Origin of the sequence: Streptomyces sp. NPDC050433, assembly GCF_044458565.1 — a bacterium.
Taxonomy (GTDB): Bacteria; Actinomycetota; Actinomycetes; order Streptomycetales; family Streptomycetaceae; genus Streptomyces.
This window is the reverse complement of record NZ_JBITIB010000025.1, coordinates 57,672-114,526: the sequence shown is the minus strand read 5'-3', so window position 1 is coordinate 114,526 and position 56,855 is coordinate 57,672. Positions and strand designations below refer to the sequence as shown.

Below are 56,855 nucleotides of genomic sequence, written 5' to 3'. Positions count from 1 at the left end.
CGGTCACCTCCATTTCGCCCAGCAGCGTGTCGATCCTGCTGGGCTCACCGGGGAAGCCGACGCCCAGCAGCTTGCGCACCGTGCTGCGACCGCCGTCGCAACCGACGAGGTAGCGCGAGCGGAGCCGCGTACCGTCGGCCAGCTCGACACTCACCCCGTCGTCGTTCTGGCTCAGCCCGACCGTCTCGTGGCCCCGCCGGATCTCGGCGCCCAGCTCCGTGGCGTGCTCGTTCAGCAGCCGCTCGGTGACCGGCTGCGGGATGCCGAGGACATACGGATGCGAGGTGTCCAGCCGGCCCGGCGCCGGCTTGCGGATGCCGGCGAAGAAACCACCGAGCGGATACCGCTTGCCCAACGCGAGGAACCGCTCCAGCAGACCGCGCTGGTCCATCACCTCGATGCTGCGTGCGTGCAGGCCAAGCGCCCGGACCACCCTGGTCGGCTCCGCCTCCTTCTCCAGCACGCGTACGTGTACGCCGTGCAGCCGCAGCTCGGCGGCCAGCATCAGACCGGTCGGTCCGCAGCCGACAATGATGACGTCACACACAAATCCCCCAGATATCGTCGATGGCGCACAGAAGCGCAGATGGTTCGTGAATCTCTGATTCCCGTATGTTCTGGCTTCGGCCGACGATTCTGCGGCACCACGGGGGGCTTGCCGCAAGGCCCCCGGTGCGCTATAGGTTAAGAGTGGCAGGGAGCGAGTGCGCTCCTTGCCTTCTGTGTTTCAGCCCGGCGGCTCCTCGCACAGGTCGTCAAGGACGAACGCCTTCGCGTTCCGCTGCAACTGCCGCTCCTTCTCCAGTTGGCCCAGCAGACCGTCGAGCTCCGCGGTGTCCTGCGGCTTCTGCAGGAATTCCAGTACGGCCCGCTGGAAGGCACCCCGCAGTGTCGGCGGCATGGCGTCGGACGCGTCGAGGCAGATCTGATCCGCTCCGCTGAACAGCCCCAGCACCGCTGCCGAACTTCCGGTCGGAGCGGACACGCCCCTTCTCGCCGTGCCCGCCGCATCGGACGGGAAGAACGGCCGTTCCTGCGGATCCGCCGCTGCGATCCAGTCGGCCTGCGCCCGCGGTGAGGCGAGTTTGAGCAGCAGGTCCCACGCCGCCGGGCTCGGCTTGAACACCGCAGCCATGTCGCCCGAGACTTCGAACATCTTCCGGTCCGCCGACAGCCCCTCGACGAAGTCGGAGGTCGGAGCAGGTTTCACGTCGGGACCGTAGTGGCGGCGGATGAACGAACCTTGGTGCTCGCGGGTGCAGTCCTTCCCGTTCAGCAGCCCGTACGTTTTCGCGCCCAGATTCTCGAAGTGTTTGGTGAGCGGGTCCGGCCGGGTGTCCGCGTCGTCGGTGGCGAGCACCGTGGCCCAGTCCTGCCAGGCCTCCTTCACAGGCCCCTTGTCCCACGGCTGCTTGCCGGTGGCCCATTTCTCGTACACCTCGTAGCCGTGCCGCTGCAGCAGCAGGTCCTCGATCCAGTCCGTGCCCGGCCATCCCGACGTCGGGCCCGACGCCATGCCCAGGCACCACACCGCCTCGTCGTCGCCGGCCGCCTCCTCGCCCGCCTTGCTCCAGACGATGGACTTCAGGTCCACCCGCACGGGAACCCAGTACGCGTTCTTGTCCGTGTTCCCGTCGCTGTCCGTGACGGTGATGGGCGGCGCCCACGGCCCGATGGCCTTGCTCTGCACATCAGGGGGCAGCGGCTGCGCGTCCCCGTCGAGCGCGTACTCGGCCAGGTCACCGGGGGCGTTGAGGATCGCCACGTCGGGTGGGGCGTCCGCCCGCAGCTGCGCGACCAGCGTCTCGCGCAGCGAGCGCGTGCCCTCGTACACGTAGTGTCGGCCCGTCTGCTTGCTCAACTCCCTGAGCGTCGCCTCGAACGGATCCTCCTCGCCGTCCGTCCACGGACCCAGGACCACCAGCGTCTGCTCCTCCTCGGCAGCGCACCCGGCAGACACCAGGGCCGCCCCGGCGAGCAGGGCGCCGGCCAGTACCGCGCGGAAGTGACTGTACGGAGCCCTCATGGCGTCCTCCAGAGGATCTGCAAGTGTCTGCGGCCGTAGTGGAAGACCGTGAAACCGGACGCCACCGCGCCCGCCGCGCCGAGCGCCAGGGAGAGTTCGGCGGCCAGCGCCCATCCGCCCGGATGAGTACCGCGCAGGTCGACAGCCAGCTGCTTGTCCAGATCCTCGATCATCGGATCGGCGTGCACCGTGGCGGGCACCGAGGCCAACTTGACGCCCGCCTGTCGCACTTCCCGCTGCGCACGCTGCTGATCGAAGGCGCCCAGCACCAGTACGCCGAGGACCAGCAGGACCGGCAGTGCGTACAGCGCCAGCGCCAGGCTGCGTACACGCAGCTGTGCCTGGATGAAATCCAGCGTGCCGACGACGGCGAATACGATGACCAGCAGGGCCAGCAGGGCGCCGGACGCCGTCACGACGGACAGCGCGCTCCAGCCCGAAAGCTCCGACGCGTCCGCCTTCAACTCCTCTTCGAGCGTGCTGATGCGGCGGAGTACGGTTGTGGGGTCGGCGCCTTTGCCGGCATCGCCCAGCAGGCTGGACGCATAGTTCAGCCCCGCCGCCCGCAGCGGTGGGCTCTCCTGGTGGCTGTCGGCCCAGCCGATCCAGTCGTCGTAGGCCACCACCAGCCCGGACACCACCCGGACCTCCTGCTCCTGGGCGGTGCGCAGCGCCTCGGTCTGGGCCGCGTTGTTGAGGCTCTGCGCCGCCTCCGTCAGCAGGGACGGATACCTTTCGCCGAGCCCGACGAGATCCGTCTGGAGCAGGGGATCCTTGCCGTTGTCGCCGAGACGCAGCTCGGCTTCGGTGTGCGCGAGGGCCAACGACGTTCTGGCCTGGGCGAGTTCGACCATGGCCGGGGCGTAGCGCTCGCGCAGCTGCTGCGTACGGTCGTGGAGGTCGAGGTACGCCGTCCCGGCCAGGGCCAACACGGTCAGGGCGAGCGTCGGCAGCAGCAGCATGCGGCTGAAGAGGAACTGGGCGGTGTGCCGCCGCTTGTCCGTGTGGGGCATGCGGCCGGAGGCCCGGTGCCACAGAGGCCGCACCACCGAGAGCCACGCGGCGAGCGCGGCCGACCGTACGGCAGTGAGGGGGGACCGGGGTGACGACGGCGCGGTGGACCGGTCGCGGCCCATCACCGCTCCCCGGTGGCGGTGTCCGCCGGCGGCGGCGGGTCCGTCGCCCGGCCGCGCAACCTGCCGGGCCGCCAGCCACGCAGCCGGCCCTGCCGTTGCTCGCCCCTGCTGTGGCCGAACGCGACCGGACGGGTGCGGTACGCGTTGTCCAGCAGAGCCCTCTCCAGCTCGGTGTGCTCAGGCTTGGTGGTGCGCGGCACCTGCTCGGAAAGCCGCTCGTAGCCGGTACCCAGTTGTTTCCGCAGGTCGTGTTCGGTGGGAGGCATCGCTATCTCCTGGTCCAGCGCTTCGCGGAGCGCGCGCAGCGGATCCGGTACAGGGGGAGTGGTCACCAGCCTGAGCAGCAGCTCCAACAGGTCGGTGCGCAGGCGGTCCTCGGCCTGACGGTCCGTCAGTCCCTCGTATCTGGCGAGCCGGTGCAGCGCTTCGCACGCCCTCTTGGCGGCGGCCACGGTCGGCGGACCACCGTCGGCCGGCAGGTCCGCGTGGATGCGCATCATGCCTGTGCGGGCGGCGGTGCGGTGCCGAGAGTCGGCGGGGACCGCTTCGAGCCGGTCGAGGGCGAGCCGGGTGTCGCCGTCGGCGAGATGGATCCGGGCGAGGCCGAAGGCGGCGCTGCCGAGCGCGTGGTTGCGCTTCCACACCGCGCTGTAGAAGACCATCGCGTCCTGTGTTTGGCCCAGGACCTCGTGGCAGTAGCCGAGGGCGAGCTTGGGCGCGTACTCGCCGGGGATCGCCGCGTAGACCTCGTCGAAGGACCGCAGTGCCGACTCCATGTCGTTTCCCGCGAGATGGAGCAGGCCCTGGTGCCAGCGCAGTCGCCAGTCGTAGTCGGCCAGGGTGCCGACGGCTGCCTCGGCCCGCCTCAACTCGGCGTTGGCCGACGCCAGATGCCTGCCCGCGTCGGTCGGCTGGTAGCGGCCCACCTGGAGATGGAGTCGGCAGCGCAGGAGTGCCAGTTCGGGGGAGAGTTGCCAGTCGGCGCTGAGCTGGAGCAGACCGGCCGGGTCGTCGTACGAGGTGCGCTGGAGCTTCTTCCAGTTCGGGTCCTGGTCACTCACCTTGGGTATGGGCAGGCCCACGGCCACCTCGGCCGGTTCCGGCGGCCGTTTGGTCAGGGGGCGTTTGTCGGTGCCGCCGTCCCGCCACTGTTCGAGCGGCGGCGCCTTGCCGAGTTCGCCGTCGAGCGCGGCGGGCGCGACCGAGAAGAGCGGTGACGGCTCGAACGTCTCCTCGTCGCGCCGCAGTGAACGCAACTCGCGCAGCACACCGCGGAGCTGGACGGACATCTCTCGCGCGTCGGCGAAGCGGTCCTCCGGGCGCGGTGCGGACGCCCGGAGAAGGACGCGCTGGAGTGAGGTCGTGCCGAGGTCGACGGGGGGCGCGGGAACCCGGTTGAGGAGCTCCCGGAGGACGGCTCCGACCGCGTACAGATCGGCGGCGACCGTCACCTTGGTGGAAGCGCCGATCTCGGGGGCCGGAAAGGTGACCGGACCCGCGTGGCCGATCCTCCGGACGCCCGCGACGTCGATGAGTTTGATGCCGTTGCCGCAGTGCATGACGTTGGTGAGGGACAGGTCGCCGTAGACGAAGCCCTCGTCCTCGTGCAGATATCTGAGCGCGTCCAGGATTCCCAGTCCGTAGATGGCGATGAACTCATGGACCCGGTAGCCGTCGAACGGTGCCGCGTTCTGCTCGATCTGCTCGGCGACCCACCGCAGCGGAGCCCCGTCGGCGAACTCCATCACGATGAACCGGGCCTTGTTCGCCGGGTGTTCGGGCTGATCGGGGTGGCCGGGATGCCGGGCGTAGTTGAACACCTTGATGATCGACGGATGGTTGAGGCTGACCAGCCGGAGCAGTTCGAGCCGGGAGATCTGCCGGTCGATCTGGTCGGCGGGATCCCGTACGCCCTTCAGGGCCACCGCGCGGTGCTCCAGCATCTGGTCGCGGGCCAGATACACCTGGCCGTAGCTCCCCTCGCCGAGCAGTCCGACGACCTTGTACTGCTGGTGCAGTTCCTGGCCGCGTACGAGACCGGACTCCTGCTCCGTGGGTGGCCGCGGCTCCGGCTCCACGAACGCGTCGGGATCCTTGACGGTGATGTGCGGCAGATCGGTGAGGCCGTCACCGGGCTGGTCCACGACGTACTCACCCGGTGAGTTGGGCCGGTCGAGGCGTTGTACGGCCGAGCGATTCCTCCGGATCGCTTCCTCGACGGCGATGTCGAGCTGGAACAGGTCGTACGCGAGGGCGCCGTTCTTGAGCGGGGTCCCGCTGTCGGTGCGTAACTCGCACAGCCGCGCGAAGAGTTCATCGTGCTGCCGTCGCGGCGCCTCGGTGCCGGCCCGGTCGTCGGAGTGCGCGTAGAGCCGACGGAACCTTTTCTCCAGCTCGGCGAGCACGGTGAGTCGCGCTCCTATGGCCTTCGTGCGCCGCTCGTCCCACGCGTCGTCGAGCAGCGTGTCCACCACGCGGTCGAGGAGCGGGGACGCCGGGTCGCGGAAGACGAGCAGCAATCTGGTCAGCCTGCCCGCCCGTAAGGCCCTGAGCAGCGGCAGGGCCGCCTCGCCGGTCGGGGCCGCTCTGTCGACAGAGAGGAACGCGGCGGAGATCGGCGGACTGTCCCCGGCGATCCGCGCAAGGACGCCGTCGTGCTCGTCGGATCCCTCGTGCCCGGCCGGTCCGGTACGTCCGGAGGGATCCACCACGCCGATCCGCTCGGCGGCGAACGCGATGAGCTGTCCGGCCGTCTGGCGTGTCGCGTCCACGGCCATGTCGATGGAGCCGACCGGCGGTTCGGTGCCGTCGCCCGAGTCCGCCCGCCGCGGATTGCGTTCGCGGTCGGCGAGGTTGAGCGTGGCGTAGATCGCCGAGATGTCGTCGTGGCGGCCGTCGCGGGCGAATACCAGCTCCACCGGCTCCGTGGCCGCGTGCCTGCCGGACGCCGCGTCCGACCCGGGCACCGGATCCGTCGTGCCCGTCGCGGGGGCCGCGTCGGTGAGCCAGTGGGTCACCTTACGGCGCAGAGCGAGGGCGCCGGTCGAATGGCTCTGGGGCGGATCGCGCGGGATGGTGGGCGACAGGGCGGTGGGACCGATCGCCCGCACGTCCAACTCGCTCCGCCGGTCGGCCGATCGGGTCCGCAGGAACGACAGATACCGCATGATCGTCTCGGTCGGGATCATGTAGGTGTGACTGCGCCGGTCCCGGACGTTCTCGAACTGGTACGCCATGATGCCGATGACCCCGCCCGAGCGGGTGTGGACCACGCCGCTGCCGCTGAAGCCGCGGCGTGGTGCGTGCGACCCGATGTCCCGGTCGAGCTGGACCCATTCGGAGAACCGCGCGGGGCCGCCGCGGCTCATGAGCCGCGCGTTGACGTCCTCGCCTCCGGGCAACTCTTCCGTGTAGCCGACGGAGTGCACCAACTCGTTGCGCGCCGGGATCCGGCGGTGCAGCACGGTGGGCTCCACCGGTGGCACGGAGGCCAGTCGCAGCAGGGCGATGTCGCCGCTGAAGTGCGAGGTCAGGGGTTTGAGATGGTCGATCAGCACCTCTGCGCGCAACCGCACGGGCGGATCCGCGTAGGTGCCGGGAAATTCCGCGTACAACGCCTGGACCGCCCTCGGCGGTTCGTCGGGCCGCTCGGCTCCCCGTGAACCGTCCGTCCTGGGACGGGGCTTGGCCAGCACCACATGGGCGCAGGTGAGCACCAGCCCGTCCGCCAGCAGTACACCCGCGCCGAGCGGTGGGGTGGTGCCGTTCTCCCCCTTGACCAGCCGGACCCGCCAAGGGGCCTCATACGACAAGGAGTTGGAAGTGCCTTCAAGCTCCCTCATACTGCTCAACAATAGCCACGGGGTGTGACAACCGACCCCCGCTGCGTAACGAGAGGGCTGGGATGGGTGCGGGTGACGGACGTCGCGGACGTGGCGGGCACGACGGTGCGGAGACAGCCGGTCTCGCCGAGGTGATCGGCCGGATCCGCGATGAGCTGGAAGAGGCGCAGAGCAACGGCCAGGAGAAAAGGCTCCAGTTCAGGGTGGAGCGGGTGCATGTCGAATTCTCCGTGCAGGTACGGCGCGAGGGCACCGGCAAGGGAGGTCTGAACATCGGCGTCGTCACGGCCGAGGCGGGCGGGACGGCGGCGCACGAGAGCATGCACCGCATCGAGATCGAGCTGATGCCGCACGACAGGGACGCGCCCCCGGAAGGGCCGGGCTTCAGTATCGGCGGCGAAGAGTAGCGCGCCGGACGGGCCGTCGGCCCGTCCGGCGCCTGAGGGTCTGACGTGAGATCAGCCGACCGCGTCCGACGACGCCAACAGGGCCGGCGTCGGGAGGATCACTTCCCGTTCGATCTGGCCGCTCTCCGCTGCGCCCACCGACCAGGTACCGAGGGCGATTTCGGCCGTGATGCCGGGACCGAAGCCGGCGATCACCCCTCGTGCGCCCTGCTCCGCTCCGCCGTCCTCGAAGAGGCGGTCCAGCGCATCGAAGATGACGGCGCTGGCGATGTTGCCGCGCTCGGTGAGGGTCGCCCTGCTGTAGCGGAACATGTCCGCCGGCAGGTCGAGATAGTGGCCGAGGTCGTCCAGGATCCTGGGCCCTCCGGCGTGCACAATGTAGAAGTCCAGTCCGGAGACGTCCCAGTCGTGCGGCTCGGCCATCTCCCGCATGGCGGGCGCGAGTACGGACATGGTGCCGGGCACCCGCTTGTCGAGCATGAAGTGGAACCCGGTGTCACGGACCGCGTAGGAGATCCAGTCCTCCGTCTCGGGCACGAGATGGGAGCCGTTGCGCTCCAGCCGTACGCCGGTGCCTCCCTCGCCCCGTACCACCGCGGCTGCGACGGCGTCCCCGAAGAGACCGTTGGAGAGCAGGTTGCCCACCGCGAGGTCCGTCGGCTGGTAGCACAGCGAGCAGAACTCGCAGGCCACGATCAGCACGTTCGCCTGCGGATACGCCGAACAGAAGTCGTGCGCCCGGTTGATGGCCGCACCGCCGGCCGCGCAGCCCAGCTGCGCGATCGGCAGCTGTCGGGTCTGCGAACCGAAGCCCATCGTGTTGATGAGCCATGCGGTCATCGAAGGCATCATGAAGCCCGTGCACGACACGTAGACGATCATGTCGATGTCCCGCGGCGTCAGTTCGGCGTGGGCCAGGGCCCGGCGTACGACCTCCGGTACCCTCGCCTTCGCCTCCGCCTCGTACACCGCGTTACGGGTGGTGAAGCCGGGATGCTGAAGGGTCGTCTCGATGGGCTGCACCAGGCGTCTGGTGCGCACCCCCGTGTTGCTGATCAGCCGCACCGCGAGTTCGAGCTGCGGGTGATCGGGGTGGAGCGACCGTGCCAGTTCCACGGTCTCTTCCATGGTGATGACATGTTCGGGTACGGCGATGGCGGGCCTGCACAGAGTTGCCATGATTAGTTCCTTACCAGATGACCGGCAGGGCGAGCGGGTATCGCCAGATCGAGACGGTGTTCCACCGCACCTCCTCCGCCGGTACGGCCAGACGAAGGTCGGGGAAACGAGTGAGCAGTGTGCCGATGGAGACCTGGAGCACCATGCGTGCCAGGTGGGCGCCCAGGCAGTGGTGGCTGCCGTACCCGAAGGTCATGTGCAGGGCGGGGTCTTCGCGGTGGAAGTCGAGCTCGTCGGGGTGGTCGTAGGCGAGTTCGTCTCGGTTGGCGGTCAAGTACGACACATGCACCGTGTCGCCCGCCTTGATGACGACACCGTCGAAGTCGACGTCCTCCAGAGCCACCCGAGGGATGCCGACGCCCTGGCGGAAGGGGATGTAGCGCAGAAGCTCCTCAAGGGCCTGCGGCAGCAGTTCGGGCCGGGCACGCAGCTCGGCTGCGCGCTCGGGCTGGGTCAGCAGGGTGTAGACGATGTTGCTGATGTTGTACGTGGTGGTGTCGTGCCCGGTGATCACCAGGAGCATGGCCAGCACGGCGAGTTCGTCCGCGTCGAGCATCTCGTCGCCGATGCGCGCGGTGGCCAGACCGCTGATGAGATCCTGGCCGGGCGAGCGCCGCCGCTCCGCCGTCAGTTCGGAGAAGTAGGCGCGCAGCCATGCCTTCGCCTCGACGGCCGAATTCCGGTCGGCGGCGTTCATGGACATCATGTCCATGGCGCGCTGCCGCAGTTGGGGACGGTCCGCCTCCGGTACGTCCAGCAGCTCGCAGATCGTCATCAGCGGCAGCCGGTCGGCCAGGTGGTCGGCGAGGTCGGCCGGGGCGCCGTTCTTGGCCATGGTGTCCAGCAGTCCGTCGACGGCCCGCTGGGTCCACGGGCGCAGTGCCTCCACCTGCGGGGTGGTGAAGGCCTTGTTGATCAGCTTGCGCACCCTGTTGAGCGCGGGCGGGTCCATCAGGTTGATGGACTCGGACTGCGCGATGGGGGCCGGAGTGATCCGGGGGAAGTCCTGCCCGATCAGGGCGGCTCTGCTGAAGCGGCGGTCCGAGGTGACGGTCTTCACGTCCTCGTACCGGGTAACCAGCCAGCACTCGCCCTCGCCGTACGGCATACGTACACGGGCGACGGGTGCCTCGATCCGCATCCGCGTCATGAAGGGGTCGGGCTCCAGGGCCTCGTCATGGCGGAAGGGGCAGGTCTGTACTGAGTCCACGCCGGTCATCACGGCACTCCCACTGCAAGGATGGTCACTCATGGTGACGTTGGCAACTTGGAGATAATTCCTTGCGGGGAGTGCCGCCATGCGCGGAGATGCCAAGCTCACCTGTACGGGTAATCGCCGTCATCGGGTAGACGCGGTCGACACCGTGTGCGGCCTCTAAGGGACGTGGTCATCCGTTCGGCCATCTGCTTACGTTGCCTTTACAACGCGCGAAGTCGGCGCCCGGTGTCGCCGCCGGTTGATTCGTACATTTGCTCGACGCGCCCAACGTGCGTTCCGCACAGGCGAGATGGGCGCCGGGGCGGATTCCGGGAGCGCCCGCCCGACGCTCTATCGTGAACGCCATGCCCACCCCTGAACTGATCCGCATCGTCTCCCGCGACTCGCCGATGGCTCTCGCCCAGGTGGAGCGTGTACGTGCCGAACTGACCGCGCTCCACCCCGGCATCCGTACCGAGGTCGTCCCGGTCAAGACGACCGGTGACAAGTGGATGGGCGACCTCTCCCTGGTGGAGGGGAAGGGCGCCTTCACCAAGGAGGTCGACGCCGCACTCCTCGCCGGGGAGGCCGACCTCGCGGTGCACTGCGTCAAGGACGTGCCCGCCGACCGGCCGCTGCCCGCCGGGACGGTCTTCGCCGCCTTCCTCAAGCGGGACGACATCCGCGACGCGCTGGTCCACCCCGGTGGCCACACCCTCGACGAACTGCCCGCGGGCACTCGGGTCGGTACGTCCTCCGTCCGGCGTGTCGCACAGCTCGCCGCCTCCCACCCGCAGCTCATCTGCGTACCGATGCGCGGCAACGCCAACCGACGGCTGGACAAGCTCGCGGCCGGCGAGGCGGACGCGCTGCTGCTGGCGGTCGCGGGCCTGGAGCGCATCGGGCGCGCCGACGTCATCACCGAAGTCCTGCCGGTGGACCTCATGTGCCCGCCCATCGGCGCCGGGATCCTCGCCCTGCAGTGCCGGGAGGAGGACACCGCCACCATCGACGCGGTGTCCACGCTCGGTGACCGCGACACGTACAAGGAAGCCTCCGCCGAGCGGATGTTCCTCCATGTCCTCCAGGGCCACTGCAACAGCCCGATCGCCGGATACGCGCACGCGGAACGCAGCGGCGGACTCTCCCTGCGCGCCCGCGTCTTCACCCCGGACGGAAAGACGGTGCTCAACGCACACGAATGGGCCGGCCCGCTCGACCCGGCCACCCTCGGCACATCGGTCGCCGTCGCGCTGCTCCGCCAGGGAGCACGCGAGCTGATCGACTCCATCGCGCACTAGGGGTGTCTTGTCGGCCGCCGCTGAACCGGCGGATGTCGCCAGGATCGCTGCCGGGTGGCCGATCCGGCTACCACCACTTGTAAATGGCCTGGTCAGGGGCGTTGTCAGTGGGGGGCGGCAAGATATGGGACATGACGACACCCGCAGCCGTTCCGGTCGACGCAGCCGCCTACGCCGTCGCGGTGGAGACCGCGACGAAGGCCGCCGCTGCCTATTACGCGACGGGCGAGAGCGCCCTCGACGACGACGCCTACGACCGCTTGGCGCGGGGCATAGCCGCCTACGAGGAGGCTCACCCGGACGAGATCTCCGCCGACTCGCCCAGCGGGAAGGTCGCGGGCGGCGCGGTGGTCGGGGACGTGCCGCACACCGTGCCGATGCTGTCCCTGGACAACGTTTTCGGCGGGGACGAGTTCACCACCTGGGCCGCGTCCGTGGAGCGGCGGATCGGGCGGCCGGTGGAGCGCTGGAGCGTCGAGCCGAAGCTGGACGGGCTGGCGGTCGCCGCGCGGTACGAGGACGGGCGGCTGGCCCGGCTGATCACGCGCGGTGACGGGCTGGCCGGTGAGGACGTCTCGCACGCGATCGGGATGATCGTGGGCCTGCCCGACCGGCTCGCCGAGCCCGTCACGCTCGAAGTGCGGGGCGAGGTCCTGATGACCACCGAGCAGTTCGATCGGGCCAACACGCTCCGTACGAGCCACGGCGGGACCGTGTTCGCGAATCCGCGCAGCGCGGCGGCCGGGAGCGTACGGGCCAAGGACCGTCCGTATCAGGTGGAGATGACGTTCTTCGCGTACGCGGCCCTGCCCCTCACCGGATCCGGCGGTGCCCTGGCCGCCTCGCTCACCGAGTTGCCGCACAGCGAAGTGCTCACGCTCGTGGCGGGTCTGGGCGTGCACACGACGGCCGCCACCACGGTTCCGCCCAAGACGGTCACCGACGCCGACGCCGTGCGCGTCCGGGTGGAGGAGATCGGGGCGCTCCGCCCGGAGCTGCCCTTCGGTATCGACGGCATCGTCATCAAGGCCGACGCGGCGGCGGACCAGCTGGCGGCGGGATCGGGCTCCCGCGCGCCGCGCTGGGCGATCGCGTGGAAGCTTCCGGCGGTAGAGAAGGTAACCCGGCTGCTGGACGTGGAGTGGAACGTCGGCCGTACGGGCACGATCGCGCCCCGCGCCGTCCTGGAACCGGTCGAGATAGACGGCTCGACCGTCACCTACGCCACCCTGCACAACCCGAACGACATCACCCGCCGTGACCTGCGCATCGGCGACCATGTGATGGTCTACAAGGCGGGCGACATCATCCCCCGCGTGGAGGCGCCCGTCGCACATCTGCGTACGGGGGAGGAGACGCCCATCGTCTTCCCCGAGGTGTGCCCGCAGTGCGGTTCCGACATCGACACGTCCGAGCAGCGCTGGCGCTGTGTGCGGGGCCGTAACTGCCATGTCGTCGCGTCCATCTCGTACGCGGCCGGACGCGATCAGTTCGACATCGAGGGCCTGGGGGCGACCCGCGTCGTCCAGCTCGTCGACTCCGGTCTGGTCGCCGACATCGGCGACCTGTTCACGCTCACCCGCGAACAGATCCTCGGTCTCGACAGGATGGGGGAGACCAGCACGGACAATCTCCTGGCCGCGATCGAGCGCGCCAAGGGGCAGCCGCTGTCCCGCGTGCTTGCCGCGCTCGGCGTACGGGGCACCGGACGCTCCATGTCCCGCCGGATCGCACGGCACTTCGCGTCCATGGACCTGCTGTGCGCGGCGAACGAGGAGGCGATGCGGCGCGTCGACGGGATCGGTACGGAGAAGGCTCCGACGATCGTGGCGGAGCTGGCCGAGTTGGCGGAGCTCATCGAGAAGCTGCGCGCCGCGGGGGTCAACATGACCGAGCCGGGCGCGACGCCGCCGTCCGACGGCCCGACCGCCGCCGAGGACGGCGAAGTCCCGGCGGAGGGCGGTCCGTTGACCGGTATGACCGTGGTGGTCACGGGCGCGATGACGGGACCGCTGGAGAAGCTTTCACGCAACCAGATGAACGAGCTGATCGAGCGGGCGGGCGGCAAGTCCTCCTCCAGCGTCTCCAAGCGCACTTCTCTCCTGGTCGCGGGGGAGAACGCCGGATCCAAGCGGGAGAAGGCGGAACAGCTCGGTACGCGCATCGCCTCACCGGACGAGTTCGCGGAGATGGTCGCGGAGTTGCTCGGCGACGACGACGGTGCCGGCGGTGCCGACTCGACGGAAGGCTGATTTCGTCGCGTACTCGGTCTGTCGTGGGTGCGGACCCGCTTTGACGTATTCCGATATAGGAATATGATGGCTGTCATGGCACGAGCAGCGACGACGTCGGACGCGTTCAACGCGATAGCCGAGCCGCAGCGCCGGGACATCCTGGCGCTCCTGCAGGCGGGTGAGCGACCGGTGACCGACCTGGCCCAGGAGCTGGGGATGAGCCAGCCGCGGGCGTCCAAGCACCTGCGAGTGCTCCGGGAGGTGGGGCTGGTGCGGGTCCGCGAGGCGGGCAAGCAGCGCCTCTACGGCTTGGACGCCCGCGGGCTGCGGCCGATCCACGAGTGGGTCGGCGGATTCGAGCGGTTCTGGAACGAGAGTTTCGACCGGCTGGACACCTACGTGCAGGACCTCAAGCAGACACCGCAGGAGGAATGACGATGGCAGGGGCAAGGAAAGAGACGCGGGCGGAACCGGCGACGGCCGACCGGGAGATCGTGATCTCCCGCATCATCGACGCCCCGCAGGAGCTGGTGTTCGAGGCGTTCACCGAGGTCCGGCACCTGTCGCGGTGGTGGGGGCCGGAGGGGTTCACCACCACCACACGGTCCTTCGAGTTCCGCGAGGGAGGGGAGTGGGAATTCGTGCTGCACGGGCCGGACGGGACCGACTACTCCGAGTGGATCCGCTGGCTGCGGATCGTCCCGCCGGAGCGGATCGTGCTGCTGCACGGTGAATCCCGCGACGACGCGAACGCCTTCGAGTCGGTCCTGACCTTCGAGCCGGACGGCGCGGCGACCCGCATCGTGATGCGCACGGTGTTCCCCACCAAGGAACTGCGCGACGAGGCGGTCGAGAAGTATCACGCGATCGAGGGCGGCCGGCAGACCCTGAGCAGCCTGGCGGCCTACGTCACCGACATCGCGCGGAAGGGGGCGGCGGGCTGATGGCCGGGAAGGTGTTCTTCAGCGTGTCGATGTCGCTGGACGGTTTTGTCGCGCCCGAGGACCAGGACGACCCGGACGGGCAGCGCTGGATGACGCAGTGGATGGAACTGCAGCAGTGGATCTTCCCGCTGCGGTTCTTCCGGGAGAACCTGAAGCTGGGTGAGGGCGGCGAGGAGGGCCGCGACAACGACATCGCGCGGGAGACGTTCGAGCGCACCGGCGCGAGCGTCATGGGCAAGCGCATGTTCGACTCCGGCGAGCAGGCGTGGCCGGAGGAGGCGCCTTTCCACACCCCGGTCTTCGTGGTGACGCACACCGAGCGTGACCCGTGGGTACGGCCCGGCGGCACCACGTTCCACTTCGTCAACGACGGCATCGAGCATGCCCTCGACCAGGCCCGCGAGGCCGCCGGCGACCGCGACGTCCGCATCGCCGGCGGCGGCGCGACGATTCTGGAGTACCTGAACGCCGGCCTGGTCGACGAGTTCTCGATCGCGCTGTCACCGGTGCTTTTCGGCGCCGGCATCCGCCTGTTCGACGGCGTGGACGCGTCCAGGGTCGCGCTGGAGCCGGTCCGTTCGGAGTCGTCGCCGCGAGTGACGCACCTGACCTACGCCGTGCGCCCACGGTAGCCGCGCCACCCAGCCGCTTTTTCCTCATAGTTGACCTCCGCTCGTTCCGGGGGTGGTCATGCGAGTGCTGCTCCGAAGAGGTCGGCCAGCATCCCGGCGGCGGACTCCGGTGCCCGCACGTCCAGTTGGCGCGGTCGGGGTCAGGTGCAGGGTGAAGTCGAAGAACGCGCAGCAGCCCTGTTCCGCCGCGGCGCGGGCGGCGAGCTCACCGGCCAGCTCGGCGCCCGCGGGGAAGGTCAGGCGCACGTCGTCGGGGATGTCCTCGCGGCCGTCGGCCTCGGCGATCCGGCCCGCGACCAGCGGCAGCATCCGCGCGCCCGGACCGAGCCGCACACCCCTTTCCTTACGGACTTCGAGGAGCTCGCGGATCTCCTCCAGCGCCAGCCCCAGGAGCTTGGCCGAGGAGATGAAGGCCAGGCGCTCCACCGCGTCCTCGCCGTACACGCGGTACCCGGACGGCGTGCGGTCGGCGGGCAGCAGACCGGCGTCCTCCCCACGCCCGCCGCGGCCGGCCCTGACCGGTGGTGGGTCCTCGCCGTCAGGCCGGGCCGGGGCCGAACCGGCGTTGGTAGGCCGACGGTGTCAGGCCCGTCTCGCGGCGGACGAGGGCGCGCAGATTCGTGGCGGTGCCCAGGCCGCTGCGTCGCGCGACCAGCTCGAAGCGGGCTTCGCCGCGTTCGATCAACCGGCAGGCCAGAGCGACCCGTTCACCGGTGAGCCACGCCAGCGGAGTGGTGCCCAGTTGCGCCTGGAAGCGGCGGTGCAGCGTCGCGGGGCTGACCGACGCGCGTGCCGAGAGGTCGGCCACCGTGAGCGGCGAGTCCAGTCGCTCCTGCGCCCAGGCCAGGACGGGCGCCAGTGACTCGTCCGGCAGGTCGGGCACCGGACGCTCCACGAACTGCCGTTGTCCGCCGTCCCGGTGCGCCGCGAAGACCAGCCGCCGGCTCACCGAGTTGGCGACCTCCGCGCCGTGGTCGCGCCGGACCAGATGCAGCCCGAGGTCGAGGGCGGCGGCGCTCCCCGCCGCCGTGAGGATGTCGCCGTCGTCGACGAACAGCACGTCCGACTCAAGCTGTACGGAGGGGAAGCGGGCCCGGAACGAGTCCGCCCACTGCCAGTGCGCGGTGGCCCGGCGCCCGTCGAGCACCCCGGCCTCGGCGAGGGTGAAGGCGCCGCTGCAGAAGCCGACGAGCCGCGAGCCGCGCGCGTGGGCCCGCCGCACGGCGTCGAGGACGGCCGTGCGGCGGGGCACCTCGACGTCGGGCCGGTTGGGGACGATCAGGGTGTCCGCCGTATCGGCCACCGCCAGCTCGGCGACGCCCGTGAGCGTGAAGAATCCGTCCCGCATCACGGTGCTCGGCTCGGGGGAGCAGAGGCGGAAGTCGTAGAGATCACGGCCGATCTCGGGCCTGCGCAGGCCGAAGATCTCGGTCGCGCAGCCCAGCTCGAAGGGGTTCGAGTTCTCGTCCACGATCACCACGACCCGGTGGGGGCGATCGTGCGAGGATTCTTGCGTCATATGCAATTCCTAGCACTCACACCGTCCGCACGGAACGGACGAGCATGGGCGCATGAGCAACGAACCCAGCGGGCCCATCTCCCTCGACAAGGCGCTGTCCTCCTTCGACGCCCTGTGGAGCCCTCGTATCGTGACGCGCGTCAACGACTACGACGTGCGCGTCGCCAAGGTCGAGGGCGAGCATGTCTGGCACGTCCACGAGGACACCGACGAGTTCTTCCTGGTACTCGAAGGAGAACTCCGGATCGCCCTGCGCGAGCCCACCGGCGAACGCACGGTCGTGCTGCCGCGGGGCGCCGTGTTCACGGTCACGCGCGGTACGGAGCACAGGCCGTACGCCCCGTCCCGCGCGGCGATCCTGATGTTCGAGCCCGCCGGGACGTCGACGGTCGGTGACCGGCACGACGAGGTTCCGGACCATGTCGACGCGACGACGGGCCACGCGCTCGGTTCCTGACGCCCTCGCCTACGCCGTCCGGCCCGGCGGTTGAGGACGGTCGCCGGCCCGGACGTACGTCACGTCGAAGTCGGACGCCCAGAACTCGCCGTCCTCCGATCGCTCCCAGCCGCCCCGGATCGTGTCGCCGCTCTCGTCGAAGGTCGCGGTGAACCGCTGATGGAAGCCGGGTGCGGCGCGCCACTGCTTCCATACGCCGGCGGCCAGGCTCGTACGGTAGACCCGCGCGACGCCCCGGCCGTCGGCGTACAGCGTCGTGAACTCGTCGGCCGTGTCGTCGTAGCCGGTGATCGTGCTCGTGGGGAACGGCACGTTCGGCCCCCACTCCGGTGGGAACGCCGTCGTGGGCCCCGCGTCCGCTCGCTGGACCAGGAAGGTGCCGCCCTCCAGCCAGCTGAACTCGGTCCGGACCGGCCCCGCTCGGTGCCCGGCCGCCCACATGTCCCACTCGCCCACGAGAGCGTCCAGCCGGCTCAGCGCGGTGTGGGGCGTCGGATGGCGCATCGGTCTCTCCTCGTCAGGTTCGGCGGCAGTGCTGCCCCCTCTGCTTCTGGAGACTCGGGAGCCGGTCCGGACTCATCGGTCCGCCGGGGACATCTCTACGCCTGGCCCGTCTCGAAGCGGCTGATACGGCCGTCGGTGACGGTGAAGGCCCAGCGCGTCCGCATCGTGCCGTACGTCGCGTTGGTGAATGTCGCCGTCAGGGCGCGGCCCTCGTCGGAGGTGGTCTCGATGTCCATCCGGCCGTCGGCGGAGAAGATCTCCTTGTCCACCCAGCCCGCGAGATCCCGTTCGCTTCCGTCGTCGGACATCGTGGCGTCCGGGGCCAGGACGGCGAAGAAGGCATCCCGGTTCCCGCCGTTGATCGCCGAGACGAACGCGGCGACCGCCGGGTCTTCGGGGATGACGCTCATGGCTGGTCCTCCTTGTGGCTGGGCTTCGGTGCGAGAGGAGTGAGAGGGGTGAGAGCGGTGAAGGCAGTGCCATCATCACGCCTGCCGCGCCACCTCGCAGCCCGGCGGAACCGGCCGAACGACGCCACCTGGAAGATCGTCCCCGGCCTCGCGGGCAGCGGCTGCTACTCCTTCGAATCGCGCAACTACCCCGGCCAGTATCTGCGGCACCGCGACTTCCGCTTGTACAAGGAGGCGGGTGACGGCTCGGCGCTCTTCCGCGCCGACGCCACGTTCTGCGCGCTGCCGGCCGCCGGGGGAGTACGGCTGGCGGCGTACAACATGGGCGGCGGCTATCCGCGGCACATCAACTCGGAGGTGTGGATGGCGACTCGGGGCGGTGTGCGTGCCTGTGATAACCCCGCCTCGTTCACGGAGGACACGACCTGGTCGGTCGCCGACCCATGGGCGGGCTGACCACCTCGCGACCACCTCGTGCGGGCGTGCACGCTCTAACGCCGCGCGCACAGCGCCGCGTCCACCGCGCCTTGCAGGTGGCCCAGCCGGTCACCCTGCGCCGCCCATGTCGTCGTATAGACGGTCACGTTCCCCCGGCCCGTGGTGGCGTGGCCGCCGCCCACCGAGTTGCCCGGCAGGTCCCCGCCGTGGCCCCAGTAAGCGCCGCCGCAGCTCAGCGGGATGCTCGCGACCCCGAATCCGTAACGGCTGCCACGCGGATAGACGTCCCGCCCGCTGACGTCCGTCGTGTCGTGCGTCATCTGCCGCACGGCCCAGCCGGGCAGCAGCCGACCGTCGAAGAGGCCCTGCCAGAAGGTGTTGAGGTCCTTCGGGGTGGACACCAGGCTGCCGGACGGCCCGAACTCGTGACCGGGCAGGTCGGTCACGTCGACCACGCCGGCTCCCGGATCGGTCGGGTGGTAGCCGTAGTTGCGGGCGTGCGGGCCGCGCAGGGTCAGCTCGCCGGGCGCGGGCCAGTAGGTGTTCCTGAGGTCGAGGGGGCGCAGCACGGTGCGCTCGATGTATGTGCGGTACTCCTGGCCCGACGCCTTGTTGATCACGAGGCCGAGTGCCAGATAGTTGGTGTTGGAGTAGGCCCAGTCCGTGTCGGGCGCGAAGTCCTGCCCCTTGGCCAGCGCGAGCGCGAGGTAGTCCTCGTCCGTGTACGGGCCGCCGTTCCAGTCGACCAGGCTGGAGTATTCGGGCAGTCCGCTCCGCTGCTTCAGCAACTGCCGTACGGTGACCGGGCTGTCCGCCAGCTGCGGGACATAGCGTCCGGCGGGTGCGTCGAGCCGTACCTTGTCTTCGGCGACCAGCCGCATCACGGCCGTGGCGGTGAACGCCTTGGTGTCGCTGCCCAGTCGGAAGCGCGCGTCGGCGTCGACCATCGGCCGGCCCGTCCCGATCTCCGCCGTCCCGGCCGTGTACGTCCGCCCGTTGACGTACGCGAGTGCGCCGGGCACCCCGTCCTGTTCGACCAGCAGGTCCAGTTGTCGCTGTACGGAGCCGGGCCCGGCGTCCAGGGCGGTGGCGGCGGGGGCGGCCGTGGCGATGAGCGCGGGGGCCAGCAGGGCGGCGGCGACGACACGGCGGCGGCTGTGCCTGCCGGCGCCGGTGCCGGCGCCTCCGGATCCGCTGCCGGCTCCGGTTCCGCTCCCCGTTCCGCTCCCGCTTCCGGCCGTGGCCCCGGAATCCGTCCCGGCGGAGGTCATGTCGCGGCTCATCGTGAATCCCCTCGTCATGCGTGGCCCCGGCCGCATCCCGGCCGATGACATGAGCTTGGTCGGTCCGGGCCGTGAGATCACGGGGCCTGGACGGCACATCGCGGGGTGTATCCACCCCCACCGTGAGGCGGGGGTTCTCCCTCCCGCGCCGCTGTCACGCCGACGCGCCGCAGCCATGGCTGCGGCATTTGTTCAGTGTGCGAACGCAATCCGATGCGAGCGTCAACAGTCGCGAATCCTCCGGCGGAGCGCCGTCGGCGCCCCGTCGATCGGACAGCAGGTCCCAGCCATTTGGATGGACTCTTGACAAATTGCAGGCCCGTTGCCAGCATGCAAAACTCTCGCGGGTTTCCCGCGAATGTTCGGTGCCGTATCACCTGCCCTTGCACGGATCGCACGGATCGACGGACCGCACGGCTGCTCACCGGGTGACGGGACATCACCCGGTCGGCAGGTTCCTCCCTGAGTGAGACACGGTGGCGCGCTCGCCCGCGCTTCCGGCTGTCTCGCTCCCCTTGACCAGGTAAGGAAGGAAGCTTGACATGTCAGGACTCTCAGGTCGGCCGCGCCCGAGACAGAAGTTGCTGAGATGGCTCGCGGTACTGGGCCTGGTGCTGGGGGGCGGCGCGATCAGCGTTCCCTCCGCCGCAGCCCATCCCGGTCACCCCGGCCACGAAGAAGCACCCGCAGTACCCGCCGCCATTCCGGCAGGCGACTACCAGCAGGTCCAACTCGCGCTCGGCGGAGCTGAGTTGGGCGAGGCGATGTCGCTCGCCGTGCTGCCCGACCGCTCTGTCGTGCACACGGCGAGGGACGGCACGGTCCGCTACACGGACGCCGCTGGCAACACCAAGTCGGCGGGCAAGCTGGACGTCTACACCCATGACGAGGAAGGCCTCCAGGGGATAGCCGCCGACCCGAACTTCCAGAGCAACCGGTATCTGTACCTGTACTACTCGCCCAAGCTCAACACGCCCGGCGGCGACGCGCCTGTCACCGGCAGTGCGGCGACGTTCGAGCCGTGGAAGGGCCACCTCAATCTCTCCCGTTTCACGCTCAAGGCCGACGGCACCCTCGACGCCGCGAGCGAGAAGGTCGTGCTCGAAGTGCCCAACGACCGTGGCCAGTGCTGTCACGTCGGCGGTGACATCGACTTCGACGCGCAGGGCAATCTCTATCTGACGACGGGCGACGACACGAACCCGTTCGAGTCGGCCGGTTACTCCCCGATCGACGAACGCACCGACCGCAACCCGCAGTTCGACGCCCAGCGCTCCTCGGGCAACACCAACGACCTGCGCGGCAAGGTGCTCCGTATCAAGCCCACGGCCGACGGCGGCTACACCGTCCCGTCCGGCAACCTCTTCGCACCGGGTACGGCCCAGACGCGCCCCGAGATCTACGCGATGGGCTTCCGCAACCCGTTCCGGATGTCCGTCGACAAGGCCACCGGCATCGTCTACCTCGGCGACTACGGCCCCGACGCGGGAGTCACCAACGCGAGCCGGGGCCCCAGCGGTCAGGTCGAGTTCAACCGCATCACCGGGCCGGGCAACTACGGCTGGCCGTACTGCACCGGCACGAACACGGCCAACGAGACGTACAGCGAGTTCACCTTCCCCAGCGGCCCCTCCGCGGCGAAGTACAACTGCGGTGCGCCCGCGAACAACTCCTTCCGCAACACCGGCCTGCCGACCCTGCCCGCAGCCAAGTCGAGCTGGATCCGATACGGCGGTGACGCCGGCTCCCCGCCCGAGTTCGGCGGCGGGTCCGAGTCGCCGATGGGCGGTCCGGTCTATCGCTACGACGCCAATCTCAACTCCAACGTGAAGTTCCCGCAGTCGCTCGACGGCCGGTTCTTCGCCGGTGAGTACGGCCGTAAGTGGATCAAGGCCATTGAGGTCAAGGCCGACGGCACCCCAGGGGTCATCGAGGCGTTCCCGTGGACCGGTACGCAGGTGATGGACCAGGCCTTCGGCCCCGACGGCGCGCTGTACGTCCTCGACTACGGCACAGGCGGCAACAACCAGGCGCTGTACCGCGTCGAATACCTCGCCGGCGCCAACCGCAACCCGGTCGCCAAGGCCGCCGCCGACAAGACGTCCGGCCCCACTCCGCTGACGGTCGCCTACTCCTCGGCCGGCAGCTCCGACCCCGAGGGCAAGGCCCTCACGTACTCGTGGAACTTCGGCGACGGCACCACCTCCACGGCAGCCAACCCGAGCCACACCTACACCACCAACGGCACCTTCCGGCCGACGCTCACGGTGCGGGACCCCGAAGGGCTGACCGGCACGGCGAGCCTGGTCGTCACGGCGGGCAACACCGCTCCGACCGTGACGCTCCAGACACCCAAGGACGGCCAGCTGTTCTCCTTCGGTGACACCGTGCCCTTCCAGGTCACCGTCAGCGACCCGGAGGACGGGACCATCGACTGCTCCAAGGTCAAGGTCACCTATCTGCTGGGCCACGACGAGCACCGGCACCAGATCACCCAGGCCACCGGCTGCTCGGGCAACCTCAATGTGCCCGCCGACGGCGAGCACGACAGCGCGGCCAACATCTACGGGGTCTTCGACGCCGAGTACACCGACAGCGCCGGGCTGACCTCGCACAGCGTCCGTATCCTCCAGCCCCGGCACCGGCAGGGCGAGCACTTCGGCGCCCAGTCCGGCATCCAGGTCGCCGCGCACGGCAACGCCGAGGGCGGTAGCACCGTCGGCTTCACCGACAACAACGACTGGATCTCCTATCAGCCGTACAACCTGTCCAACGCCAACAGGATCACCGCACGTGTCGCGTCCGGCGGCGTCGGCGGCACCCTCGAAGTACGCGCCGGGTCCGCGACCGGCACGCTGCTCGGCACGTTGAACGTGGCCCCGACCGGTGGCTGGGAGAACTTCGTCGACGTGTCGGCGAATCTCACCAACGTCCCCGCCGCGACAACAGAGTTGTTCCTGGTCTTCAAGGGCGTGACCGGCCAGGGCAACCTCTTCGACGTGGACGCGTTCACCTTCGCCACCGGCAGCGGCGGCTCCAGCCAGACCGTCGAGGGCGAGTCGTTCAGCTCGGGGCAGGGTGTCCAGGCCGCCGACCACGCTCCGGCGAGCGGCGGCCAGACGCTCGGCTACATCGAGAACGGCGACTGGGCGGGCTACGCCCACGTGCCGACGGCCGGGACCAAGACCTTCTCCGCGAAGGTCTCGTCGGCCGGCGCCGGCGGCACCGTCACCATCCGCTCGGGTTCGGCCACCGGAGCCGTCCTCGGCACGGTCGCCGTGCCCAACACCGGTGGCTGGGAGACCTTCCAGAACGTCTCCACCACGCTGACCGGTACCGGATCGTCAGGGGCGCTGTTCCTCACCTTCACCGGTGGGGCCGGTTCGCTCTTCGACATCGACACCCTCACTCTCACCAAGTGACGCGAGTCAAGGAGACAGTGATGCTCCGTCAGCTCCGCACCCTGCCGAAGACCGCAGCCGCGGCCCTCGCCGTCACCCTCGGCCTGGCCGCGTCACTCCTGGCACCGGCCGGCGCGGCCCAGGCCGCCGACCCCGCGTACAAGGTCCTCGTCTTCTCCAAGACGGCGGGCTTCCGCCACGACTCCATCCCCGTCGGCACCCAGACCATCCGCGACCTCGGCGCGGCCAACAACTTCACCGTCACCGCCACCGAGGACAGCAACGCCTTCACCCCGTCGAACCTGGCCGGCTTCAAGGCCGTCGTGTTCCTCTCCACCACCGGCGACGTGCTCAACGACGCGCAGCAGACGGCGCTCACGTCGTACGTCGACGGAGGCGGCGGCTACGTCGGCATCCACGCGGCGGCCGACACCGAGTACGGATGGCCGGCGTACGAAGGCCTCGTCGGCGCCTGGTTCAAGAGCCACCCGGCGATCCAGCGGGCCACGGTGAAGACCGAGGACCGGTCCCACGCCGCCACCGCGCATCTGGGCCAGACCTGGTCCCGCACCGACGAGTGGTACAACTACCGCACCAATCCCCGCGCGCAGGTCCGGGTGCTCCAGAGCCTGGACGAATCCAGCTACAGCGGTGGCGAGATGGGCGGTGACCACCCGATCACCTGGTGCCACCCGCAGGTCGACGGCCGGTCCTTCTACACCGGACTCGGCCACACCCAGGAGTCGTACGCCGAGCCCGCGTTCCGGTCGCTGCTGCTCGGCGGCATCCGGTACGCGGCGGGCTTCGCGAAGGCCGACTGCCGCGCGGAGACCGGCTACACCACGCTCTACAACGGCTCGACCACCGGCTGGTCCCAGGCCGGACCGGGCAGCTTCACCAACACCGACGCCACGCTCAACTCGCAGGGTGGCATGGGCCTTTACTGGTACCGGGCGAAGGAGTACGCCTCGTACTCACTCAAGCTGGACTGGCGGATGGCCGGGGACGACAACTCCGGTGTGTTCGTGGGCTTCCCGGCCTCCGACGACGTCAACACCTCGGTGAACCAGGGCTACGAGATCCAGATCGACGCCACGGACGCCGCCGACCGGACCACCGGGTCCATCTACGGCTTCAAGGCGGCTGATCTCGCCGCGCGGGACAACGCCCTGAATCCGCCGGGGAGTTGGAACACGTACGAGATCCGGGTGGAGGGGGAGCGGCTTCAGGTCTTCCTCAACGGCGTACGGATCAACGACTTCACCAACACCGACCCGGTGCGCTCGCTCCAGCAGGGGCACATCGGGATCCAGAACCACGGCACCGGTGACGACGTGTCCTTCCGCAACATCAGGATCAAGGAGCTGGGCGGCACCACACCGCCCCCGTCGACCACTTACGAAGGGGAGTCCTACACCTCCGGACAGGGTGTCCAGCCGGCCGACCACGCTCCGGCGAGCGGCGGCCGGACCCTCGGCTACATCGAGAACGGCGACTGGGCGGGCTACTCCCAGGCGTCGCTCACCGGGGCGAAGACCTTCACCGCGCGGGTCTCGTCGGCCGGCGCGGGAGGTACCGTCACGATCCGCTCGGGCTCGGCGACCGGACCGGTCATCGGCACGGTCGCGGTGCCCAACACCGGTGGCTGGGAGACCTTCCGGGACGTGTCCACCACGCTGACGGGCACACCGACCGGACCGGTTTTCCTCACCTTCACCGGTGGCGGCGGCTCGTTGTTCGACATCGACACCTTCACCATCGGCCGATAGCGGTCACACGGCTGTCGGCTGACGGCTGACGGTTCACGGCGCACCGCTCATGGCCGGCCCCGGGGACTCGTCCTCGGGGCCGGTCCATTTTTGAGTATGGCTTCCGTCAATGAGATTGACGCGTCGTACTTCATACGTCATGTATGAGACATGACCTTCACGCCGACGCCGATACCCTCCCGCACCCAGTACGTCCTGGAGGCGATCAAGCACGCCATCCTCACGGCGCGGCTCCGACCGGGACAGGCGCTGGTCGAGGCCGAACTCGCCACCCAGTTCGGCGTGTCCAAGACGCCCGTACGCGAAGCGCTCAAGACTCTCGCCGGTACCGGACTCGTCGTCATGAGCCAGTACAAGGGCGCCGTCGTCCGGCATGTCGACGCGGCGATGGCCCGCGAGGTGTACGACGTCCGCCTGCTGCTCGAACCGGAGGCGCTGCGCCGCTCGGTGAGCCGTGGCGCCCGGCTCGACGCGGCCCGGGAAGCCCTGGACCGGGCCGAGTCGGCGGCCGACCGGGCGGACAGGTCGCTCGCCAACCGCGACTTCCACCGGGCACTCTATCTGCCCTGCGGCAATCCGCTGCTCGCCCGGATGCTGGACGAGATCCGCGACCAGGCCGCCCTCGTGTCCACCGTCGCGTGGGCGGCGGTCCCGACCTGGGAACGCGAGGCGGCCGAGCACCGCGAGATCCTGCGGTTCGCCCTCGCCGGGGAAGCGCGGGCCGCCGGGGACGCCCTCCACCACCACATCGCCTCGTTCGTGCGGCGCGCCTTCCCCGACGACGCGCCGAACTGACCACCGGGCGAAGGAAGATCAGGCCGTCGCGCGGAGCGCCAGTTGTTGGGCTCGCCGCCGGGGGCGCCGGGCTCCGCGCCGTCCCGCGCGGGCCGCCACCAGTACCAGTCGCGCCGCGGGCTGTCGGGACCCCGCCGGGACTCGGTGAACCACGGGTGCTCGTCGGAGGTGTGATTGACGACGAGGTACACGACCAGCTTCATCGAGCGTCCGTGGACGGCGGCGAGCAGGTCGTCGAAGTCCGCGAGCGTGCCGAAGGACGGATCGATGTCCTGGTAGTCGCTGATGTCGTAGCCGTTGTCGTCCTGCGGGGACGGATACACCGGCGACAGCCACAGGACGTCCACGCCGAGATCGGCGTGATGGTCCAGCCGGTCGATGATGCCGCGCAGGTCGCCCACGCCGTCGCCGTCCGAATCGGCGAAGCTGCGCGGATATATCTGGTAGACGACCGCGGACTTCCACCAGGCTTCGGGGGACGGGGAGTCGGTGCTCACGTGCTTGAACCTCGCATGATTCCTTCGTGGTGGGTCACAGTCTGCGCGCCTCGACGAGCACAAGGCGTTCCGGGTGGAGCGTAGGGGCCCGCACCCCGGCGACGGCCAGCGCCCGGCCGGTCAGTACCACGCCGTCCGCGCGCTCCCACCAGAGCGGGTCCGACCGGTGGGGGCCTTCGGCCCGGTCGCCGGGCCGGTGCGGCCGTACCTGGTAGCGGGCGTCCGCGTCGAGTCCGGGCAGCCGGACGGAGGGCGCCGGGGACATCACGCCGGTCGCCGTCTGGACCAGGGCGTACAGCGCGCGGGAGCGGTCGGCGGCCACCACGCCGTGCACCCGCAGCGCGGGATCTGGATGGTCGCCGTGCACGACGGTGCCCGAGTGCAGCAGCGGCCGGAGCCGTTTGTACGCGGCGACCCACTCGGCCAGCCGGGCCCGCTCGCCGGTGTCGGCGGCGGTGAGGTCCCACTCGATGCCGAAGTGCCCGAACAGGGCGGTCCCTGCGCGGAAGTCGAGGGTGTGGGTGCGACCCGTGGTGTGCGCGACCGGTGAGCCGACGTGCGCGCCGAGGAGTTCGGGCGGCAGTAACAGCCCTGTCCAGAGCTGGATCTGCTGTCGTTCCAGTGCGTCGATGCAGTCGCTCGTCCAGACGCGGTCGGTGCGCTCCAGAATGCCGAGGTCGATCCTGCCTCCGCCGGAGGAGCAGGACTCGATCTCCAGACCGGGGTGCCGGGCACGCAGTTCGTCCAGGAGCCGGTAGGCCGCCGCCGTCTGTACGTGGACCCCGGCGGCGCCCGTCGGACGGTGCCCGGCCTCCACGAGATCCCGGTTGTGGTCCCACTTGAGATAGTCGATGTCGTACTCGCCGACCAACGCGTCCAGCCGTTCCAGCAGATAGTCGTACGCCCCCGCGTGGCCGAGGTCGAGGACCTGCTGCTGCCGGGACTCCGGCGGGAGCCGGCCACCGGTCGCCAGGATCCACTCCGGGTGTGCGCGGGCGAGATCGGAGTCGGGGTTGACCATCTCGGGTTCGACCCACAGCCCGAACTCCAGCCCCAGGGACCGGACATGGTCGACCAGCGGGCGCAGCCCCTCTGGCCAGACGGTCTCGTCCACGTACCAGTCGCCGAGCCCGGCGCCATCGTGCCGACGGCCCTTGAACCACCCGTCGTCCAGGACGAAGCGCTCGGCGCCCACCTCGGCGGCGGCGTCCGCCAGCGCCGTGAGCCGGTCGAGGTCGTGCTGGAAGTAGACGGCCTCCCAGGTGTTGAGGGTCACCGGCCGGGGCCGGTACGGGTGGTGGGTCCTGGCGCGCAGATGCTGATGGAACCGCCCGGACAGCTCGTCGAGCCCGTGGCCGTACGCCCCGACGATCCACGGGCTCGTGTACGACTCGCCCCGCGCCAGCAGGACTTCGCCCGCGAGCAGGGTCTCGCCGGCGCCGAGCAGACTGACACCGGCGGGGGTGCGTTCGGCGAGGGTGCGGTGGTTGCCGCTCCATGCCACGTGCAGACCCCAGACCTCCCCCGTACGGAAGCCGAAGCCGCGCTCGCCCGCGAGATGCAGCAGCGTCGCGTCGGTGCCCGTGCGGCCCCGCCGGTTCTCCCGCAGATGCGTCCCGAGCGTGAACTCGTGCCGCTGCGGGCTCCGTTCGCGCAGATGGCGGCCGGTGAGGTCGAGGAGTTCGGTGGCGTGGGCCGGCACGGGAAGGGTCAGCAGCAGACCGTCCAGGACGTACGGGCGCTCGCCGGTGTCGTGGTTGGTGACGGTGGCGCGCTGCCGTACGAGCCCGGAGGCGGTCAGCTCGATCTCCAGCACGAGGCCGAGCCGGGCCTGTTGGTCCACGGCGTCGACGGTGAGCTGATGTGCCTCGGGGAGGTCGGGGGCGGGGACGGTACGGATCGAGCGGACGGTGAAGGCGGTGGAGAAGTCGGCGCCGTCCCGGTGACCGGTGAGGCCCGGTGTACCGAGCCAGCCGGCCGAGTGCTCCGGCAGGAGGGCGAGCGGCACGGGCAGGTCCAGCGTGTTGGACATCTGCCGGGCGGCGTTCGCGGCGGCGAGATCGGCGAGCCCGGCCGCGTCGATGTCCCCGAGGTCGTCGCCCCAGTGCAGCACACGCGGCAGCCGGACGCCGGTGCAGTCGAGGACCAGACTCGTACGCGCGGCGCGTAGATGGCGGTAGTCACGTGAGTGACCGGTGCGCATACGGGCTCCTCAACTCGTCCGTCGTCTCACGTCGTTTTCACGGTGAAGACGGTGGGTTCGGGGCGGGTCCGGAGCCCGGCCGCGCCGCGACCCCGTCACGTTCGTACGTGACGGGGCCACGGGCGCGGCGCGAGCCGTCACCACTGATACGGGAGGTACTTCCCGTCGAGTGTGATCACCACACGGTCACCGTCCGGGTCGGGGAGGCGCTGGACGTCGAGGCGGAAGTTGATGGCGCTCATGATGCCGTTGCGAGCCGTGCGAGCCGTGCGAGCCGTGCGAGCCGTGCGAGCCGTGCGAGTCGGGCCGGTCAGGTCGCCGACTTGCGCGCCTTGCGCAGCCCGTAGAGCTGGAGGTCGGCGAAGCCCAGCACCGCCACCGCCTGGACCACGATCAGCGCCGTGCCCAGACCCGCCGGGTCGAGCCATCCCGCCACGGCCGTCACGACACTGAGCGCGAACCATGCCAGGTTGCTGCCGATCACCGTCCACACCGCCGTGCGGCGCGGTGTCCCCGCGGAGCCGACCCACGCGACGAAGAGCGCGTAGAGCACCAGGAACGCACCGATCCCGGCGAGGAACGCGACGGGCAGGCCCAGCACCGAGTCCAGCGCGGCGCAGCCGATCAGCGCGGCGGCCCCCACGGCGCCGGTGGCGGCGGAGTCGAGCCGCAGCGCCAGGCGCAACAGGCCCGTGTCACCGCGCACGACGGTGGAATCGGCGGACGTGGCCTTTGGCGACGGGGCAGGGGCAGCGAACGAATCCGACGCACTCATGGGTTCCTCCTCGGGGAAGCGGCGTGATGCCCTCAATGCTTCTCGACGCCGCCGCCCTGGTCGATTACCCGAGAGGTAATGGGCGGCAGGGCGTCGAGGAACGCACCGAGCGCCGCGTCGAACTCCGCCCGCCGCTCCAGGTTGGGCAGATGCCCGGCCCCGTCGATGACCGCGAGCGTCGCGTCGGGTATCCCCTCGCTCATCACGCGCGCGTCGGCGACCGGCGTGTACTCGTCCTCGCTGCCGACCACGACGAGCGTGGGCACCGCCACGCGCCCCAACATGCCCACGTAGTCCGGCCGTTCGGCCCGGCCGCGGAGCGCCGCCGCCGCGCCCTCGGGCGGCGCGGCGCGCATCATGTCCCGTACGTGTCCGGCCACCGCCGGCAGGGCCGCGACGTTGTGCGGCGTCACCATCCTGGTCAGCACCTCGTCCGCGTACGGCCCCATGCCCTCCCGCAGCAGCCGGTCGGCCATCGCGTGACGCGCCACCTTGCCCGGCTCCGTCTCGGCGGCTGCGAAGGTGTCGGCCAGCACCAGAGCCCGGACCCGCTCGGGGAAGAGCCGGTAGAACTCCAGGACGATCTGGCCGCCCATGGACAGTCCGCCCAGCACGACACGGTCGACGTCCAGTCGGTCGAGCAGCGCCGCGATGTCCCACGCGAAGGTGGTGAGTGTCGTCTTGCCGGGGAGGACGGTGGACCCGCCGTAACCACGCAGGTCAGCGGCGATCACCCGGCGGCCGGGGTGGGCGAACGTCTCGATCTGGGGCCGCCACATGGAGCGGTCGAACGGGTGGCCGTGGACGAGGACCAGGACGTCACCGCCGCCCTGGGGCGCGTCCCCACCCGTGTCGTCGTAGGTGACGGTGATGTCGTGAAGCGTCGTGGTGCTCATGTCAGCGTCCCTCGTTCGATGCCCGGCCCCGTGCTGCCCGGCTTGCCTTCTCGATGCTAAGTGGTGCAATATCTCGATGCAATGCTTTAATTGACCTCGGTGCAATTCTGTGGTACCGCACGCAATGCGTTGCCAGGAGCGGTGCGGGGAAGGGAGACAGCGCGCCATGGAGGACTACCGTCTGATCGCCGACCAACTCGCCGCCGACATCCGGGCCGGGGCCCTGCGCCCCGGCGAGCGGCTGCCGCCGCAGCGGGCGTTCGCCCGGAGCCGTCATATCGCCAACTCCACGGCGGCCAGGGTCTACGGCGAGCTGATCCGGCGCGGACTGGCCGTCGGCGAGGTGGGCCGGGGGACCTTCGTACGCGCCGCGCCGCCCGCACCTCAGCCGATGCTCGCCGAGCCCAGCGAGGCCAGGGTCGACCTGGAGGTCAACTTCCCCGTACTGCCCGAACAGGCCGGGCTGCTCGCCGCAGGCATGGCGCGTATGCAGCGTCCCGATGTGCTGGAGGCGAGCCTGCGGCCCCTCGGCGGATCCGGGTCCGCCGTCGCCCGCGAGGCCGCCGCTCCCCTTCTCGCACGGGCCGGCTGGACGCCGGAACCGGAGCGGATCCTGTTCGCCGGCAACGGCCGCCAGGCGATCGCTGCGGCACTCGCCGCCTGTGTCCCGGCCGGAGAACGGCTCGGCGTGGAGGAGTTCACCTACCCCGTCGTCAAGGGCATCGCCGCCCACCTCGGCATCACCCTCGTCCCGCTCGCCATGGACGAGCACGGACTCCTCCCACAGGCCCTGACCGAGGCCCCGCCGCTCCGTGCCGTCTATCTGCAACCCACGCTCCACAACCCGCTCGGCATGACGATTCCACCGCAACGCAGAAGTCAACTCGTCGAAGCTGCAAGGACGTTGGACCTGCACATCATCGAGGACGCCATCTACGGATTCCTCCGCGACGACGTGCCGCCGCTCGCCGCGCTCGCCCCCGAACGCACGATCGTCCTGGACAGCATGTCCAAGCGGCTCGCACCCGGACTGACGCTCGGATTCGCCGTCGCGCCGTCCGGCTTCGAGCGGCGCCTGGCCTCGGCCCTGCGCTCCGGAGCCTGGTCGGCGTCCCGTTTCGCCCTCGACGCCGCGACCCAGTGGACGACCGACGGCAGCGCCGAGGCCATCGGCCGGGCCAAGCGCGCCGACGCGGTGGAGCGACAGCGGATCAGGGCGGAGAGCCTGGCCGGCTTCACCGTGCGTGCCGACCCGCGTGGCTACCACTGCTGGTGGGAGCTGCCCGACCACTGGCGCGCCGAGACGTTCGTCGCCGCGGCGGCCCGCCACGGCATCGCCATCGCGCCGGGCGCCGCGTTCACCGTCGGCACCGGACGCGCCCCCAACGCCGTCCGGCTGGCCCTGGGCACCCCCTCCCACCGCACGCTCTCCGGCGCACTGGACCTCCTCGCCACCCTGGCCCGCGGCACACCCGAGGACGCGGCGCCGGAATGACCTCGGGCGCCGCGCCCGTCCCGTACGGCGCGGCGCCGCTCCCGTACGGGCCAATCCCACGCGCGATCCGCCCGGAACGGCGCTGGAATGGGCGGGTGACCGCACCCCCCGACGACTGCCTCGCCCACAACGACTGGATCTGCGGCGCCTACCTCACCAGCCGCCGGGATGTTCTCTGGGACGCGGTCCTCCAGCATCTCCAGCTGACCGTCGTCTCCGTCCTGCTCGGACTCGCGCTCGCCGTGCCGCTCGCCCTTGCCGCCCGGCAGTGGCGCTGGGCAGCGGGACCGGTGCTCGGCATCACCACCGTGCTCTACACGATCCCGTCGCTCGCCATGTTCTCGCTGCTGCTGCCGGTGTACGGGCTCTCCGCCTCGCTCGTCATCTCCGGGCTCGTCCTCTACTCGCTCACCCTGCTCGTACGCAACATCCTCGCCGGGCTGCGCGCCGTCCCCGAAGAGACCAGGCAGGCCGCGCGCGGCATGGGTTACGGGCCTGTCCGACTGCTCCTCACCGTCGAACTGCCGCTGGCGCTGCCCGCCTCGATGGCCGGGCTGCGCATCGCCACCGTCTCGGCCGTCTCGCTCGTCACCATCGGCGCGATCGTCGGGCACGGCGGGCTCGGCAATCTCATCTACGCCGGGATGAACACCTTCTTCAAGGCGCAGGTGCTCACCGCGGCCGTCGTGTGTGTGCTCATCGCGATCCTCGCCGACCTGCTGCTGCTCGCGATCCAGCGGGTGCTCACTCCCTGGACAAGGCAGCCGAGGCAGCCGGGGCGGCCGAGGGAGCGGCAGGCGTGAACACCCTCTCCGACGCCTGGTCCTGGCTCACCAGCGCCTCCCACTGGTCCGGCTCCGACGGCATCTGGAACCGCCTCGGCGAACACCTCTTCCTCACCGCCGTCTGTCTGCTCATCAGCTGCGCCGTCGCGCTGCCCGTCGCACTCGTCCTCGGCCATCTCGGCAGAGGCGGCGCACTCGCTGTCAACATCTCCAACGCCGGCCGGGCCGTCCCCACCTTCGCCGTCCTGGTCCTGCTGCTCCTCACCCCGATCGGACACCACGAGCAGTGGCCGACGATCATCGCGCTCGTCCTCTTCGCCATCCCGCCACTGCTCACCAACGCCTACGTCGGCATACGGGGCGTGGACACCGAAGTCGTACGGGCCGCACGCGGCATGGGGATGACGGGCCGTCAGCTACTGGGGCGGGTCGAACTGCCCCTCGCGGCACCGCTGATCCTCACCGGCGTACGGATCGCGGCAGTCCAACTCGTGGCGACGGCCACGATCGCCGCGCTGGTGGGAGGCGGCGGGCTCGGCAGGATCATCACCGCGGGGTTCAATCTGGCGTCCACGCCGATGGTCGTCGCGGGCGCCGTGCTCGTCGCGGTGTTCGCGCTGCTGGTGGAAGCGGTCTTCGAGGTGGTGCGGCGGCTGGCCCCGCAGTGGGTGAGGGGCGGCACGGCATGAGCCACCGCCGGCCACGTCCGCGCCGACCGGGCCCGCGCCGTGAAGCCGCCACCCCTGTCGCCCTCGCCGTGCTCCTCGCGCTGACCGCGGCCTGCACCACGGGTCCGTCCCTGGAGAACCGGGGCACGGTCACCGCCTCGCCCGGCAACAGCAAGGACCTGACCATCGGCTCGGCCGGCTTCACCGAGAGCGACCTGCTGGCCCAGATGTACGCGCTCCTCCTCGGCCGGGCCGGCTATCACACCCAGATCCTCGCCGTCACCAACCGCGAGCTGTACGAACCCGCCCTGGAGAGCGGCCAGATCGACATCGTGCCGGAGTACGCCGCCACCTTCGCCGACTGGCTGAACGCCAAGGCCGACGGCGCCGATTCCGAGACCGTCGGCTCGCCGGACCTGGGCGCCACCATGCGGGTCCTGCGCGAACTTGCCGCGAAGCGCGGGCTCGACGTGCTGAACCCCGGCCGCGCCGTCGACCAGAACGCGTACGCCGTCACCGCCGCGTACGCGAGGAAGCACCGGCTGCGGACACTCTCCGACCTCGGGCGCGCCGAACTGCCCGTACGGCTCGCGGCGGGTGACGAGTGCGTGCAACGCGCCTACTGCGCACCGGGGTTGAGGAAGACGTACGGCATCCGCATCACCTCCGTCGACCCCAAGGGTCTCGGCACCACCCCGTCCAAGCGGGCCGTGCAGAACGGACAGGACCAGATGGTCGCCACCACGACCACCGACGGGACGCTCGCCGCGTTCGGGCTCGTCATCCTCGCCGACGACAAGCGCCTGCAGAACGCCGACCACATCGTCCCCGTCGTCAACCGGTCCAGAGCGGGCGGCGAAGGCGTACGGAACGCGCTGAGAAGACTCAACACCGTGCTGACGACGAAGGATCTGGCGTTCCTGAACGAGCAGGTCGACAGCTGGCGGCGGCTGCCGGAGGACGTCGCCGAGAACTACCTCAGGAGCAAGAAGCTGATCCCCGGCTGAGGCGAGGTGAACCGAGGTGAGCCGTTGTCATGCCGTCAGACGGCCCGGCAGCCACCCCAGTTGGGCCTCCTCCTGATAATCCTGGCCGCCCTCATGCCCGTTGAACTCGTACACCTCGATCGACCGGTCCTCGTGCGGATAGGCGTTGAACGCCGCGAACACCGTCGACGGCGGGCAGGTCTGGTCCTCCAGAGCCGCCGAGAACAGCGCGGGGGCCCGGCCGCGTGCCGCGAAGTGCACCCCGTCGAAATAGCTGAGCGTCCGCCGGACCAACTCGCCCCTGCGGCGGTAGGTGTTGAGGTACTTGCCCACCTCCCGGTACGGATGGCTGTCGGTGAGCGTCGTCGCCCTCGGGAAGTCGCAGAGGAACGGCACGTCGGGCGCTATCGCCACCAGGTCCGGCACCAGCCCGGCCACCGCCAGCGTGATCCCGCCGCCCTGGCTGCGCCCTATCGCGGCCGTGCGCGAGGCGTCGGCGAGCGGATGCGAGCGGGCGGCCTCCACCGCGCGGACCGCGTCGGTGAAGACCCGGCGGTAGTAGAACTCCCGCGGGTCCTCGATGCCCCGGGTCAGAAAGCCGGGGAACGCGGACGCGCTGCCCACCGGGTCCGGGGTGTCGCCGCCGCCCCACCCGGCGCCCTGCCCCCGCGTGTCCATCACGAAGTACGCGAACCCGGCCGACGCCCAGAGCAGCCGGGCGTGCGGCATCCCGCGCCCGCCGCCGTATCCGACGAACTCCACCACCAAGGGCAGTGGTTCACGCGTCCCGGCCGGCAGGACGAACCAGCCCTTGACCGGGTGGCCGCCGAAACCGGCGAAGGTCACGTCGTACACCTCCACGGTCGACAGTCCCGTCGCGACCGGCTCGAAGCGGGCGGCCAGATCGTGGGTGCGGGCCCCGGCGAGGGTCGTGGTCCAGAACTCGTCGAAATCGGCCGGTTCCACGGACCGGCTGCGATAGTTCCGTAGCTGGTCAAGGGGCAGATCGAACAGGGCCATGTGCGGGATCACCTCTGGTTCCGGGGGCGGACGAGCACACCGTACGGTCCGGTCCTCGCCCGCAGAAGAGGCCCGAAGAAGTCTTGACCGATCCCTTGACCGGTCGCCGTCCGGAGGTCCACAGTACTGGCTAATGCGCATTACTAATACGCATTAACGATCCGGAGGAACACGGTGGAGGAACCCAGGAAGCGGGCCCGGCCGGGCCGGACCCCCGCACCCACGGGCCGTACGTCACGGCCGCGCCAGGCCGAGGTCGCCAGGCTCGCCGGGGTCTCGCAAGCCACGGTCTCGCTGGTGCTCGGGGCCCGGAAACAGGGCGCCACGATCTCCGAGGAGACCCGGCGCAAGGTGCTCGACGCGGTACGCAGCCTCGGCTACGTCCCCGACCCGGCGGCCAGCCGGCTGGCCGCCGCGCGCAACAACCTGCTCGGCGTCTTCAGCTTCACGTCCACCTTCCCGACCGACGTGCAGCACTCGTACTACCCGTTCCTCGTCGGCGTCGAGCAGGAAGCCGCCGCACGCGGCTACGACCTGGTGCTCTTCACCGGCTCCAGCACGGGCGGCGCGGGGGCCGCCGGACCGCACGCGCTGGGCCGGGTACGGCTCGCCGACGGCTGCCTCTTCCTCGGCCGCCACGCACCCGCCGACGAAGTGCTGCGCCTGGTCGCCGACGGCTTCCCCGTGGTCCACCTCGGCCGCAGGGACGAGTTGGAGGGGCTGGCCTGGGTCGGCGCCGACTACGTCAGCGCCAGCAAGGAGGTCGTCGCACATCTCGCCGGACTCGGCCACCGGCGGATCGTGCTCGTACGGGAGGACGACGACGCCCCCGCGTCCACCGACCGTGAACACGGCTTCCTCAAGGGCCTTGAGGAAGCCGGGCTGCCCGGCGGCCCGGCCGCCGTCTTCCGCTCCGCCGACCCGGAGCACGACCTCACCGCCGAGCGGCTGCGCGGCTGGCTCGACGACGGCGTCACCGCGTTCGTCGCCGAGGAGACCGACACCGGCGACGCCTGGCGCGCGCTGCACGGCGCCGCGCACTTCGTCGGCATCGACTGCCCGCGCGACGCCTCGCTCGCCCTGCTCGGCAGCCCGCCGCCGGACCTGTCGGACGGACCGACACCCACCGGATTCGACATCCCCCGGCCGCAGTTGGGCGCCGCCGCCGTGCGGATGCTCGCCGCGCTGGTGGCGGGGGAGCAGGCCACGGAACCGCTGGTGGCCTGCGCGTTCCGGCCCGGCACGACAGCGGCGCCACCACCCGTCCACCACTGACCCGGTCAACACCGACCGCCCACCGTCCACCGCATCAAGCGCCAACGCACGCACAGCACTTCAAGGAGACCCGTGACATCCGCACCCGACATCCTCATCGTGGGCTCCGGGCTCGGCGGCGTCGCCGCCGCCCTCGCCGCCTGCCGGGCCGGACGCACCGTCGTCCTCACCGAGGAGACGGACTGGATCGGCGGCCAGCTCACCTCCCAGGCCGTCCCGCCGGACGAGCACCCGTGGGTCGAGCAGTTCGGCACCACCGCCTCGTACCGCACCCTGCGCGAGTCCATCAGGGACCACTACCGCCGGTGGTACCCGCTGCGCTCCGAGGCGCTGGCCCTCACCGATCTCAACCCCGGCGCCGGCCGCGTCAGCAAGCTCTGCCACGAACCGCGCGTCGCGCTCGCGGTGATGGAGGCGATGCTCGCGCCGCACCGCTCGTCGGGCCGGCTCACGCTCCTGACCGAACACCGCCCGGTCGCCGCCGAGACGGGCGACAACGACACCGTACGGTCCGTCACCCTCACCGATCTGCGGGACGACGACCCCGCCAACCGCCTTACCATCAGCGCCCGTTACATCATCGACGCCACCGAGACCGGCGAACTCCTCGAACTCGCCGGGGTCGAGCACGCGATCGGAGCCGAGGCGCGCGACGAGTTCGACGAGCCGCACGCCCCCGACGAGGCACAGCCCCTCAACCAGCAGGGCATCACGGTGTGTTTCGCGCTCTCCCACCACGAGGGCGAGGACCACACCATCGAGCGGCCGGCCGACTACGACTTCTGGCGCACCTACCAGCCGGACTTCTGGCCCGGACCGCTGCTCGGTTTCCTCGCGCCCGACCCGCGCACCCTTGAGGCCGTACCGCGCACCTTCGTCCCCAACCCGGAACTCGACCCGCTCGACGTCACCGCCGACCAGTCCGCCGACGCCGGCGACAAGGAACTGTTCGGCTTCCGCCGGATCCTCGCGCGCAAGCTGCACCGGCCCGGCGCGTTCGACTCCGACATCACCCTCGTCAACTGGCCGCTCAACGACTACTGGTTGAAGCCGCTGATCGGCGCCGGCGAGGAGACGTCGGCCGCCGCGCTCGCCGAGGCACGGCAGTTGTCGCTCTCGGTCCTGTACTGGCTCCAGACCGAGGCACCGCGCGCCGACGGCGGCAAGGGCTTCCCCGGACTGCGGTTGCGTCCCGACGTCACCGGTACGGCCGACGGACTCGCCAAGGCGCCGTACGTACGCGAGTCGCGCCGTATCAAGGCCGTCACCACCGTCACCGAGCACGACGTCGCGATCGACATCGTCGGCCCCTACGGCGGCACCCGCTACCGGGACTCCGTCGGTGTCGGCAACTACCGCATCGACCTGCACCCCTCCACCGGCGGCGACAACTACATCGACATCGGCTCGGTGCCCTTCGAGATCCCGCTCGGCGCGCTCGTACCGCGCCGCGTCCGCAATCTGCTGCCCGCCGGGAAGAACATCGGCACCACCCACATCACCAACGGCTGCTACCGGCTCCACCCGGTGGAATGGAACATCGGCGAAGTCGCGGGCGCACTGGCCGCGCACTGCGTCGCCGAGGGCGTCGAACCGCACCAGGTCCAGGCCGAGGACAAGCGGTTCGACCAATTCGCCCGGCTGCTCGACCGCGAAGGAGTGCAGCGCCACTGGCCCGACGTACGCGGCTACTGACACCGCTCGACAGAACCAACGGCGGCGGACAGCCGGGCAGGAGCAGCTCCACCTGCCCCGCCCGGCCTACCGCCCGCGCCATGCCAACTGTGCACAAGGAGGTGCCCAAGCCATGAACACCCACCGCATCCGCGTCGGCATCGACGTGGGCGGAACCTTCACCGACGCCGTGGCGGTCGACGCCACGACCCTGCGACTGCTGGGCCAGGTGAAAGTCCCCACCAGCCACCACCACGAGGACGGCGTCGCCCACGGCATCGTCGAAGCTCTCGACCGGCTGCTGGAGCAGACCGGACACGCCCCGGAGGACGTGGCCTTCCTGGCCCACGGCACCACCCAGGCTACCAACGCCCTGCTGGAGGGCGACGTCGCCACCGTCGGTCTGATCGGCCTCGGCGACGGTCCGAGCGCCGGGTTCACCCGCAGGCTCGCCGCCTTCAGGAAGCTCGAACTCACGCCCGGCAAGCGGCTTCCGCTCGCCTACGCCCATGTCGCCGACCCGGACGACGCGCCCGCCGTACGCGCCGCCGTCGACGCTGTCGTCCAGGGCGGCGCCCAAGTCGTCGTCGCCAGCCAGCCGTTCAGCGTCGACCGCCCCGAGGGCGAGGACACGGTCGTCGCGGCGGCCAAGGAACGCGGTCTGCCGACGACCGCCGCGCACGAGATCACGTCGCTGTACGGGCTCCACAAGCGGACCAGGACCGCCGTCGTGAACGCCGCGATCCTGCCGCGCATGCTCGCCACCGCCGACCTCGTCGACGCCTCGATCACCAAGGCGGGCGTGAGCGCGCCCCTGATGGTGATGCGCTGCGACGGGGGAGTGATGTCGCTGGACGAGATGCGGCGCAGACCGCTGCTGACCGTGCTGTCGGGACCGGCGGCCGGAGTCGCCGGCGCGCTCATGCAGGAGCGCATCAGCGAGGGGCTGTTCCTGGAGACCGGCGGTACGTCCACCGACATCAGCGTCGTACGGCGGGGCAAGGTCGCCGTCCGGCACGCCACCATCCTCGGCAAGACGTCGTACCTGTCCGCGCTCGACGTCAGGACCGTCGGTGTCGGCGGTGGCTCCATGGTCCGCGTCGGCGGCGGGAAGGTCACCGGCGCGGGACCGCGCAGCGCGCACATCGCCGGGCTGCCGTACGCCTGCTTCGCGACCCTGGACGATCTGCGGGACGCGAAGATATCCACCGTCCGGCCGATGGACGACGACCCCGCCGACTACGCGGTGCTCGACGCCGCCGGCGGACGCTTCGCGATCACCATGACCTGCGCCGCGAACGCGCTGGGCCGGGTCCCCGAAGGGGACTTCGCGCACTGCGACCCGGCCGTGGCCAAGGCCGCCATCGAGCCCCTGGCCGCCGCGCTCGGCACGGACGTCGCCACGGCGGCGGCGCGTGTTCTCGACGCGGGCACCGACCAGGTGAAGACCGTGGTCGACGCGATGATCCGCGACTACCGGCTCGACAAGGACAGCGCCGTGCTCGTCGGTGGCGGCGGAGGCGCGGCCTCCGTCACCCCGCACCTCGCGGCTGTCTCGGGCCAGGAGGGCAGGATCGCCCGCCACAACGAGGTCATCAGCCCCATCGGTGTCGCGCTTGCCCTCATCCGCGAGCAGGTCGAGCGCATCATCCCCGGCGCCGGCCAGGAACAGATCCTCGCCGTACGGGCCGAGGCGGAGGCCGCCGTCGTCGCCCAGGGCGCAGCGGCCGACGGCGTCGAGGTGGAGGTCACCGTCGACCCGCAGACCAGTACGGTGCGGGCCGTGGCGACCGGCGCCACCGAACTCCGCACGCAGGACCGCGCCCACCGCGCCGACGACGCCGACCGGCTGCGCGCCGCCGCCGACAGTCTCAAGGCCGACCCGGCGTCGGTGCGCGTGCTCGCGGGCACCCCCGCGCACACCGTGTACGGCACCGACGTGCACCACCGGTTCCGCGCCGACCGCCATCCGGTGCGCGTCGTGGACGCCGACGGGGTCGTACGGCTCCACGCGCCGGACGCCCGTGTGGAGACCACCACCGTCGGGCGCGCGCCCGAAGTGCTCGCCGCTCTGGTGAAGGAAGCCACGTCGTACGGCGACGGCGGCGTCCGCGCCCCCGCCCTGCGGCTCCTCCTCGGCTCCCGGATCGCCGACCTCTCCGGCGTACTCGACCCGCAGCCGCTGCTCGCGCTCGCGCGCAGCGAACTGCGCGCACGCGCCGCCGACGAACCGGTCGTCGCCGTCCTGGAGGTGCGCTCATGAAGGCCGCCCTGCTCGACCGCACCGCGCGTGAGGCGATCGAAGCACTCGAAGCGACCGAGGACATCGAGTTCGGCGTACGGCTGCTCACGAACACCCCCACGCACGAGAGCCGCGACCCGGCCCGGCTGCGCCAATGGGCGCGTGCCGCCGACGAGTTCGGCGCCGCACTCACCCCCGTCGCGTGCACGGCGCGCGTCGTGGAGAGCGGCGACGGTCTGACGAAGGGCCTCCTGGCCCGCTACACCTCGCGGCCCGTGCCGACCGTCGAGCTGTTCACCGACACACTGGCCCTCGCCGAGGAGTTGATAGACCGGCTCGGCTGGCGCCACTGGTATCCGGCCGGGTCGGTGAGGGCCGCGGCGATCGCCCATGAGGCCGTGCACGAACAGCTCCACCACGGCCCGGCCAAGGCGGCGCTGAAGCGGTCCCTCGGCCATGTCGTACTGCGCGCGGGACGCCACCGTCTGTACGGCCATGTCGCGGGCGCCGACGAGATAGCCGCCCATGCCTACGCCCGCACCGTCTGCGGTCTCGGCCGAAGCCCGCTCCTGCTGACGGCCGCCCTGGCCACGGCCGCCGACGCGCGGCAAGGCTCCTCGCACGGAAGAAAGAAGTAACGCCATGGGCGTCGTCATCCTTCTCGTCATGGCGGCCGGAGTCGCCGCGATGCTCACCCGCAGACTCCCCACCGCCTTCGCCCTCGTCATCCTGGCCGTCGCCATCGCCTTCCTCGCGGGTGCCCCGCTGACCGGCGAGAACAGCGTCCTGGACACGGTCATCCAGGAGGGCGCACCGGCCCTCGCCGCCACGATGATCGCGATCCTGCTGGGCTCCTGGCTCGGCAAGCTCCTCGACGAGACCGGTATCGCGGGCACGCTCGTCCGCAAGATCGTCGAATTCGGCGGCGACAGGCCGGTCGTGGTCGCCCTCGGTGTCCTCGCCGTCTCGACCCTCGTCGGTACGGTCACGGGCTCGGCGCCCGCCGCGATGCTCGCCGGCATCATCGGCATCCCCGCCATGATCGCCGTCGGTATCCCCAAGGTCACCGCGGCCGGCACCATCCTGATGGGCATCGCCGCCGGTATGCCCTTCGAGCTGCCCATCTGGCAGTTCTTCTCCACCGCGCTCGAACTGCCCGTCGACACCGTGCGCGGCTTCATGATCAAGCTGTTCCCGTTCGCGCTGGCCGCCGCCGTCCTCTTCGTCCTCGTCGAGACCCGGCGGCGCGGCGTCGAGCACGCGTGGTCGCTCAAGTCCGCGTCCGCGTCCGCGAAGCCCGCTTCGCGCCGTAAGCAGCTCGGCGACGCCCCTTGGTACGCGCTTCTCACGCCGCTCGTACCGCTGATCCTCGCCCTCGGCTTCGACATCGCGATCCTGCCGTCGATGCTGGCCGGAGTCCTGTACGCGCTGTTCACCACCACCCGGCCGGGCGAGATGAACAAGCGCCTGCTGCGCACCCTGTACGGCGGCTTCGAGATCGCGGCGGCACCGATCGTGCTGTTCATCGCCATCGGCATCCTGCTCGCCGCGGTGAAGCTGCCGGGCGCCGTGGAGGCGCTGGAGCCGCTGATCAAGGCGGTCAGCCCGCAGAACCCGGTGCTGTTCGTGGTGGTCTTCACGCTGCTCGTGCCGCTCTGCCTCTACCGGGGGCCGCTGAACGTCTTCGGCCTCGGCGCGGGAATCGCCGGTGTCCTCATCGCCGCCGGCATCTACCCGCCCGTCGCGGTGCTGGGTCTCGCCACCTCGTACAACCAGGTCTTCGGTGTGTCGGACCCGACGAGCACCCAGACCGTGTGGAGCGCGCAGTACGCGGGGGTCACACCGCAGCAGGTGATGCTGCGGACCCTGCCGTACGTCTGGGCCGTCGCCCTCGGCGGATTCTGCGTCACCGCCGCCAGTTATCTGTGATCTCTCAACTCCCCTGGACGGAGAACGACATGACACAGCACGACACGCATGACCAGGCGCAGCCGCAGCCGAGCCGGCGGATATTCCTGCGGGCGGCGGCAGCCACCGCGGCCGTGACCTCCGGCGTGATCGCCACCGGCGCGACGGCGGGCGGCGCGAGCGCGGCCCCCGCCGCCGCACCCGGCACGGCTGCGGCGCCCGGTGCGACCGCGGCGCCCGGTGGATTCCCCGACTACCGCTACCTCAAGACGCTCCTGACGCCCTCTCAGCTCAAGTACAACCCCACCGGCGAGATCATCTTCCCGTGCATTCGGGGCGTCTACGACAGGCTGGCCAACCCGCTGGGCCGCTACTACCTCTACTACGCCCCGCACGACGCGCCCGGCGGGATCTGCCTGGCCTACGGCAACTCGCTGGAGGGCCCGTTCACCGAGTACCCCGCGAACCCGATCGTCTCCAACAACTGGCAGCCGCACTACAACGTCAGCCACGTCTCCTCGCCGCACGTCATGTGGAACGAGGACGTCAAGGAGCTGTGGCTCTACTTCCACGGCGAGAACGGCACGACCCGCCTGGCCCGTTCCAAGAACGGCATCAACTTCACGTACGACAAGGTGGTGCTCACCACATCGATGATGCCGACCGGCACCAACGAGACGTCGTACGCCCGCGTCTTCCGGCACGACCTGCCCTCGCGCGGCGCGCGCTACGTGATGCTCTTCATGCTCAACAACCAGTCCAACCACCGTGACATCGCCTGGGGTTGGTCAAAGGACGGCCGCAACTGGACGTTCGACCAGACGCCGCTCGTCCGCCACTCCGACGTCGGCGCGAACAACGTCGGCGGCCCGCACCTGCTGAGCCGTAACGGCAGCACGTACGTCGTCTACAACAACAGCAAGGAGAACGGCGGCAATCTGCTGATCACCGAAGTCGGCAACGACTTCAGCCGCCGCAACCACCTCGGCGTGTTCTACGACTCCGCCAACACCGCTCCCGACAACGGGCGCAGCGCCGCGCCGAGCTTCGGGACCGACCGCGGTGTGCCGTACATGGTCTACGAAGCGGGCGAACGGCTCAAGGGCTCGATCGCGGTCGCCCGCGGCTGACCCGTGGACAGCCGGACGGGCCGCGCTCCCGGCCCGTCCGGCACCAGGCCCTGGACGGCGGATATCCGCTACGCGTCCGCCACCGAGTCGAACTCGACCTCGCCGCGCGGGATCCCGTGCGCGTCCGCGTCCACCGACCGCCGCAGCGCCTCGTGCAGCTTCGCCGGGGTCAGCACGCCGGCGAACCGCGACCCGTCCACCACCGCCACCCACCCCGCGTCGTGCTGAAGCATCTCGCTGAACGCCTGCTTCAGCGGCGCCCCGACCGGCACCCACGCCTCCATCCGCCGCGCCATGTCACCCACCGTGCCCCGCCCCTCGGCGTTCTCCAGTCCGGCCGCGTTCTCCAGCGCGCCCGCCGACACCCAACCGTGCAGCTCACCCCCGCCGTTCAGCACCACCGCCCACCTCGCGCCCTCCTCGCGCAGCCGCTCCGCCGCGCCCGCGGCCGGCTCGTCGAGCCGGGCCACCGGCGGCTGCTCCAGGTCGGCCTGCTCGATCGTGGTGACCGATAACCGCTTCAACCCCCGGTCGGCGCCCACGAATTCCGCGACGTACGGCGTGGCCGGCGTCCCGAGCACCGCCCCCGGACTGTCGAACTGCTCGATGCGCCCCCGCCCGTACACCGCGATACGGTCGCCCATCCGCACCGCCTCCTCGATGTCGTGCGTCACCATCAACACCGTCTTGCGCACGGTCGCCTGGAGGTTCAGGAACTCGTTCTGAAGCCGTTCACGCGTCACCGGGTCGACCGCGCCGAACGGCTCGTCCATCAGCAGCACCGGCGGATCGGCGGCCAACGCCCGTGCCACGCCAACCCGTTGGCGCTGCCCGCCCGACAACTGGGCCGGATGGCGCGGCCCGTACACCGCCGGGTCGAGCCCCACCAGATCCAGCAGCTCCGCCGCCCGCTCGCGTGCCTTCGACTTCTTCCAGCCGATCAGCGCCGGGACCGTGGCCGTGTTGTCGAGGACCGTACGGTGCGGGAACAGCCCCACCTGCTGGATGACATAGCCGATCCGGCGGCGCAGCTTCACCGGGTCGACACCGGAGACGTCCTGGCCGTCGACGAAGACACGGCCCGACGTCGGCTCGATCAGCCGGTTCACCATCATCATCGTGGTCGTCTTGCCGCAGCCGGACGGTCCGACCAGGGTGACCAGCTCCCCTTCACGTACCTCGAAGGACAGGCCGTCGACGGCCGTCGTACCGTCGGGGTAGACCTTGCTGACCTGCTCGAACCGGATCATGAACCCACGCTAGGAGGGGGCGGTCACCCACGCACACGGGCGGCGGCCGAACGGCCTTGCCCGGCAGGCGAGCAGACATCGGCACAGGCACGCAGCACCCGCAGAGTCACGCGGCACCCGCACAGGCACGCAGCACCCGCACCGAACCAGGAGTCCCCTTTGACCAGCTACCGCCAGTCCGGCGTCGTCCTCACCGATCACCGCTTCTCGGTCCCGCTCGACCACGCGAACCCCTCGGGGGAGCGGATCGAGCTGTACGGCCGCGAGGCCGTCGCCCCCTCGAAGGTGGACGCCGACCTTCCCTGGCTCGTCTATCTGGAAGGCGGCCCAGGCTTCGGCGCCCGACGTTTCATCGGCCGCCAGGCCTGGATCGGCCGCGCCCTCGAAGAGTTCCGGGTACTCCTCCTCGACCAGCGCGGCACCGGGGCCTCCACCCCCCTCAACCGCCAGACCCTCCCGCTGCTCGGCGACGCACGGCAACAGGCGGACCATCTCGCCCTGTTCAGGTCCGACAACATCGTGCGCGACTGCGAGGCGATCCGCCCGCAGCTGACGGGCGGCGCCCCGTGGACCGTGCTCGGCCAGAGCTTCGGCGGCTTCTGTGCCGTCCGCTATCTCTCCGCCGCGCCCGAGGGCCTGAGCACCGTACTGATCACCGGCGGGCTGCCCTCGCTCGACGCCGGGCCCGACGACATCTACCGCGCCGCCTATCCGCGCGTCGAACGCAAGGTCGCCGCGCACTACGCCCGCTACCCGCAGGACGTCGAACGGGCCCGCCGTATCGTCGAGCACATCGCCGAGCACCGCCCCGTCCTGCCGAACGGCTACACCCTCACGCCCGAGGCGTTCCAGTCCCTCGGCATCCTCCTCGGCGGCGGCGACGGAACCCACCAACTGCACTACCTGCTGGAGAACGCCTTCGTACACACCCCCGCCGGCCACGAACTGTCCGACACCTTCCAGGAGAGTGTCGCCGCCCAGCTCTCGTTCGCCGGGCATCCGTTGTACGCGCTCGTCCACGAGTCGATCTGCGCCCAGGACACCCGCCCCACCGCCTGGTCGGCCGAGCGCGTACGTGCGGAATTCCCGCAGTTCGACGCGGAGCGGACACTGGCCGGGGACACCCCGCTGCTGTTCACCGGCGAGACGATCCACCCCTGGCACTTCACCGCCGACCCCGCGCTGCGCCCGCTGCGCGAGACCGCCGAACTGCTGGCCGCGCGCACGGACTGGCCCGCGCTGTACGACCCGGCCCGGCTGGCCGCCAACGAGGTCCCGGTCGCCGCCGCCGTCTACCACGACGACATGTACGTCGACACCGGCCACTCGCTGGAGACGGCGCGCTCCATCCGGGGCCTGCGCACCTGGGTCACCGACGAGTACGAGCACGACGGCGTCCGGGCCTCCGGCCCACGGGTGCTCGACCGGCTGCTCGGTCTGGCGCGCGGCGAGCGGTGACGCGCCGGACAGGGCCTAACCTGCGGGCATGAGTGAACCGACCGAACAGCTCGCCCCCATGCCCGCCGACTGGCAGCGCGCCCTGGCAGTGGTCGCTCACCCCGACGACCTGGAGTACGGCTGCTCGGCGGCCGTCGCCGGCTGGACCGACGAGGGCCGGGAGATCACCTATCTGCTCGCCAGCCGGGGCGAGGCCGGGATCGACACGACCGACCCCGCCACCGCCGCCCCGCTGCGCGAGCGGGAACAGCGGGCGAGCGCCGCCGTCGTGGGTGTGTCCGAGGTGGTCTTCCTGGACCACCAGGACGGCGTGATCGAGGAAGGCACGGCGCTGCGCCGCGACATCGCCGCGGCGATCCGCCGCTACCGCCCCGAGCTGGTCATCACCCTCAACCACCGCGACACCTGGGGCGGCACCGCCTGGAACACCCCGGACCACCGCGCCGTCGGGCGCGCCACGCTCGACGCCGCCGGCGACGCCGGGAACCGGTGGATCTTCCCCGAACTGACGGAGCGGGGGCTCCAGCCGTGGGACGGCGTGCGCTGGGTGGCGGTCGCGGGCTCCGTCACCCCGACGCACGCCGTCGACGCGACGGCCGGACTGGAACGCTCCGTGCGGTCGCTGCTCGAACACCGCAGTTACATCGAGGTACTTACGGACGAGGACCCCGAGGCGTACTGCCGTACGTTCCTCACGGCCAACGCGCAGAGGACCGCCCCGCGCTTCGGCGGCCGGCCGGCGGTGGCCTTCGAGGTCTTCGGCCGCTGACGGGGCCCGGTGATCGAGTACCCCTTTCTCTGTATTTCTCTGCCTTTTGAGTGGTTTCGTAGCACGGTGAACTCGTTGTTCCCGTGATGTGGTGGGTGGCTGAACGGAGTGACGGGCTCGGCAGAGAAGGACCGCTGACATGGACGAGGGGCATTCCCGCCTCCAGCAGTACCCCTGGTTGCCCCCGGCGCTGCTCATCGGTTCCGTCGGCCTGGAACTGGTGACCCCCAAGATCGTCAGCGGTGCCGCTCTCATCGCCGTCGCCGGCATGGCGGCGGCCATCAGCGGCACGTTCCGCTACACCCTGCTGATCGTGGGCGTCGGCCTCGGGCTCACCGGCATCTCCGCGTACCAGGCCCATCACGGCTACGCTTCCGCGGCCGTGCAGGTCGCGGAGATCGTGGTCGCCTCGGCTCTCGCGCTGGCCGTCCGCCGCCTGCTCGACAGCCAGAGCGCGAAGTTCTCCGTGGTCAGATCCACCGCCGAGCAGCTACAGCGGGCCGTGCTGCCGCCGTTGCCCAGGATCATCGGCCCGATGACCGTCGCCTGCCGCTACGAGGCGGCGAACGCCGTCGCCCGGATCGGCGGCGACCTCTACGCCGTGGAGGAGACGCCCTTCGGCCTCCGGGTGCTCATCGCCGACGTGCGCGGCAAGGGTCTCGGCGCGGTCTCCGCCGTCTCCGTCATCGTCGGGGCGTTCCGTGAGCGCGCGGAGTCCGAGGCCGATCTGGTGGGGCTCGCGGAACGGCTCGACCGCGCCGTGGCCCGGTCCGCCGAGCGGTACGCCGACCCGTTCGGTGTCGACGCCGCCGAGGCCTTCGCCACCGCGCTCCTGATCGAGATCGACCGGCGCGGCGCCAGCCTCCGGCTGCTGAGCTGCGGACATCCCGCCCCCTATCTCGTACGGAACGGCGAGGTCCGCGAGTTGGACACCGGCCAGGCGATGCCGCCGCTGGGCATGTGGAACCTCGCGCCCGGCATGGGCGACCTGCGCTCGTACGACTTCCCCACCGGCGCCACCCTGCTGTGCGTCACGGACGGAGTGACGGAGTCGCGGAACGGGGCCGGGACCTTCTACGACCCACGCCAAGAGCTGGGCCCGGTCCCGGACGGCGATCCGGAGCGGCTGATCGACGCCCTGTTCTCGTCGGTCGGCCGCTGGACGAAGGGTGGCCGCACCGACGACATGGCGGTGCTCGCCGTCGCGCGTGACGGCGTCGACCGGCCTGTTCCCAGCGGGCAAGCGACCGCTTAGTATCCGAGGGAGCGCGTACCCACCCTCATCTGTGGAGGCCCCCGAATGCAGGCATGGCGAGTCCACCGGAACGGCGAGCCGAGCGAGGTGATGCGGCTGGACGAGGTGGAACGGCCGGTGCCGGGGGACGGTCAGCTCCTGCTGAAGGTCCTCGCGGCCGACATCAACTTCCCCGACGCGCTGCTCTGCCGGGGCCAGTACCAGATCCGCCCGCCACTGCCCTTCACGCCCGGCGTCGAGATCTGCGGCGCGACCGAGGACGGGCGGCGCGTCATCGCGACCCCCGCCCTGCCCGACGGCGGACTCGCGGAGTGCGTCGTCGCCGACGAGGCCGCGGTGCTCCCCGCGCCCGACGCACTCGACGACGCCGAGGCGGCGGCCCTCCACATCGGCTACCAGACGGGCTGGTTCGCACTGCACCGCAGGGCGCACCTCCAGGCGGGCGAGACGCTGCTCGTGCACGCCGCCGCCGGAGGCGTCGGCAGCGCGGCCGTCCAGCTCGGCAAGGCCGCGGGCGCCACCGTCATCGGCGTCGCCGGAGGCCCCGACAAGGTGCGCGTGGCACGGGAGTTGGGCTGCGACCACGTCATCGACCGGCGCACCGACGACATAGTCGCCGCCGTGAAGGACCTCACCGGCGGGCGAGGCGCGGACGTCGTCTACGACCCGGTCGGCGGCGACGCCTACGCCAAGTCCGCCAAGTGCGTCGCCTTCGAGGGCCGGATCCTCGTCATCGGCTTCGCGAGCGGCACCATCCCGGCCCCCGCCCTCAACCACGCGCTCGTGAAGAACTACTCGATCGTGGGTCTGCACTGGGGCCTGTACGCCCAGAAGGACCCGGCCTCGATCCTCCGCTGCCACCAGGAGCTGACGGAACTCGCCGCCAAAGGCGTCGTCAAGCCGCTCATCAGCGAGCGGGTTGCGATGGCGGACGCCGCGTCCGCCGTCCAGCGGGTGGCCGACGGCACCACCACCGGCCGTCTGGTCGTGATCCCCGCCCCGGCAGCGGGTGCGAGCACCCGGTGAACGCCGTGGACGCGGCCGAACTGCGCCGCCGTACCGAGGACTTGCTCGTCGCGCACCCGCCGACGGACACGCCACCCGCCGACTTCCTGAAGGCCCGCTTCGACGCCGGACTCGCCTGGGTGCACTTCCCGGCCGGTCTCGGCGGACTCGACGCCCCGCGCTCCCTCCAGTCGGTCGTCGACGCCGAACTGGCCGCCGCCGGCGCCCCCGACAACGACCCGCGCCGTATCGGCATCGGCCTCGGCATGGCCGCGCCCACCATCCTCACCTTCGGCACCGACGAACAGAAGCGCCGTTTTCTACGGCCCCTGTGGGTCGGCGAGGAAGTCTGGTGCCAGCTGTTCAGCGAGCCCGGCGCCGGCTCCGACCTCGCCGCGCTCGCGACCCGCGCCGTACGGGACGACGACACCGGCGAATGGATCGTCAACGGGCAGAAGGTGTGGACCTCCAGCGCCCATCTCGCGCGCTGGGCCATCCTCATCGCCCGCACCGACCCGGACCTGCCCAAGCACCAGGGCATCAGCTACTTCATCTGCGACCTCACCGACCCCGGCGTCGACGTCCGGCCGCTGCGCCAGATAACCGGCGAGGCGGAGTTCAACGAGGTCTTCCTCACCGACGTCCGGATCCCCGACGCCCACCGCCTCGGCGCGGTCGGCGAGGGCTGGCAGGTCGCCCGGACCACCCTCATGAACGAACGCGTCTCGATCGGCGGCTCACGTCTCCCGCGCGAGGGCGGCATGATCGGCGCGGTCTCCCGGACCTGGCGCGACCGCCCCGAACTGCGCACCCACGATCTGCACCGGCGTCTCCTCACGCTCTGGGTGGACGCCGAAGTGGCACGGCTGACCGGCGAACGGCTGCGCCAGCAGCTGGCCGTGGGCAGGCCGGGACCCGAAGGCTCGGGCCTGAAGCTGTCGTTCGCCCGTCTGAACCAGGAGATCAGCGGACTCGAAGTCGAACTGCTCGGCGACGAGGGCCTGTTGTACGACGACTGGACGATGCGGCGCCCGGAGCTGGTCGACTTCACCGGCCGCGAGGCCGGCTACCGCTATCTGCGCTCGAAGGGCAACTCCATCGAGGGCGGTACGAGCGAGGTACTGCTCAACATCGTCGCCGAACGTGTCCTCGGCCTGCCCGCCGAGCCGCGCGACGACAAGGACGTCGCATGGAAGGACCTCACCCGATGAGCACCAGGGACGCCGCGCCCGACCTGCTGTACTCCGAGGCGGAGGACGATCTGCGCGCCGCCGTACGGTCTCTGCTCACCGACCGCGGCGATGTCCCCGCCGCGCTCGCCCGCGCCGAGTCGGGCGCCCCGTACGACACCGCGCTCTGGACGTCGCTCACCTCCGGCATCGGGGCGGCCGGGCTGCTTGTGCCGGAAGCGCTCGGCGGCCAGGGCGCGAGCCACCGCGAGGCCGCGGTGGTGCTGGAGGAGCTGGGCCGCGCGGTCACGCCCGCGCCGTATCTGACCAGTTCGGTGATCGCGACGCAGACGCTGCTCGCCTGCGGCACGGACGGGGAGCAACTGCTGCGCGCTCTCGCCGAAGGCCGTACGGTCGCCGTGCTCGCCGTCCCGCTCTCCACCGGTCCGGGCGCCCCGCTCCCCAACTCGGCGCCGGGCAGCGAGATCAGGGCCGTGGCCGACGCCGCCGTCGCCGAGGTCCTGCTCGTCCTCGGCCCCGACGGGCTGTACGCGGTCGAGACGGCGACGCCGGGAGTCACCGTCCGGGCGCGGACCCCGCTCGACGTCACGCGCCCGCTCTCCACCGTCACCGTGGACGCGGCAGCCCTCGCCGCCGGAACCCGGATCGCCGACGCGGCAGCGGCGGAGTCCGCCGTACGCCGCGGACTGCTCACGGGCGCGGGGCTGCTCGCGTCCGAACAACTCGGGCTCGCCGAATGGTGCTTGGCACAGACTGTCCGGCACACCCGCGAACGGCACCAGTTCAACCGCCCCATCGGCTCGTTCCAGGCGCTCAAGCACCGCATGGCGCAGCTGTGGCTGGAGGTCGCATCGGCCCGCGCCGCCGCCCGCAACGCCGCCGACGCGCTTGCCACCGACAGCCCCGACACGCCGCTCGCCGTGGCGGTCGCCCAGGCGTACTGCGGCCCGGCCGCCGTCCACGCGGCCGAGGAGTGCGTCCAGCTCCACGGCGGCATCGGCATGACCTGGGAGCATCCCGCGCATCTGTATCTGAAGAGGGCCAAGTCGGATGAGATCGCCCTGGGTTCGACCGGATCCCACCACGACAGCCTCGCGACGCTGACGGGTCTGCCGGCGCCGGGAGCGCCGCTGCGGTAGCCCCGGCCGTCGGGCGGCCGGCATACCACCTGGACAAGCACCCCTTTGCGTACTGTTTAATTGCGAGCCATTCGCAATAACGTTTGATCTTCAGTAGGGGTGTGGAATCCATGACCGCCCGTTCGATACGTGGCACGGCCGCGGCGACGCTGGCCGGTTCGCTCGCCTTTGCCGCCGTGGCCTGCTCGAACCCGGACAGCGGCTCCGGTGACGGCGGTGGGGATCAGGAGTCCGCCGTTGTCGGGATCGCCTATGAGCCGGACAGTCTCAGCCCGCTGCTCGGCTACGGCAAGGACGGCAACTCCAAGCTCTTCGACGGGCTTCTCACCGTCGACCGGGACATGAATCTGAAGCCCGCCCTCGCCTCCGCGCTTCCCGAGGTCGCCGAGGACGGGATGACGTACACCTACCGGCTGCGTGACGACGTGAAGTTCAGCGACGGCAAGCCCTTCAGCGCGGCGGACGTCGTCTTCACCTACCGCACCATCCTGGACGCCAGGACCAACAACCCGTCCAAGACCGAGCTGGCGGCCATCGAGGACGTCACGGCCGAGGGTGAGAGCACCGTCGTCTTCACCCTCAAGTACCCCTACGCGCCCTTCGCCCAGCGGACCGTGCTCCCCATCGCGCCGGAGCACCTGGCGGGCAGGCAGGACGTCAACTCCGGGCCGTTCACCAACAAGCCCGTCGGCACGGGACCCTACCTCCTCACCAACTGGTCCAAGGGCGAGAAGATCAGCTTCAGGGCCAACCCCGAGTACTGGGGCGGCGAGCCCGGGGTGAAGCAGTTCACCATGGCGATCATCAAGGACGACGACGTACGCGCCACCCGGCTGCGCGCCGGGGACCTCGACGGCGCGATCCTGCCGCCCAACCTCGCCAAGGGCTTCAAGAACGACAAGGGCAAGAAGACCTACGCCGCCACGACGTACGACTACCGCACCGTCACCCTCCCGACCCACAACAAGGTCACGGGCGACACCGCCGTACGCCGCGCGCTCGACGTCGCAGTCGACCGGGACACCATGGTCGACAAGATCCTCGACGGCGCGGGCCGCGCCGCCTACGGCCCCGTGCCCACCGACAGCGAGTGGTTCACCAAGGGCACCGAGCGCCCGCACGACCTCGCCAAGGCCGAGCGGATCCTCGACGAGGCTGGCTGGAAGGCCGGCGAGGACGGCATCCGTACCAAGGACGGCGTACGCGCGAGCTTCCCGCTCTGGTATCTGACCGGCGACAAGCTCCGCCAGGACCACGCACTCGCCTACGCCTCCGACGCCAAGAAGGCCGGCATCGACATCAAGACCCAGGCCGGTACGTGGGAGGTCATCGAGCCCCGGATGAAGACCGACGCCGTCCTGGCGGGCGGCGGGGCCCCCGGTGACCCGGACTTCGACCAGTTCAGCCTCCTCAACTCAGGTCTCGCCGGGGACGGCTTCAACAACATGGCCTGGTACGACAATCCGGCCGTCGACAAGGCCCTCGACACCGGTCGCGAGAGCGGGGAGAAGGCCGCCCGCAAGGCCGCGTACGACACCGTCCAGCGCGAACTCGCGAAGGACCCCGGCTACACCTTCCTCACCCACATCGACCACATCTACGTCATGAACGACACCTGGGGCACGCTCACCACCCAGGTCGAACCGCACGACCACGGACTCGCGTCCGGCCCCTGGTGGAACGTCGAGCAGTGGGCCCGTACGTCGTGAGCCGCCGCCTCCCGTGGGGGGCGATGGCACGCATGACGGGGCGGCGGCTGCTGTTGGCCGCCCCCGTCCTGCTGGTCGTCACCTTCGGCGTCTTCGCCGTCGCCGCCGCCTCACCGTTCGATCCCGTCAAGGCGCACGCCGGTACCGCCGGCCTCACCGCCTCCCAGGAGACCCTTGACCAGCTGCGCGCCAACCTCGGCGTCGACCAGCCCCTCGTCCCGCGATGGTGGGAGTGGCTGACGTCGGCCGCCACCGGCGATCTCGGCGACTCCAGCGTGATGCGCCGGCCGGTCGCCGACGTCATAACCGAACGCCTCGGCTGGTCCGTGCTCCTGGCCACCACCGCCTTCGTCCTCGCGATCCTGCTCGGCACGGCGCTCGGTGTGGCGGCGGCCCGGCGCCCCGGCGGCCCGCTCGACCGCTGCGTCAGCTCCGCCGCCTACACCCTGGAAGCCGCGCCCGCGTTCTGGCTCGGGCTGCTCGCCATCTGGTTCTTCGCCCTGCGGCTCGGTGTCCTGCCGGCCGGCGGGCTCACCGACTCGGGCAGCGACATCGTCACCTTCGGCCAGGTCGCCTCGCATCTGGTGCTGCCCGCGGCCGTCCTCGGCGTCTCACAGATGCCGTGGTTCTACCTCTACGTACGGCAAGGGGTCGCCGACGCGCTGGGGGAGGACCCCGTACGCGGTGCGCGCGCCCGGGGGCTGAGCGAGCGCACCGTCCTGCTCGGTCACGCCTGGCGCTCAGGGATGCTGCCGATGCTCACCCTCATCGGCTCACGCGTCCCCGAACTCATCACCGGCGCGCTCCTCATCGAGACGGTCTTCAGCTGGCCGGGGATCGCGGCGGCCACCGTCGAGGCGGCGACATCCGTGGACTTCCCGCTGCTGGCCGCGCTCACCGTCCTCGCCACGGCGGCCGTACTCATCGGCAATCTGTTCTCCGACCTGCTGTACGGACTCGCCGACCCGAGGGTGGGCTTCGATGGCTGACACCACACACGCCGCCCACGAGGCGACCGCCCCGTGGCGCTCGCGCGGACGCAGCCGCCGCTCGACCCGCAGGGTCCGCGCCGTCACGTCGGCCGTCATCGTCACCGCCGTGGCACTGGCCGTCCTGGTCGTCCCGCCGCTCGTCCAGCTCGACGAGCAGGCCGTCGATCTCTCGCTCAAGCTCCAACCGCCCTCCCTGGCACACCCGTTCGGCACCGACGACGTGGGCCGCGATCTGCTCCTGCGCTGTGTGTACGGGCTCCGCGTCTCGCTCCTCGTCGGACTGGTCGCCGCACTCGTGGCCACCGTCATCGGCACGGCCGTGGGCGCCGCGGCGGCGGCGTTCGGCGGCTGGACCGACCGGGTCGTGATGCGTCTCGTCGACACCTTCTCCTCGGTGCCGCACCTGCTGCTCGGCATCTTCATCGTCGCGATGTTCCGGCCCGGCGTCTGGCCGGTGATCGTCTCGGTCGCGCTGACGCACTGGCTCTCCACCGCCCGGATCGTCCGCTCCGAGGTCCTGTCGCTGCGCTCGCGCCCCTACGTGGACGCGGCCGTGTCCGGTGGCTCGTCACGGTGGCGGATCACGGTGCGCCATCTGCTGCCCGGCGTAATGCCGCAGGCGGGGCTCGCGGCCGTACTCATGGTGCCGCACGCCATGTGGCACGAGTCGGCGCTCTCCTTCCTCGGCCTCGGGCTGCCCAGCCACCAGGCGAGCCTCGGCAACCTCGTGCAGACGGCGCGCGGTTCGCTGCTCGCGGGTGACTGGTGGCCGACGCTCTTCCCCGGACTGTTCCTGATCGTCCCCACCCTCGCCATCGCCGGGCTCGCCGGGGTGTGGCGGGAACGGATCAATCCGCGCCGCCGATCGGAGCTGATGCTGTGACCACGCCCGAGCCCCATACCGCTGCCGAGTCGCCGCTGCTGTCGGTGCGCGGCCTCGGCGTCCGCTTCCGGATGCGCGGCGGACGGCACATCGCGGCCGTCACCGACGCCACCTTCGACCTCGCGGTGGGGGAGTGCCTCGCGCTCGTCGGCGAGAGCGGCTGCGGCAAGTCGGTCCTCGCGTCGGCGCTGCTCGGTCTGCTGCCCGGCAACGCGCAGACCACCGGCTCCGCCCTCGTCGGCGGGAACGGCCGGGCGGCCCCCGTCGACCTGCTCGCCGCCGACGAACGGACCCTGGCCCGTACGGTACGGGGCCGGCGCATCGGCCTCGTACCGCAGAGCCCGGCCGCCCACCTCACCCCCGTACGCACCGTACGCTCCCAACTGACGGAGGCGCTGCGCGAGTTGACGGGTGTCAGAGGGACGGTGCCCGCCCGGTCCGTGGACGCGGCGGCCGAACGCGCGGCCTACCCCGCCGACCACCTCGACCGCTACCCGCACGAACTCTCCGGCGGTCTCGCGCAGCGCGCCGCTACCGCCCTCGCCCTGATCGGCGACGCCCCGCTGCTGCTGGCCGACGAGCCGACCACCGGGCTCGACCGCGAACTCGTCGACCGTACGGCCGACGAACTGCGGCGCCACACCGACGACGGCCGCGCCCTGCTGATGATCACCCACGACCTGGCGGCGGCCGAACGGATCGCCGACCGCGTCGCCGTCATGTATGCGGGCCGGATCGTCGAACTCAGCCCCGCGGAAGGCTTCTTCGGCGAACGGGGGCCGCGTCACCCCTACGCACGCGGCCTGCTCGACGCCCTGCCCGAGCGGAAGTTCACCGCCATTCCCGGTATGCCGCCCGAGCTGGGCGACCTCCCCGCCGGCTGCGCCTTCGCCGCCCGCTGCCCACGGGCCACCGACATCTGCGCCACCCTGCCCGCCCTGACACCGGGCCACGGCTCGTCCGTCGCCTGCCATCACGCCGAGGAGCGCGTCGATGCTTGAACTCCTCGGCATCACCGCCGGATACGAACGCGGCGCACCCGTCGTCAAGGGCGCGTCCGTCACTGTCGCCCCCGGTGAAGCGGTCGGGCTCCTCGGCCCCAGCGGCTGCGGCAAGTCGACCCTCGCCCGCGTCGCCGCCCTGTTGCACCGGCCCGACGCGGGCACCGTGACCCTCGACGGTGAACGCGCCACCGGCTGGCGCCACCGTGCCCCGAAGGCGCAACGCACCGCGATCGGGGTCGTCTTCCAGCAGCACCGGCTGTCGGCCGACCCCAGGCTCCGGCTCACCGACCTGATCGCCGAGCCGCTGCGCGCCAACGGCCGCCGGAACGAAGTGGCGGACCGCGTGGGTGAGTTGGCGCGGACGGTGGGACTCACCGACGACCTGCTCGGCCGCAGGCCGCACGAGGTCAGCGACGGCCAGCTCCAGCGCGCCTGCCTGGCCCGCGCGTTGGTGCTGCGCCCGCGCTGGCTGGTCTGCGACGAGATGACCGCGATGCTCGACGCCTCGACCACGGCCGCGCTGGTCACGGCGGTGGAGGAGTACCGGCGCACCCAGGGCGCCGGGCTGCTGGCCGTCGGTCACGACCGGGTGCTGCTGGAGCGCTGGTGCGACCGTACGGTCCGCTGGCGGGAGATCGCCGAGACTGTTTGAATCACAGCCGTCCGACGGTCGTCGGCTGGTCGAACTCTTCGTGGGACCCTGCCCCTTGAGGCGGTCGGCGGCGGATACTCGGCGAGTCGCCCTTCCCCGTCCCGTCCCCCCGATCTCGGAGACAACATGGCCCTCACCACCCGACGCAGAGCGGTGACCACCTTCGCCGCCGCGTTCGCCGGAGCAGTCGCCATACCCTCGTACGCGCAGGCCACCGAGCGCGGCGACGGCTCCAAGCCGCTGCGCCGCGCCCACGCGCACAACGACTATCTGCACGAGCGTCCCCTCCACGACGCGCTGTCGCACCACTTCACCAGCGTCGAGGCCGACATCTTCCTGGTCGACGGCGAACTGCTGGTCGCCCACGAGCCCGAGACGCTGGACCCCACGCGCACGCTCCGCTCGCTCTACCTCGACCCGCTGCGCGAGAGGGTCAGGGCCAACGGCGGCGCCGTGTACCGGGGACACCACCGGCCGGTGCAGCTGCTCATCGACATCAAGACGGACGGCGCCGCCACCT

48 protein-coding genes and 3 pseudogenes (2 of these 51 cut by a window edge) are annotated in these 56,855 nt (G+C 70.8%); 33 read left to right on the top strand and 18 right to left on the bottom strand.

The features are described 5' to 3' along the window. From rox to ACIBLA_RS27610, 4 genes are all read right to left on the bottom strand, one after another. On the bottom strand, positions 1-547 hold the 5' end (the start) of the coding sequence (gene rox / locus ACIBLA_RS27625) for a rifampin monooxygenase (RefSeq protein WP_399200188.1). Its footprint begins 881 nt before the window's first position; the window shows 547 of its 1,428 coding nt (coding positions 1-547); it begins with the start codon at positions 545-547; its stop codon lies off the left edge, out of view. Between the two features lie 180 nt (positions 548-727). Next, positions 728-2,026: an extracellular solute-binding protein gene (locus ACIBLA_RS27620; protein WP_399200187.1), complete on the bottom strand. Its 1,299-nt coding sequence runs from the start codon at positions 2,024-2,026 to the stop codon at positions 728-730. Next, on the bottom strand, positions 2,023-3,162 hold the full coding sequence (locus ACIBLA_RS27615) for a hypothetical protein (protein ID WP_399200186.1): 1,140 nt from the start codon (positions 3,160-3,162) through the stop codon (positions 2,023-2,025). Before ACIBLA_RS27615 ends, ACIBLA_RS27620 begins: the two co-directional genes overlap by 4 nt. Beyond that, complete coding sequence (locus ACIBLA_RS27610) at positions 3,162-7,004, bottom strand: tetratricopeptide repeat protein (RefSeq protein WP_399200185.1); 3,843 nt, start codon at positions 7,002-7,004, stop codon at positions 3,162-3,164. The genes ACIBLA_RS27615 and ACIBLA_RS27610 overlap by 1 nt, the downstream gene beginning before the upstream one ends. Before the next feature lie 62 nt (positions 7,005-7,066). On the opposite strand from ACIBLA_RS27610, the gene ACIBLA_RS27605 reads away from it, so the two are divergent. Then, positions 7,067-7,411 carry a trypco2 family protein gene (locus ACIBLA_RS27605; protein ID WP_363246118.1) on the top strand — a complete coding sequence of 115 codons (345 nt, stop codon included), beginning with the start codon at positions 7,067-7,069 and terminating at the stop codon, positions 7,409-7,411. 51 nt (positions 7,412-7,462) lie between these two features. On the opposite strand, the gene ACIBLA_RS27600 is transcribed toward ACIBLA_RS27605, so the two are convergent. Beyond that, complete coding sequence (locus ACIBLA_RS27600) at positions 7,463-8,590, bottom strand: type III polyketide synthase (RefSeq protein ID WP_399200184.1); 1,128 nt, start codon at positions 8,588-8,590, stop codon at positions 7,463-7,465. 10 nt (positions 8,591-8,600) lie between these two features. Further along, positions 8,601-9,809, bottom strand: coding sequence for a cytochrome P450 (locus tag ACIBLA_RS27595; RefSeq protein WP_363246120.1), 1,209 nt, complete (start codon positions 9,807-9,809; stop codon positions 8,601-8,603). Positions 9,810-10,153: 344 nt separating this feature from the next. Between ACIBLA_RS27595 and hemC the strand changes: the two genes are divergently transcribed. The 5 genes from hemC (at position 10,154) to ACIBLA_RS27570 (ending at position 14,899) form a co-directional block, all read left to right on the top strand. Further along, complete coding sequence (gene hemC / locus ACIBLA_RS27590; RefSeq protein WP_399200183.1) at positions 10,154-11,089, top strand: hydroxymethylbilane synthase; 936 nt, start codon at positions 10,154-10,156, stop codon at positions 11,087-11,089. Between the two features lie 131 nt (positions 11,090-11,220). Continuing rightward, the gene (gene ligA, locus ACIBLA_RS27585; protein ID WP_399200182.1) at positions 11,221-13,341 is read left to right on the top strand and encodes an NAD-dependent DNA ligase LigA; all 2,121 of its coding nucleotides are present in this window, start codon (positions 11,221-11,223) and stop codon (positions 13,339-13,341) included. A gap of 75 nt (positions 13,342-13,416) precedes the next feature. Next, a complete protein-coding gene (locus ACIBLA_RS27580; RefSeq protein ID WP_399200181.1) occupies positions 13,417-13,758 on the top strand; it encodes an ArsR/SmtB family transcription factor in 342 nt (113 codons plus the stop codon). A 2-nt stretch (positions 13,759-13,760) separates the two neighbouring features. Further along, positions 13,761-14,267: an SRPBCC family protein gene (locus ACIBLA_RS27575; protein ID WP_399200180.1), complete on the top strand. Its 507-nt coding sequence runs from the start codon at positions 13,761-13,763 to the stop codon at positions 14,265-14,267. Next, positions 14,267-14,899, top strand: coding sequence for a dihydrofolate reductase family protein (locus ACIBLA_RS27570; RefSeq protein ID WP_363246125.1), 633 nt, complete (start codon positions 14,267-14,269; stop codon positions 14,897-14,899). The genes ACIBLA_RS27575 and ACIBLA_RS27570 overlap by 1 nt, the downstream gene beginning before the upstream one ends. A gap of 24 nt (positions 14,900-14,923) precedes the next feature. On the opposite strand, the gene ACIBLA_RS27565 is transcribed toward ACIBLA_RS27570, so the two are convergent. Together ACIBLA_RS27565 and ACIBLA_RS27560 are read right to left on the bottom strand one after the other, a co-directional pair. Then, positions 14,924-15,343 carry a MerR family DNA-binding protein gene (locus ACIBLA_RS27565; RefSeq protein ID WP_363246126.1) on the bottom strand — a complete coding sequence of 140 codons (420 nt, stop codon included), beginning with the start codon at positions 15,341-15,343 and terminating at the stop codon, positions 14,924-14,926. 94 nt (positions 15,344-15,437) lie between these two features. After that, on the bottom strand, positions 15,438-16,418 hold the full coding sequence (locus ACIBLA_RS27560; RefSeq protein WP_363246127.1) for a helix-turn-helix domain-containing protein: 981 nt from the start codon (positions 16,416-16,418) through the stop codon (positions 15,438-15,440). Between the two features lie 52 nt (positions 16,419-16,470). On the opposite strand from ACIBLA_RS27560, the gene ACIBLA_RS27555 reads away from it, so the two are divergent. Beyond that, entirely contained in the window at positions 16,471-16,875 is a 405-nt protein-coding gene (locus tag ACIBLA_RS27555) for a cupin domain-containing protein (RefSeq protein ID WP_363246128.1), read from the top strand. A gap of 9 nt (positions 16,876-16,884) precedes the next feature. On the opposite strand, the gene ACIBLA_RS27550 is transcribed toward ACIBLA_RS27555, so the two are convergent. Together ACIBLA_RS27550 and ACIBLA_RS27545 are read right to left on the bottom strand one after the other, a co-directional pair. Further along, complete coding sequence (locus ACIBLA_RS27550; RefSeq protein ID WP_363246129.1) at positions 16,885-17,379, bottom strand: hypothetical protein; 495 nt, start codon at positions 17,377-17,379, stop codon at positions 16,885-16,887. A gap of 95 nt (positions 17,380-17,474) precedes the next feature. After that, the gene (locus tag ACIBLA_RS27545) at positions 17,475-17,789 is read right to left on the bottom strand and encodes a nuclear transport factor 2 family protein (protein ID WP_363246130.1); all 315 of its coding nucleotides are present in this window, start codon (positions 17,787-17,789) and stop codon (positions 17,475-17,477) included. Positions 17,790-17,906: 117 nt separating this feature from the next. Between ACIBLA_RS27545 and ACIBLA_RS27540 the strand changes: the two are divergent. Next, positions 17,907-18,245, top strand: a pseudogene (locus ACIBLA_RS27540) (AbfB domain-containing protein); the annotation flags it as partial. Positions 18,246-18,280: 35 nt separating this feature from the next. Here ACIBLA_RS27540 and ACIBLA_RS27535 read toward each other — a convergent pair. Continuing rightward, positions 18,281-19,510 carry a serine hydrolase domain-containing protein gene (locus ACIBLA_RS27535; RefSeq protein ID WP_399200179.1) on the bottom strand — a complete coding sequence of 410 codons (1,230 nt, stop codon included), beginning with the start codon at positions 19,508-19,510 and terminating at the stop codon, positions 18,281-18,283. Between the two features lie 542 nt (positions 19,511-20,052). Between ACIBLA_RS27535 and ACIBLA_RS27530 the strand changes: the two genes are divergently transcribed. The 3 genes from ACIBLA_RS27530 (at position 20,053) to ACIBLA_RS27520 (ending at position 25,475) form a co-directional block, all read left to right on the top strand. Beyond that, a complete protein-coding gene (locus ACIBLA_RS27530) occupies positions 20,053-22,932 on the top strand; it encodes a carbohydrate-binding protein (protein WP_399200178.1) in 2,880 nt (959 codons plus the stop codon). 20 nt (positions 22,933-22,952) lie between these two features. Further along, positions 22,953-24,680, top strand: coding sequence for a ThuA domain-containing protein (locus ACIBLA_RS27525; protein ID WP_363245726.1), 1,728 nt, complete (start codon positions 22,953-22,955; stop codon positions 24,678-24,680). 150 nt (positions 24,681-24,830) lie between these two features. Beyond that, on the top strand, positions 24,831-25,475 hold the full coding sequence (locus ACIBLA_RS27520; protein ID WP_363245727.1) for a GntR family transcriptional regulator: 645 nt from the start codon (positions 24,831-24,833) through the stop codon (positions 25,473-25,475). A 32-nt stretch (positions 25,476-25,507) separates the two neighbouring features. On the opposite strand, the pseudogene ACIBLA_RS27515 reads toward ACIBLA_RS27520, so the two are convergent. The 5 genes and pseudogenes from ACIBLA_RS27515 to ACIBLA_RS27495 form a co-directional block, all read right to left on the bottom strand. Further along, a pseudogene (locus tag ACIBLA_RS27515) lies at positions 25,508-25,972 on the bottom strand (alpha-amylase family glycosyl hydrolase); the annotation flags it as partial. Positions 25,973-26,006: 34 nt separating this feature from the next. Further along, positions 26,007-28,175 (bottom strand): alpha-galactosidase, encoded by a 2,169-nt coding sequence (locus ACIBLA_RS27510; protein ID WP_399200177.1) that lies wholly within the window; start codon positions 28,173-28,175, stop codon positions 26,007-26,009. Positions 28,176-28,312: 137 nt separating this feature from the next. Then, positions 28,313-28,426: pseudogene (locus ACIBLA_RS27505) on the bottom strand (cyanate hydratase); the annotation flags it as partial. A gap of 59 nt (positions 28,427-28,485) precedes the next feature. Continuing rightward, the gene (locus tag ACIBLA_RS27500; RefSeq protein WP_363245729.1) at positions 28,486-28,950 is read right to left on the bottom strand and encodes a hypothetical protein; all 465 of its coding nucleotides are present in this window, start codon (positions 28,948-28,950) and stop codon (positions 28,486-28,488) included. A 32-nt stretch (positions 28,951-28,982) separates the two neighbouring features. Further along, positions 28,983-29,846 (bottom strand): alpha/beta fold hydrolase, encoded by an 864-nt coding sequence (locus tag ACIBLA_RS27495; RefSeq protein WP_399200176.1) that lies wholly within the window; start codon positions 29,844-29,846, stop codon positions 28,983-28,985. 166 nt (positions 29,847-30,012) lie between these two features. Between ACIBLA_RS27495 and ACIBLA_RS27490 the strand changes: the two genes are divergently transcribed. The 4 genes from ACIBLA_RS27490 (at position 30,013) to ACIBLA_RS27475 (ending at position 33,801) form a co-directional block, all read left to right on the top strand. Continuing rightward, on the top strand, positions 30,013-31,341 hold the full coding sequence (locus ACIBLA_RS27490; protein ID WP_363245731.1) for a PLP-dependent aminotransferase family protein: 1,329 nt from the start codon (positions 30,013-30,015) through the stop codon (positions 31,339-31,341). A 95-nt stretch (positions 31,342-31,436) separates the two neighbouring features. Then, positions 31,437-32,144 carry an ABC transporter permease gene (locus ACIBLA_RS27485; RefSeq protein WP_363245732.1) on the top strand — a complete coding sequence of 236 codons (708 nt, stop codon included), beginning with the start codon at positions 31,437-31,439 and terminating at the stop codon, positions 32,142-32,144. After that, positions 32,141-32,815, top strand: coding sequence for an ABC transporter permease (locus ACIBLA_RS27480; protein ID WP_363245734.1), 675 nt, complete (start codon positions 32,141-32,143; stop codon positions 32,813-32,815). The genes ACIBLA_RS27485 and ACIBLA_RS27480 overlap by 4 nt, the downstream gene beginning before the upstream one ends. Beyond that, positions 32,812-33,801 (top strand): ABC transporter substrate-binding protein, encoded by a 990-nt coding sequence (locus ACIBLA_RS27475; RefSeq protein WP_363245735.1) that lies wholly within the window; start codon positions 32,812-32,814, stop codon positions 33,799-33,801. Before ACIBLA_RS27480 ends, ACIBLA_RS27475 begins: the two co-directional genes overlap by 4 nt. Before the next feature lie 27 nt (positions 33,802-33,828). Here ACIBLA_RS27475 and ACIBLA_RS27470 read toward each other — a convergent pair whose 3' ends face one another. After that, positions 33,829-34,800 carry an acetylxylan esterase gene (locus tag ACIBLA_RS27470; RefSeq protein WP_363245737.1) on the bottom strand — a complete coding sequence of 324 codons (972 nt, stop codon included), beginning with the start codon at positions 34,798-34,800 and terminating at the stop codon, positions 33,829-33,831. A gap of 174 nt (positions 34,801-34,974) precedes the next feature. On the opposite strand from ACIBLA_RS27470, the gene ACIBLA_RS27465 reads away from it, so the two are divergent. From ACIBLA_RS27465 to ACIBLA_RS27440, 6 genes are all read left to right on the top strand, one after another. Next, positions 34,975-36,075 (top strand): LacI family DNA-binding transcriptional regulator, encoded by a 1,101-nt coding sequence (locus ACIBLA_RS27465; protein WP_363245739.1) that lies wholly within the window; start codon positions 34,975-34,977, stop codon positions 36,073-36,075. A 72-nt stretch (positions 36,076-36,147) separates the two neighbouring features. Next, entirely contained in the window at positions 36,148-37,770 is a 1,623-nt protein-coding gene (locus ACIBLA_RS27460) for an FAD-dependent oxidoreductase (protein ID WP_363245740.1), read from the top strand. Positions 37,771-37,882: 112 nt separating this feature from the next. After that, positions 37,883-40,012: a hydantoinase/oxoprolinase family protein gene (locus tag ACIBLA_RS27455; protein ID WP_399200175.1), complete on the top strand. Its 2,130-nt coding sequence runs from the start codon at positions 37,883-37,885 to the stop codon at positions 40,010-40,012. Then, entirely contained in the window at positions 40,009-40,629 is a 621-nt protein-coding gene (locus ACIBLA_RS27450; protein ID WP_363245742.1) for a hypothetical protein, read from the top strand. The genes ACIBLA_RS27455 and ACIBLA_RS27450 overlap by 4 nt, the downstream gene beginning before the upstream one ends. 4 nt (positions 40,630-40,633) lie before the next feature. Continuing rightward, positions 40,634-41,920 carry a TRAP transporter large permease subunit gene (locus tag ACIBLA_RS27445; RefSeq protein ID WP_363245744.1) on the top strand — a complete coding sequence of 429 codons (1,287 nt, stop codon included), beginning with the start codon at positions 40,634-40,636 and terminating at the stop codon, positions 41,918-41,920. Positions 41,921-41,949: 29 nt separating this feature from the next. After that, positions 41,950-43,029: a hypothetical protein gene (locus ACIBLA_RS27440; protein WP_363245745.1), complete on the top strand. Its 1,080-nt coding sequence runs from the start codon at positions 41,950-41,952 to the stop codon at positions 43,027-43,029. A 68-nt stretch (positions 43,030-43,097) separates the two neighbouring features. Here ACIBLA_RS27440 and ACIBLA_RS27435 read toward each other — a convergent pair whose 3' ends face one another. Continuing rightward, positions 43,098-44,279 carry a betaine/proline/choline family ABC transporter ATP-binding protein gene (locus ACIBLA_RS27435; RefSeq protein ID WP_363245746.1) on the bottom strand — a complete coding sequence of 394 codons (1,182 nt, stop codon included), beginning with the start codon at positions 44,277-44,279 and terminating at the stop codon, positions 43,098-43,100. 159 nt (positions 44,280-44,438) lie between these two features. Between ACIBLA_RS27435 and ACIBLA_RS27430 the strand changes: the two genes are divergently transcribed. The 12 genes from ACIBLA_RS27430 to ACIBLA_RS27375 form a co-directional block, all read left to right on the top strand. Next, positions 44,439-45,737, top strand: a complete 1,299-nt coding sequence (locus tag ACIBLA_RS27430) for an alpha/beta fold hydrolase (protein WP_363245747.1) — start codon at positions 44,439-44,441, stop codon at positions 45,735-45,737. Positions 45,738-45,765: 28 nt separating this feature from the next. After that, on the top strand, positions 45,766-46,506 hold the full coding sequence (locus tag ACIBLA_RS27425) for a PIG-L deacetylase family protein (protein WP_399200174.1): 741 nt from the start codon (positions 45,766-45,768) through the stop codon (positions 46,504-46,506). A 139-nt stretch (positions 46,507-46,645) separates the two neighbouring features. Continuing rightward, entirely contained in the window at positions 46,646-47,761 is a 1,116-nt protein-coding gene (locus ACIBLA_RS27420) for a PP2C family protein-serine/threonine phosphatase (RefSeq protein WP_363245749.1), read from the top strand. Positions 47,762-47,806: 45 nt separating this feature from the next. Then, positions 47,807-48,787, top strand: a complete 981-nt coding sequence (locus tag ACIBLA_RS27415) for an NADPH:quinone oxidoreductase family protein (RefSeq protein WP_399200173.1) — start codon at positions 47,807-47,809, stop codon at positions 48,785-48,787. Continuing rightward, complete coding sequence (locus tag ACIBLA_RS27410; protein ID WP_363245751.1) at positions 48,784-49,977, top strand: acyl-CoA dehydrogenase family protein; 1,194 nt, start codon at positions 48,784-48,786, stop codon at positions 49,975-49,977. Before ACIBLA_RS27415 ends, ACIBLA_RS27410 begins: the two co-directional genes overlap by 4 nt. Next, a complete protein-coding gene (locus ACIBLA_RS27405; RefSeq protein ID WP_399200172.1) occupies positions 49,974-51,095 on the top strand; it encodes an acyl-CoA dehydrogenase family protein in 1,122 nt (373 codons plus the stop codon). Before ACIBLA_RS27410 ends, ACIBLA_RS27405 begins: the two co-directional genes overlap by 4 nt. A 110-nt stretch (positions 51,096-51,205) precedes the next feature. Further along, positions 51,206-52,804 (top strand): ABC transporter substrate-binding protein, encoded by a 1,599-nt coding sequence (locus ACIBLA_RS27400; RefSeq protein ID WP_399200171.1) that lies wholly within the window; start codon positions 51,206-51,208, stop codon positions 52,802-52,804. 23 nt (positions 52,805-52,827) lie between these two features. Further along, positions 52,828-53,793, top strand: a complete 966-nt coding sequence (locus tag ACIBLA_RS27395; RefSeq protein ID WP_399200170.1) for an ABC transporter permease — start codon at positions 52,828-52,830, stop codon at positions 53,791-53,793. Further along, positions 53,786-54,679, top strand: a complete 894-nt coding sequence (locus tag ACIBLA_RS27390; protein ID WP_363245755.1) for an ABC transporter permease — start codon at positions 53,786-53,788, stop codon at positions 54,677-54,679. The genes ACIBLA_RS27395 and ACIBLA_RS27390 overlap by 8 nt, the downstream gene beginning before the upstream one ends. Before the next feature lie 71 nt (positions 54,680-54,750). Beyond that, a complete protein-coding gene (locus ACIBLA_RS27385; protein WP_399200194.1) occupies positions 54,751-55,680 on the top strand; it encodes an ABC transporter ATP-binding protein in 930 nt (309 codons plus the stop codon). Beyond that, positions 55,673-56,335 carry an ABC transporter ATP-binding protein gene (locus ACIBLA_RS27380; RefSeq protein WP_399200169.1) on the top strand — a complete coding sequence of 221 codons (663 nt, stop codon included), beginning with the start codon at positions 55,673-55,675 and terminating at the stop codon, positions 56,333-56,335. Before ACIBLA_RS27385 ends, ACIBLA_RS27380 begins: the two co-directional genes overlap by 8 nt. A 126-nt stretch (positions 56,336-56,461) precedes the next feature. Continuing rightward, a protein-coding gene (locus ACIBLA_RS27375) for a phosphatidylinositol-specific phospholipase C/glycerophosphodiester phosphodiesterase family protein (protein WP_363245757.1) crosses the window boundary here: on the top strand, positions 56,462-56,855 show its beginning. The gene runs 464 nt beyond the window's last position; the window shows 394 of its 858 coding nt (coding positions 1-394); it begins with the start codon at positions 56,462-56,464; its stop codon lies beyond the right edge, outside the window.

Excerpts from the sequence above, each read along its gene's own strand:
- ACIBLA_RS27575 (WP_399200180.1), top strand. The coding sequence starts at position 13,761 with ATGGCAGGGGCAAGGAAAGAGACGCGGGCGGAACCGGCGACGGCCGAC.
- ligA (WP_399200182.1), top strand. The coding sequence starts at position 11,221 with ATGACGACACCCGCAGCCGTTCCGGTCGACGCAGCCGCCTACGCCGTC.
- ACIBLA_RS27580 (WP_399200181.1), top strand. The coding sequence starts at position 13,417 with ATGGCACGAGCAGCGACGACGTCGGACGCGTTCAACGCGATAGCCGAG.
- ACIBLA_RS27615 (WP_399200186.1), bottom strand. The coding sequence starts at position 3,162 with ATGGGCCGCGACCGGTCCACCGCGCCGTCGTCACCCCGGTCCCCCCTC.
- ACIBLA_RS27390 (WP_363245755.1), top strand. The coding sequence starts at position 53,786 with ATGGCTGACACCACACACGCCGCCCACGAGGCGACCGCCCCGTGGCGC.
- ACIBLA_RS27415 (WP_399200173.1), top strand. The coding sequence starts at position 47,807 with ATGCAGGCATGGCGAGTCCACCGGAACGGCGAGCCGAGCGAGGTGATG.
- ACIBLA_RS27395 (WP_399200170.1), top strand. The coding sequence starts at position 52,828 with ATGGCACGCATGACGGGGCGGCGGCTGCTGTTGGCCGCCCCCGTCCTG.
- ACIBLA_RS27440 (WP_363245745.1), top strand. The coding sequence starts at position 41,950 with ATGACACAGCACGACACGCATGACCAGGCGCAGCCGCAGCCGAGCCGG.
- ACIBLA_RS27425 (WP_399200174.1), top strand. The coding sequence starts at position 45,766 with ATGAGTGAACCGACCGAACAGCTCGCCCCCATGCCCGCCGACTGGCAG.
- ACIBLA_RS27535 (WP_399200179.1), bottom strand. The coding sequence starts at position 19,510 with ATGAGCCGCGACATGACCTCCGCCGGGACGGATTCCGGGGCCACGGCC.
- ACIBLA_RS27455 (WP_399200175.1), top strand. The coding sequence starts at position 37,883 with ATGAACACCCACCGCATCCGCGTCGGCATCGACGTGGGCGGAACCTTC.
- ACIBLA_RS27405 (WP_399200172.1), top strand. The coding sequence starts at position 49,974 with ATGAGCACCAGGGACGCCGCGCCCGACCTGCTGTACTCCGAGGCGGAG.
- ACIBLA_RS27620 (WP_399200187.1), bottom strand. The coding sequence starts at position 2,026 with ATGAGGGCTCCGTACAGTCACTTCCGCGCGGTACTGGCCGGCGCCCTG.
- ACIBLA_RS27470 (WP_363245737.1), bottom strand. The coding sequence starts at position 34,800 with ATGGCCCTGTTCGATCTGCCCCTTGACCAGCTACGGAACTATCGCAGC.
- ACIBLA_RS27510 (WP_399200177.1), bottom strand. The coding sequence starts at position 28,175 with ATGCGCACCGGTCACTCACGTGACTACCGCCATCTACGCGCCGCGCGT.
- ACIBLA_RS27490 (WP_363245731.1), top strand. The coding sequence starts at position 30,013 with ATGGAGGACTACCGTCTGATCGCCGACCAACTCGCCGCCGACATCCGG.
- ACIBLA_RS27530 (WP_399200178.1), top strand. The coding sequence starts at position 20,053 with ATGTCAGGACTCTCAGGTCGGCCGCGCCCGAGACAGAAGTTGCTGAGA.
- ACIBLA_RS27595 (WP_363246120.1), bottom strand. The coding sequence starts at position 9,809 with ATGACCGGCGTGGACTCAGTACAGACCTGCCCCTTCCGCCATGACGAG.
- ACIBLA_RS27555 (WP_363246128.1), top strand. The coding sequence starts at position 16,471 with ATGAGCAACGAACCCAGCGGGCCCATCTCCCTCGACAAGGCGCTGTCC.
- ACIBLA_RS27495 (WP_399200176.1), bottom strand. The coding sequence starts at position 29,846 with ATGAGCACCACGACGCTTCACGACATCACCGTCACCTACGACGACACG.
- ACIBLA_RS27560 (WP_363246127.1), bottom strand. The coding sequence starts at position 16,418 with ATGACGCAAGAATCCTCGCACGATCGCCCCCACCGGGTCGTGGTGATC.
- ACIBLA_RS27400 (WP_399200171.1), top strand. The coding sequence starts at position 51,206 with ATGACCGCCCGTTCGATACGTGGCACGGCCGCGGCGACGCTGGCCGGT.
- hemC (WP_399200183.1), top strand. The coding sequence starts at position 10,154 with ATGCCCACCCCTGAACTGATCCGCATCGTCTCCCGCGACTCGCCGATG.
- ACIBLA_RS27450 (WP_363245742.1), top strand. The coding sequence starts at position 40,009 with ATGAAGGCCGCCCTGCTCGACCGCACCGCGCGTGAGGCGATCGAAGCA.
- ACIBLA_RS27605 (WP_363246118.1), top strand. The coding sequence starts at position 7,067 with ATGGGTGCGGGTGACGGACGTCGCGGACGTGGCGGGCACGACGGTGCG.
- ACIBLA_RS27445 (WP_363245744.1), top strand. The coding sequence starts at position 40,634 with ATGGGCGTCGTCATCCTTCTCGTCATGGCGGCCGGAGTCGCCGCGATG.
- ACIBLA_RS27545 (WP_363246130.1), bottom strand. The coding sequence starts at position 17,789 with ATGAGCGTCATCCCCGAAGACCCGGCGGTCGCCGCGTTCGTCTCGGCG.
- ACIBLA_RS27525 (WP_363245726.1), top strand. The coding sequence starts at position 22,953 with ATGCTCCGTCAGCTCCGCACCCTGCCGAAGACCGCAGCCGCGGCCCTC.
- ACIBLA_RS27610 (WP_399200185.1), bottom strand. The coding sequence starts at position 7,004 with ATGAGGGAGCTTGAAGGCACTTCCAACTCCTTGTCGTATGAGGCCCCT.
- ACIBLA_RS27435 (WP_363245746.1), bottom strand. The coding sequence starts at position 44,279 with ATGATCCGGTTCGAGCAGGTCAGCAAGGTCTACCCCGACGGTACGACG.
- ACIBLA_RS27380 (WP_399200169.1), top strand. The coding sequence starts at position 55,673 with ATGCTTGAACTCCTCGGCATCACCGCCGGATACGAACGCGGCGCACCC.
- ACIBLA_RS27385 (WP_399200194.1), top strand. The coding sequence starts at position 54,751 with ATGCGCGGCGGACGGCACATCGCGGCCGTCACCGACGCCACCTTCGAC.
- ACIBLA_RS27475 (WP_363245735.1), top strand. The coding sequence starts at position 32,812 with ATGAGCCACCGCCGGCCACGTCCGCGCCGACCGGGCCCGCGCCGTGAA.
- ACIBLA_RS27550 (WP_363246129.1), bottom strand. The coding sequence starts at position 17,379 with ATGCGCCATCCGACGCCCCACACCGCGCTGAGCCGGCTGGACGCTCTC.
- ACIBLA_RS27600 (WP_399200184.1), bottom strand. The coding sequence starts at position 8,590 with ATGGCAACTCTGTGCAGGCCCGCCATCGCCGTACCCGAACATGTCATC.
- ACIBLA_RS27420 (WP_363245749.1), top strand. The coding sequence starts at position 46,646 with ATGGACGAGGGGCATTCCCGCCTCCAGCAGTACCCCTGGTTGCCCCCG.
- ACIBLA_RS27570 (WP_363246125.1), top strand. The coding sequence starts at position 14,267 with ATGGCCGGGAAGGTGTTCTTCAGCGTGTCGATGTCGCTGGACGGTTTT.
- ACIBLA_RS27500 (WP_363245729.1), bottom strand. The coding sequence starts at position 28,950 with ATGAGTGCGTCGGATTCGTTCGCTGCCCCTGCCCCGTCGCCAAAGGCC.
- ACIBLA_RS27520 (WP_363245727.1), top strand. The coding sequence starts at position 24,831 with ATGACCTTCACGCCGACGCCGATACCCTCCCGCACCCAGTACGTCCTG.